This window comes from Streptosporangium minutum, from assembly GCF_002149035.1.
Taxonomy (GTDB): Bacteria; Actinomycetota; Actinomycetes; order Streptosporangiales; family Streptosporangiaceae; genus Streptosporangium; species Streptosporangium minutum.
Genome location: NZ_NGFP01000001.1, coordinates 1 through 57,058, shown reverse-complemented (window position 1 = coordinate 57,058; position 57,058 = coordinate 1). Strand labels below are relative to the sequence as shown.

General features: G+C 70.0%; 52 protein-coding genes, 2 tRNA genes, 1 pseudogene and 2 CRISPR repeat arrays (1 of these 57 cut by a window edge). Of the genes and pseudogenes, 40 read left to right on the top strand and 15 right to left on the bottom strand.

Annotation, left to right across the window (positions count from 1 at the left end; all coding sequences use genetic code 11):
• Positions 1–1,569, top strand: partial view of an ElyC/SanA/YdcF family protein gene (locus CA984_RS48990; RefSeq protein ID WP_341351691.1) — the 3' portion only. 216 nt of this gene lie to the left of the window's left edge; only the last 1,569 of its 1,785 coding nucleotides appear in the window; the start codon falls outside the window, past its left edge; its stop codon occupies positions 1,567–1,569.
• Complete coding sequence (locus tag CA984_RS00260; RefSeq protein WP_086566461.1) at positions 1,511–2,311, top strand: WbqC family protein; 801 nt, start codon at positions 1,511–1,513, stop codon at positions 2,309–2,311. The genes CA984_RS48990 and CA984_RS00260 overlap by 59 nt, the downstream gene beginning before the upstream one ends.
• A 375-nt stretch (positions 2,312–2,686) precedes the next feature.
• A CRISPR array of direct repeats spans positions 2,687–4,545; the repeat unit is 29 nt; unit sequence CGGCTCACCCCCACGGGCGTGGGGAGGAC.
• 13 nt (positions 4,546–4,558) lie between these two features.
• Here the strand turns inward: CA984_RS00260 and cas2e are convergent.
• From cas2e to CA984_RS00220, 8 genes are read right to left on the bottom strand one after another with little or no spacing between them, the layout of a single operon-like run.
• Complete coding sequence (gene cas2e, locus CA984_RS00255) at positions 4,559–4,897, bottom strand: type I-E CRISPR-associated endoribonuclease Cas2e (RefSeq protein WP_086566460.1); 339 nt, start codon at positions 4,895–4,897, stop codon at positions 4,559–4,561.
• 3 nt (positions 4,898–4,900) lie between these two features.
• Positions 4,901–5,836: a type I-E CRISPR-associated endonuclease Cas1e gene (cas1e, locus tag CA984_RS00250; protein WP_207620604.1), complete on the bottom strand. Its 936-nt coding sequence runs from the start codon at positions 5,834–5,836 to the stop codon at positions 4,901–4,903.
• 41 nt (positions 5,837–5,877) lie between these two features.
• Entirely contained in the window at positions 5,878–6,504 is a 627-nt protein-coding gene (cas6e, locus tag CA984_RS00245; RefSeq protein WP_086566454.1) for a type I-E CRISPR-associated protein Cas6/Cse3/CasE, read from the bottom strand.
• A complete protein-coding gene (gene cas5e, locus CA984_RS00240) occupies positions 6,501–7,238 on the bottom strand; it encodes a type I-E CRISPR-associated protein Cas5/CasD (RefSeq protein ID WP_086566451.1) in 738 nt (245 codons plus the stop codon). Before cas5e ends, cas6e begins: the two co-directional genes overlap by 4 nt.
• Positions 7,235–8,359, bottom strand: a complete 1,125-nt coding sequence (gene cas7e / locus CA984_RS00235; RefSeq protein ID WP_086566449.1) for a type I-E CRISPR-associated protein Cas7/Cse4/CasC — start codon at positions 8,357–8,359, stop codon at positions 7,235–7,237. The genes cas5e and cas7e overlap by 4 nt, the downstream gene beginning before the upstream one ends.
• Positions 8,356–8,976: a type I-E CRISPR-associated protein Cse2/CasB gene (gene casB, locus CA984_RS00230; RefSeq protein ID WP_165781044.1), complete on the bottom strand. Its 621-nt coding sequence runs from the start codon at positions 8,974–8,976 to the stop codon at positions 8,356–8,358. The genes cas7e and casB overlap by 4 nt, the downstream gene beginning before the upstream one ends.
• On the bottom strand, positions 8,973–10,526 hold the full coding sequence (gene casA, locus CA984_RS00225) for a type I-E CRISPR-associated protein Cse1/CasA (RefSeq protein ID WP_165781043.1): 1,554 nt from the start codon (positions 10,524–10,526) through the stop codon (positions 8,973–8,975). The genes casB and casA overlap by 4 nt, the downstream gene beginning before the upstream one ends.
• Positions 10,527–10,560: 34 nt before the next feature.
• The gene (locus CA984_RS00220; RefSeq protein WP_086566441.1) at positions 10,561–13,290 is read right to left on the bottom strand and encodes a CRISPR-associated helicase/endonuclease Cas3; all 2,730 of its coding nucleotides are present in this window, start codon (positions 13,288–13,290) and stop codon (positions 10,561–10,563) included.
• 297 nt (positions 13,291–13,587) lie between these two features.
• Positions 13,588–16,788: a CRISPR direct-repeat array (repeat unit 29 nt; unit sequence GTCCTCCCCACGCCCGTGGGGGTGAGCCG).
• A gap of 185 nt (positions 16,789–16,973) precedes the next feature.
• Here CA984_RS00220 and CA984_RS00215 point away from each other — a divergent pair.
• The 18 genes and pseudogenes from CA984_RS00215 to CA984_RS49140 all read left to right on the top strand — a co-directional run.
• Positions 16,974–17,516: a GntR family transcriptional regulator gene (locus CA984_RS00215; protein ID WP_086566539.1), complete on the top strand. Its 543-nt coding sequence runs from the start codon at positions 16,974–16,976 to the stop codon at positions 17,514–17,516.
• Between the two features lie 6 nt (positions 17,517–17,522).
• Positions 17,523–18,284 carry a GntR family transcriptional regulator gene (locus CA984_RS00210; protein WP_086566439.1) on the top strand — a complete coding sequence of 254 codons (762 nt, stop codon included), beginning with the start codon at positions 17,523–17,525 and terminating at the stop codon, positions 18,282–18,284.
• A gap of 183 nt (positions 18,285–18,467) precedes the next feature.
• Positions 18,468–18,791 (top strand): helix-turn-helix domain-containing protein, encoded by a 324-nt coding sequence (locus CA984_RS00205; protein ID WP_207620602.1) that lies wholly within the window; start codon positions 18,468–18,470, stop codon positions 18,789–18,791.
• A 2-nt stretch (positions 18,792–18,793) separates the two neighbouring features.
• Positions 18,794–19,186, top strand: coding sequence for a hypothetical protein (locus tag CA984_RS00200; RefSeq protein ID WP_086566433.1), 393 nt, complete (start codon positions 18,794–18,796; stop codon positions 19,184–19,186).
• Positions 19,183–20,667: a DUF2637 domain-containing protein gene (locus CA984_RS00195; protein ID WP_242675646.1), complete on the top strand. Its 1,485-nt coding sequence runs from the start codon at positions 19,183–19,185 to the stop codon at positions 20,665–20,667. Before CA984_RS00200 ends, CA984_RS00195 begins: the two co-directional genes overlap by 4 nt.
• Positions 20,664–21,080, top strand: a complete 417-nt coding sequence (locus CA984_RS00190; protein ID WP_086566430.1) for an SsgA family sporulation/cell division regulator — start codon at positions 20,664–20,666, stop codon at positions 21,078–21,080. Before CA984_RS00195 ends, CA984_RS00190 begins: the two co-directional genes overlap by 4 nt.
• The gene (locus tag CA984_RS00185; RefSeq protein ID WP_086566428.1) at positions 21,077–21,334 is read left to right on the top strand and encodes a hypothetical protein; all 258 of its coding nucleotides are present in this window, start codon (positions 21,077–21,079) and stop codon (positions 21,332–21,334) included. The genes CA984_RS00190 and CA984_RS00185 overlap by 4 nt, the downstream gene beginning before the upstream one ends.
• Positions 21,334–21,753: an ATP-binding protein gene (locus tag CA984_RS00180; RefSeq protein ID WP_086566425.1), complete on the top strand. Its 420-nt coding sequence runs from the start codon at positions 21,334–21,336 to the stop codon at positions 21,751–21,753. Before CA984_RS00185 ends, CA984_RS00180 begins: the two co-directional genes overlap by 1 nt.
• Positions 21,750–22,112 carry a hypothetical protein gene (locus tag CA984_RS00175; protein ID WP_086566422.1) on the top strand — a complete coding sequence of 121 codons (363 nt, stop codon included), beginning with the start codon at positions 21,750–21,752 and terminating at the stop codon, positions 22,110–22,112. Before CA984_RS00180 ends, CA984_RS00175 begins: the two co-directional genes overlap by 4 nt.
• Positions 22,105–22,479, top strand: coding sequence for a hypothetical protein (locus CA984_RS00170; RefSeq protein WP_086566419.1), 375 nt, complete (start codon positions 22,105–22,107; stop codon positions 22,477–22,479). Before CA984_RS00175 ends, CA984_RS00170 begins: the two co-directional genes overlap by 8 nt.
• A 52-nt stretch (positions 22,480–22,531) precedes the next feature.
• Positions 22,532–24,520, top strand: a complete 1,989-nt coding sequence (locus CA984_RS00165) for a hypothetical protein (protein WP_086566416.1) — start codon at positions 22,532–22,534, stop codon at positions 24,518–24,520.
• Positions 24,521–24,928: 408 nt separating this feature from the next.
• Positions 24,929–25,558 (top strand): Pycsar system effector family protein, encoded by a 630-nt coding sequence (locus CA984_RS00160; RefSeq protein WP_207620600.1) that lies wholly within the window; start codon positions 24,929–24,931, stop codon positions 25,556–25,558.
• Positions 25,559–25,646: 88 nt separating this feature from the next.
• Positions 25,647–26,753, top strand: coding sequence for an NUDIX domain-containing protein (locus CA984_RS00155; RefSeq protein WP_086566414.1), 1,107 nt, complete (start codon positions 25,647–25,649; stop codon positions 26,751–26,753).
• Positions 26,753–27,304: a hypothetical protein gene (locus CA984_RS00150; protein WP_086566411.1), complete on the top strand. Its 552-nt coding sequence runs from the start codon at positions 26,753–26,755 to the stop codon at positions 27,302–27,304. Before CA984_RS00155 ends, CA984_RS00150 begins: the two co-directional genes overlap by 1 nt.
• Positions 27,305–27,307: 3 nt before the next feature.
• Positions 27,308–27,538, top strand: a complete 231-nt coding sequence (locus CA984_RS00145; protein WP_086566409.1) for a hypothetical protein — start codon at positions 27,308–27,310, stop codon at positions 27,536–27,538.
• Positions 27,539–27,652: 114 nt separating this feature from the next.
• The gene (locus tag CA984_RS00140; protein ID WP_086566406.1) at positions 27,653–28,537 is read left to right on the top strand and encodes a helix-turn-helix domain-containing protein; all 885 of its coding nucleotides are present in this window, start codon (positions 27,653–27,655) and stop codon (positions 28,535–28,537) included.
• 77 nt (positions 28,538–28,614) lie between these two features.
• Positions 28,615–28,779, top strand: a complete 165-nt coding sequence (locus tag CA984_RS45755) for a hypothetical protein (protein ID WP_165781042.1) — start codon at positions 28,615–28,617, stop codon at positions 28,777–28,779.
• 27 nt (positions 28,780–28,806) lie between these two features.
• Positions 28,807–29,877 (top strand): annotated as a pseudogene (locus tag CA984_RS49140) (recombinase family protein); the annotation flags it as partial.
• Between the two features lie 577 nt (positions 29,878–30,454).
• On the opposite strand, the gene CA984_RS00130 reads toward CA984_RS49140, so the two are convergent.
• Positions 30,455–30,540: transfer RNA gene (locus CA984_RS00130), tRNA-Leu, on the bottom strand.
• Positions 30,541–30,703: 163 nt separating this feature from the next.
• Between CA984_RS00130 and CA984_RS00125 the strand changes: the two genes are divergently transcribed.
• From CA984_RS00125 to CA984_RS00115, 3 genes are all read left to right on the top strand, one after another.
• Positions 30,704–32,011, top strand: a complete 1,308-nt coding sequence (locus tag CA984_RS00125) for a M20/M25/M40 family metallo-hydrolase (protein ID WP_086566404.1) — start codon at positions 30,704–30,706, stop codon at positions 32,009–32,011.
• A gap of 120 nt (positions 32,012–32,131) precedes the next feature.
• Positions 32,132–32,764 (top strand): hypothetical protein, encoded by a 633-nt coding sequence (locus CA984_RS00120; protein ID WP_242675649.1) that lies wholly within the window; start codon positions 32,132–32,134, stop codon positions 32,762–32,764.
• A gap of 250 nt (positions 32,765–33,014) precedes the next feature.
• Entirely contained in the window at positions 33,015–34,610 is a 1,596-nt protein-coding gene (locus CA984_RS00115; protein WP_086566400.1) for a chaplin family protein, read from the top strand.
• 229 nt (positions 34,611–34,839) lie between these two features.
• Here CA984_RS00115 and CA984_RS00110 read toward each other — a convergent pair whose 3' ends face one another.
• Positions 34,840–35,025: a DUF5703 family protein gene (locus CA984_RS00110; protein WP_012895568.1), complete on the bottom strand. Its 186-nt coding sequence runs from the start codon at positions 35,023–35,025 to the stop codon at positions 34,840–34,842.
• A 158-nt stretch (positions 35,026–35,183) separates the two neighbouring features.
• Here CA984_RS00110 and topA point away from each other — a divergent pair, with 158 nt between their 5' ends.
• From topA to CA984_RS00075, 7 genes are all read left to right on the top strand, one after another.
• Positions 35,184–37,835 carry a type I DNA topoisomerase gene (topA, locus tag CA984_RS00105; protein WP_086566397.1) on the top strand — a complete coding sequence of 884 codons (2,652 nt, stop codon included), beginning with the start codon at positions 35,184–35,186 and terminating at the stop codon, positions 37,833–37,835.
• Positions 37,836–37,949: 114 nt separating this feature from the next.
• Positions 37,950–39,386: a metallophosphoesterase gene (locus CA984_RS00100; RefSeq protein ID WP_242675644.1), complete on the top strand. Its 1,437-nt coding sequence runs from the start codon at positions 37,950–37,952 to the stop codon at positions 39,384–39,386.
• Between the two features lie 171 nt (positions 39,387–39,557).
• Positions 39,558–41,624, top strand: coding sequence for a dTMP kinase (gene tmk / locus CA984_RS00095; protein ID WP_086566394.1), 2,067 nt, complete (start codon positions 39,558–39,560; stop codon positions 41,622–41,624).
• 21 nt (positions 41,625–41,645) lie between these two features.
• Complete coding sequence (locus CA984_RS00090; RefSeq protein WP_086566392.1) at positions 41,646–42,827, top strand: DNA polymerase III subunit delta'; 1,182 nt, start codon at positions 41,646–41,648, stop codon at positions 42,825–42,827.
• Between the two features lie 497 nt (positions 42,828–43,324).
• Positions 43,325–44,050 (top strand): hypothetical protein, encoded by a 726-nt coding sequence (locus CA984_RS00085; protein ID WP_133061484.1) that lies wholly within the window; start codon positions 43,325–43,327, stop codon positions 44,048–44,050.
• Positions 44,047–45,201: a glycosyltransferase family 4 protein gene (locus CA984_RS00080; RefSeq protein ID WP_086566387.1), complete on the top strand. Its 1,155-nt coding sequence runs from the start codon at positions 44,047–44,049 to the stop codon at positions 45,199–45,201. The genes CA984_RS00085 and CA984_RS00080 overlap by 4 nt, the downstream gene beginning before the upstream one ends.
• Positions 45,202–45,360: 159 nt before the next feature.
• Positions 45,361–46,206, top strand: coding sequence for a PSP1 domain-containing protein (locus tag CA984_RS00075; RefSeq protein ID WP_423229272.1), 846 nt, complete (start codon positions 45,361–45,363; stop codon positions 46,204–46,206).
• Between the two features lie 126 nt (positions 46,207–46,332).
• On the opposite strand, the gene CA984_RS00070 is transcribed toward CA984_RS00075, so the two are convergent.
• Complete coding sequence (locus CA984_RS00070) at positions 46,333–47,226, bottom strand: alpha/beta fold hydrolase (RefSeq protein WP_086566383.1); 894 nt, start codon at positions 47,224–47,226, stop codon at positions 46,333–46,335.
• A 148-nt stretch (positions 47,227–47,374) separates the two neighbouring features.
• On the opposite strand from CA984_RS00070, the gene CA984_RS00065 reads away from it, so the two are divergent.
• The 6 genes from CA984_RS00065 to CA984_RS00040 all read left to right on the top strand — a co-directional run bounded on the left by CA984_RS00065 (position 47,375) and on the right by CA984_RS00040 (position 51,914).
• Positions 47,375–48,226: an alpha/beta fold hydrolase gene (locus CA984_RS00065; protein ID WP_086566381.1), complete on the top strand. Its 852-nt coding sequence runs from the start codon at positions 47,375–47,377 to the stop codon at positions 48,224–48,226.
• A 347-nt stretch (positions 48,227–48,573) separates the two neighbouring features.
• Positions 48,574–50,001, top strand: a complete 1,428-nt coding sequence (locus tag CA984_RS00060) for an alpha/beta hydrolase (protein WP_242675643.1) — start codon at positions 48,574–48,576, stop codon at positions 49,999–50,001.
• A gap of 67 nt (positions 50,002–50,068) precedes the next feature.
• Positions 50,069–50,142 (top strand) — tRNA-Thr (locus CA984_RS00055).
• 281 nt (positions 50,143–50,423) lie between these two features.
• A complete protein-coding gene (locus CA984_RS00050) occupies positions 50,424–50,807 on the top strand; it encodes a VOC family protein (RefSeq protein ID WP_423229271.1) in 384 nt (127 codons plus the stop codon).
• Positions 50,808–51,011: 204 nt separating this feature from the next.
• Entirely contained in the window at positions 51,012–51,197 is a 186-nt protein-coding gene (locus CA984_RS00045) for a hypothetical protein (protein ID WP_086566375.1), read from the top strand.
• Positions 51,198–51,362: 165 nt separating this feature from the next.
• On the top strand, positions 51,363–51,914 hold the full coding sequence (locus CA984_RS00040; protein ID WP_086566372.1) for a dihydrofolate reductase family protein: 552 nt from the start codon (positions 51,363–51,365) through the stop codon (positions 51,912–51,914).
• Between the two features lie 183 nt (positions 51,915–52,097).
• On the opposite strand, the gene CA984_RS00035 is transcribed toward CA984_RS00040, so the two are convergent.
• Complete coding sequence (locus tag CA984_RS00035) at positions 52,098–52,844, bottom strand: hypothetical protein (protein WP_242675642.1); 747 nt, start codon at positions 52,842–52,844, stop codon at positions 52,098–52,100.
• Positions 52,845–53,081: 237 nt separating this feature from the next.
• Here CA984_RS00035 and CA984_RS00030 point away from each other — a divergent pair, with 237 nt between their 5' ends.
• Positions 53,082–53,753 carry an MOSC domain-containing protein gene (locus CA984_RS00030; protein ID WP_086566367.1) on the top strand — a complete coding sequence of 224 codons (672 nt, stop codon included), beginning with the start codon at positions 53,082–53,084 and terminating at the stop codon, positions 53,751–53,753.
• A 158-nt stretch (positions 53,754–53,911) separates the two neighbouring features.
• Here the strand turns inward: CA984_RS00030 and CA984_RS00025 are convergent, their stop codons facing one another.
• On the bottom strand, positions 53,912–54,466 hold the full coding sequence (locus tag CA984_RS00025) for a CGNR zinc finger domain-containing protein (RefSeq protein ID WP_207620598.1): 555 nt from the start codon (positions 54,464–54,466) through the stop codon (positions 53,912–53,914).
• Positions 54,467–54,550: 84 nt separating this feature from the next.
• Here CA984_RS00025 and CA984_RS00020 point away from each other — a divergent pair, with 84 nt between their 5' ends.
• Together CA984_RS00020 and CA984_RS00015 are read left to right on the top strand one after the other, a co-directional pair.
• A complete protein-coding gene (locus CA984_RS00020; protein ID WP_242675641.1) occupies positions 54,551–55,411 on the top strand; it encodes an alpha/beta fold hydrolase in 861 nt (286 codons plus the stop codon).
• On the top strand, positions 55,408–56,019 hold the full coding sequence (locus tag CA984_RS00015; RefSeq protein WP_086566362.1) for an NAD(P)-dependent oxidoreductase: 612 nt from the start codon (positions 55,408–55,410) through the stop codon (positions 56,017–56,019). Before CA984_RS00020 ends, CA984_RS00015 begins: the two co-directional genes overlap by 4 nt.
• A 53-nt stretch (positions 56,020–56,072) precedes the next feature.
• On the opposite strand, the gene CA984_RS44325 is transcribed toward CA984_RS00015, so the two are convergent.
• Positions 56,073–56,228, bottom strand: coding sequence for a leucine zipper domain-containing protein (locus CA984_RS44325; protein WP_242675648.1), 156 nt, complete (start codon positions 56,226–56,228; stop codon positions 56,073–56,075).
• A gap of 17 nt (positions 56,229–56,245) precedes the next feature.
• On the bottom strand, positions 56,246–56,419 hold the full coding sequence (locus CA984_RS45750) for a hypothetical protein (protein ID WP_165781041.1): 174 nt from the start codon (positions 56,417–56,419) through the stop codon (positions 56,246–56,248).
• Positions 56,420–56,579: 160 nt separating this feature from the next.
• On the opposite strand from CA984_RS45750, the gene CA984_RS00005 reads away from it, so the two are divergent.
• Positions 56,580–57,058, top strand: a 479-nt coding sequence (locus CA984_RS00005; protein WP_423229270.1) for a Cgl0159 family (beta/alpha)8-fold protein, incomplete at its 3' end; no start/stop codon positions are given.

Here is a 57,058-nt window from a genome sequence, read left to right as displayed (position 1 = left end):
GAGACGCTGCTCTTGGAACTCGGCCAGGACGTGGACCAAGGGCTGAGAGTCACCCGGATGGGACCACGGGCCTGGGACTACGAGACCTGGACAGACGACCTTGACCGGGCTGTGGTCGCTCTCAGCCGCCAGAGCTTCAGCTACGCCACCGACCTGCTGAACCGATGGCTCACCTGCTACGACCCGCACGCCTTGGACGACAAGGGTCTTTACCTGTTCGCACGATCGACGACGCTGTTCGGCGACCTCCAGCGCGACCAAGGAGCAGTCGCCGGCCCATTGTCCGCTCGCCGCTCCTACCTCAACGCCCGATCGATCTACGGACAGCTCGACATCCCCCGTCGTATCGCGCAGCTCGACCTTTCGTTGGCCGTGGTCGCCGAGATGGGGGGCCGGTTGGACGAGGCCGCCAAGGAATATGAGGCGCTGGCGGTGGACGACCGGCTCTCACCACGCGATAGGGCGCGAGCCCGGCTGTGGGTGGGGACCGCCCTGAGCAAGAACGACAAGAACGACTACGCCGCCCGCCTGATGACGACCGCCATCCGCGAGTTCGAGAACCTCGGCGAAACCGAGGACTGGTCCGTCGCGCACCAGAAACTCGCTCTGGCCCACCGTGGCGCAGGGAACCTCTCGGAGGCGCTACGCCTGATCGACCTCGCCCGCGCCACCGCGGTCACCGATGCGCCCATGCAGCGGGTCCGGCTGGAGACGGCTTACGGGCACGTCCTGCTTTCGGATCGGGCCACCGTGGATGATGGGGTGGTGATCCTCGACCGTGCCGCACGCGAGGCCGCGCAGCACGGGCTCGCGCACCAACTGCGCAGCATTGAGGGCATCCAGCGGACCATCCAGGGGGAGATCCGCCTCCCTCTGCCACGGCGATCAGGGAGCAACCGGGTGAGCGTCAAGCAGCAGGTCATCACCGACGAGCAGTGGCAGCATGCCCACACCATCTGGGACTACCACCAGATGCACCACGACCTGAGCCAGTGTGACGTAGCTATCGGCCTGGGCAGCCACGATCTGGGGGTGGCACGCGCGGCGGTCGACTTGCACCGCGCCGGCTGGTTCCCGCTGCTCGTCTTCTCCGGTGCCACCAGCCCCACCACCGCGGCGCGCTTCCCCCGAGGCGAGGCCGTCCACTACCGCGAGCACGCGCTCGACCTCGGCATGTCCGACGAGGCGATTCTGCTGGAGCCGAACGCCACCAACACTGGCCAGAACGTCGCACTGTCCTGCCAGGTGCTGGCCGATGCGGGTGTTCGGCCCGGTTCGGTGCTCCTGATCTCCAAGCCGTACATGGAGCGTCGGGCCTACGCCACGGCACGAAAGGTATGGCCCGAGGTCGAGGTGGTGTGCGCTTCCGAGCCGCTTGAGCTGGATGACTACGTCAGCTCGATCGGTGATCCGAAGTTGGTCATCGACATGCTCGTCGGCGACCTCCAGCGCGTGATCGAGTACCCCAAGCTCGGCTACGCCATCGAGCAGCCCGTCCCAGGAGGGGTCCATGACGCCTACCAGGCTCTTCTCCGCGCCGGATTCGACAGCAGGCTCCTTACGCCCTGACCTGCCGTACGGCGAGGTGTGCGCCATCCACCAGCCCAACCTCTTCCCTCGACTGGTGACGCTGGCCAAACTGTTCGCCGCCGACTACTGGATCGTCCTGGACGACGTGCAGTTCGCACGCAGGGACTACCAGCACCGCGCGCGCCTCGCCTCGCTCGACGGCTCGTGGCAGCCGCAGTGGCTCTCCATTTCCACCCGTCTGCCATACGGCCGCTCCACCTCCATCCGCGGAGCGCGTCTGGCCGATCCCATTCGCTGCCGTCGCCGTGTCGTTCAGCTCCTCGCCGACCACTACCGGCACAGTGCCTATTGGCCGTCGTTCAAGAGGGGGCTCGAACCTGTACTCGCCGCGTTCGAGAGCACGGATCGACTGGCGGACGTGACGGAGCTGTCCACGCGCCTGCTGCTGGAGGAGGTCGGGTGGCGGGGGCAGATCCTGCACAGCAGCGATCTGCTCGCACCCGGTGAACGTTCGCAACGCCTGGCCGACCTGGCCTGGCTGACAGGCGCCACGACCTACCTATGCGGGACCGGGGGCATGCGATACCTGGACCCGGCCGCTTTCCGGGTCCACTCGATCGAGGTCCTCCCGTTCCAGGCCCGCGGATCGAGCATATGGGCATCCGCCCGAGAGGTGAGCGCGGTACACGCCCTGATGCTCGTCGGGTCGGGCGCTCTGGGGCGGGAACTGGAGGCTTTGCGCGGACGAGTTCTTGAGGACGATCCCCGATCTGGTGCCTAGCCCTGCTGGGCTTTGGAGATCGGTTCGCACTCCTCGCCATGCCGGGCTCATGGCACTCCGGTTCCTCGGCAAGGATCCCGACAGCCCCGACGGTGACTCGCCAACCGTCTAGGAGGACGGCGACGACTACATCCTGCAGGGCTTCACCATCACCGATGACCTACCACCCCAGCACACGAAGAGTCTTGGTCAGCTCTACGTCTGACCAGGACCTCATGGGCGAATCGAACGTGTCCGAGGGGGGACTCGAACCCTTCGCCCATCTCTTGGGCTCTCAAGACGCTCCATGGCTGGACATCGAATGAGATGGCCTGGGCTGTAAGTGCCCCCAGCGACGGGGAAGGCGCGGCCACCGCAACGAGAGCGCCTCTGGGACGGTTCACCCCCACGTGCGTGGGGAGGACGAGCCTGTCCGTACGATCCGCCGCGCGTTCACCGGCTCACCCCCACGTGCGCGGGGAGGACGCCCGGACTGTTTCGGTCCAGTCCTCGCGAGCCGGCTCACCCCCACGCGCGTGGGGAGGACGGCATCGACGGCCCCGCCGTCCCCTGCCTCTGCGGCTCACCCCCACGTGCGTGGGGAGGACAAGCAGATGTTCGGCCACCCCGCCAAGGTCCTCGGCTCACCCCCACGTGCGTGGGGAGGACACGAAGTCGATCAACCCCTCGGCCACATCCGGCGGCTCATCCCCACGTGCGTGGGGAGGACTGGTGTCCGGTGGTCAGTCGCCATCTGGTGAACGGCTCACCCCCACGTGCGTGGGGAGGACGCGTATATGTGTTCCCCTGAAGTGTGCAGGTGCGGCTCACCCCCACGTGCGTGGGGAGGACTCGAAAGGCGCCGAGCAACGTGGCTCAGCACGCGGCTCACCCCCACGTGCGTGGGGAGGACAGCGAACACCCCGACATCGACGACAACACGAACGGCTCACCCCCACGTGCGTGGGGAGGACCGGATGCACCCAATGATCCCCCTGGACATCTTCGGCTCACCCCCACGTGCGTGGGGAGGACGTAGATCGCGATACCTGCGTAGGTGCCGTGGACGGCTCACCCCCACGTGCGTAGGGAGGACACCCCGGCCGGGTCGGAGTAGTCGATGAACACCGGCTCACCCCCACGTGCGTGGGGAGGACAGCTACTACGCGAACCAGGGCGAGGACGTGTCCGGCTCACCCCCACGTGCGTGGGGAGGACTTCGGCCACTGGCCGTGCGGCTCGTAGGGCGGCGGCTCACCCCCACGTGCGTGGGGAGGACGGCATGCGCAGAGCCGGATGGTTCCGGTGGATCGGCTCACCCCCACGTGCGTGGGGAGGACTTCTCTACGATGTACCAGCGTTTACATGCGGTCGGCTCACCCCCACGTGCGTGGGGAGGACTCCGTCACCGGGTCGGCGTCCGCAGAGAGTTCCGGCTCACCCCCACGTGCGTGGGGAGGACACGACGGCGGCCAGGGTCAGGATCTTGCGGGACGGCTCACCCCCACGTGCGTGGGGAGGACTTGACGGCGCGGGCGCCGTGCTCCTTCAGTGCCGGCTCACCCCCACGTGCGTGGGGAGGACGCCGATAACGGTTCCGTTGGTGAACGTTCCGCCGGCTCACCCCCACGTGCGTGGGGAGGACACCGGGATGTGGCTGTAGTCCTCGCCGGGGACCGGCTCACCCCCACGGGCGTGGGGAGGACCGACCTGAGCCTCATGAACGGGCTGCTATGCGCGGCTCACCCCCACGGGCGTGGGGAGGACCCGGACCCGAACCGGCGTACTCGACGGCGGACCGGCTCACCCCCACGGGCGTGGGGAGGACAGCTGGGCCACCGCGATGACTGCCTGCGCGCCCGGCTCACCCCCACGGGCGTGGGGAGGACACTGTGACGCTCCGGCTGTTTCGCCTCGTGTCCGGCTCACCCCCACGGGCGTGGGGAGGACAGCTTGAGGAGATGAAGGGTTGGCTCTCTGTCCGGCTCACCCCCACGGGCGTGGGGAGGACCGCGACGTCTCAGAATAGAGGAAGTCGTACAGCGGCTCACCCCCACGGGCGTGGGGAGGACCGCCACTGTCCTAGTCATCGAATGGAGCGGGACGGCTCACCCCCACGGGCGTGGGGAGGACTGCCGAGGAGTACCGCGAGCTGGTCGCCGCCGCGGCTCACCCCCACGGGCGTGGGGAGGACGTTGTCGGGGAACGGGACGATGACCGCGATCTCGGCTCACCCCCACGGGCGTGGGGAGGACACTTCTTGACCTGCTACTTCACAATCGCACTTGAAGTTTTCAACGAGCCGGACGCGTCGTTCAACTCGCCAGCGGCGAACCTGATCAACTGTAGGCCGTCGAAGTCGATCACATGGCGGCGGCGCTGCCCTGCTGTGCGCATCGCGAATCCCTGCTCCGTGTCAGCCGGGTGGATGAGGACCGCCAGGCCGTCTCCCACACTCGCGCTGACCGCTGCCCAGAGCTCGTCGCGGACCCGGGCCGACACGGTGCCGACGAAAAGTCCTGGGCAGGGTTCGATCAACCAACGGGACAACGCTCCTCCGACGTGGTCGGGGATCGCGGTCGTCGAGATGACAAGCATCGAGGCCATCGGCTACTCCAAGGGAAGGTCGAAGGTCTCGGATCCGTAGTTCACACCTGCCGGAAGTGCACCCAGTTGGGGATCCCACAGGTGCACGAGATCGCTGTTCCGGTCGATGGGAGAGTGACTCTCGCCGCTGGGGTCGATCAGCGCCTGGATGTCGGCGACGATCTGCGGCATGAGCTTGAACGCTCTGAAGTCCTCGCGGAGGCGCCTGCGAGCTTCTCGCTCGGGGTCTTCGGAGGCATGCAGCGAGAAGGCCAGCGGAATGGTGATCCGTGCCTTGTAGATGTCGGCGACGTCGTACACGAAGGCCATCTGGGTGCCGCTGTGGACGAAGCCCAGCGCCGGAGAACAGCCGAGGGCCAGGACTGCCGCGTGGACGACGCCGTACATGCATGAGTTGGCGCCCGACAGCGCCTTGTTGACGGGATCCTGATCATCCCAGGCGTCCGGATCGTAGTTCCGTCTGAACCGCTTGATCCCGTGCTTCGTCGCGAGTAGTCGGTACAACGCTTTGACGCGCTGTCCTTCCATTCCGCGGAGCTGGGCGAGAGACACTCCGGCCGGTGCGGAGGCGGAGCCGAAGCGCGCCTCGTACATCCGGACCGCCACCTCCAAACGGCTCTTGTCATCGGCCCAGGCACGCACCTGTTTCTCCAGCCAGGCGGTGGTCAACGAGGCCGGCATGATTCCGGCGTAGCTGCGCACCCCGCCCGCCCCGACGCACACGAGCGAGGTGCCGTGCCGGGCGATCGTTGCCATGGCCGGCTGGGTGATCGATGTGCCAGGGCCGAGGAGTATGCACGCCAGGGCCGCGGTCGGAATGTAGACGCGGTCGGTTCCCTGGGAGGACTCGACCTGGGCGCAGACTCCTGTGTCGTCCTGCACGATCCGGACCGCCTCGGCATAGAGAAAGGACAGCGAGTCCGAGATCCGGGGCAGCATCGCAAGCGTGGGAGCGGCGAGTTTACGCCGGGCAGAGCTCGTCACCGTTGCGCCAGAGCGAGACTGAGGAGCCCGCAACCGTACGCCTTGCCGCGGCCGATGCCCTGGAGGACAGCCATGCGTACGGCCTCCGGGTCGGTCACCACCGCGCTGCCGTCGAAGCGGACGACGGCATGCCGGACGGAGCCCTTCGCCCGGATGTCCTTCTGGGACTGCGAGGACACGGTGGAGACGGCCAATCCGTTGGCGGCGGCGCGGGCCACCCACCACTCCTCAGCCGCGGCGCCTCGCAGTGCCTGGATCTTTCCCGTTTTGGGGCCGGCGTTCTTGCCCAGCCTCTTGGAGGGGTTGGCGTCGATGCGATAGTGCACTGAAACGCCCATCGTGAGCCGTGACAACAGCCCGTCCAGCTCGCGTAGGGCGATCTCCCCATAGCCGTCGGGCAGCCGGGAAAGGTCCGGCTTCATGCTGCTCTGGACCAGCAGTTGCAGGCCGTTCCGGGTGTCCTCCACCCGGAACAGCACACCGGCCTGGGCTCTGGCCTCCTCGCCCATCTCGTCGGGGACCAGCAGCATCATCCGCTTGTGGAGACGGTCGGGGTCGGCGAGGTCGTTGTTGACGTCTTGCCGCCGCAGATCGGGCAGGATCCGGACCAGCCAGGCTGTCACGACTCCTCCTCGATATAGGCGGTGAGGTGGTCCCAGAAGGCGTCCCCGGACTTGCATAGTTCCCTGGGAAGCGTCCGGGTAGTGATGCTGACCGTCCGGATGCGGTAGCGCCGGTCGTGCCGGTTGAAGCTCTCCGGCACGTCTGCTAGCTCGGTAACCGCGTCGGCCGCGTCCATGGTGCCCTCGGTGACGAACTCGGCCGTGGGCTCCTCTTTCTCCCGGAGCCGACGCGTGAGCGGCGTCTTCGTCTCCAGATGAGCCACGGGATCGTCGACCTGGCACAGCAGCAGCGGCTGGTCCGGCGGGCAGGAACGCCGCCCCAGATATGGCTGCCAGTGAGGCCGCCGCAGCGCCTCGGCGAGCTCGCCCAGGCGCTGCTCGGGGCCTTCGACGGCGACGGTGAACGCCGCGTCCGACAGGTACTGACGTCTGGTGACCATCGTCGCCGTGTCGCGCGAGCGCTGCGTGCCGTCCGGCCGCGGCACCCCGCGGGGGAGTCCGCCGCCGATGGTGTGAAAGTCGACCATCTGCACGCCAGGCCGGTCGACGCGGACGGTGAAGCGCAGCGCCTCGTAGGCCTCAAGAGAACGGCCCCGGCTCACCCCCTCGGCGGAGGCCAGCAAGCCGATGAGACCGGAACGGGTGGGGAAGCGGAGACTGTCGCGCTGGGTGAAGACGCTGTGCTCGCCCCATGACTGCAGCGGGCCGGCCAGCCGCAGCACCAGACCGCTCATGCCGAGGTCTCCCGGTGGGCGGCGGTCACCGCGCCGTCGATCAGCTCGGCGAAGGAGTCCACCGGCGCACCCAGACCGTCCAGCGGCTTGTCATCGACGCACGCGTATCCCCGGTGGACGACGCCAGTGGTGCCCCACAACTTCTCCAGGCGCCCGGCGTGGTGGGCCAGCTGCCGGCGGGAGGGGGCGGCGATCCCGTGCTCCGGCCGGACGGGCGCCTCGAAGGCCGCCGCGAAGGAGATCGGCCGGTCACTGCGGACCACGACGTGCACCAGGTCGGGAAGTGTGTTCGCGGCCGAGGAGGTCTGCTTGCCGGTCGGCAGCGAGGAGACGAAGGCCCGCAGGAACTCGCCGGTGAGCTCCCGCGCCATCGCGGCGTCACCGTCGAGATTCTTCGACAGGCCGTTCAGGTCGAGGCTGGCGTATCGGTAGAACACTCCGGCGCTGAACTCGGCGCTGTTCATGTGGCCGCTGCCGACCGCGTCCTCGGGCAGGCAGTCGTCAACCGCTGTGAAGAAGTCGATCTCGGGCGCCACCTCATGCGTGGTGAACGCGTGCGCCACCTGGACGACACCGTCGACCCCGGCGCCGGGCAGCTCGGCCAGCATCCGGCCGAACAGATTGATGACTCCGTTGCGCTCCGACAGCACGGCTGCCACCTCCTCGACCGGCAGGACCGACTTGGGCTTCTTGACGCCCACGGTCTGCTCGATCGCCTCGCGGTGCTGCTCGGCCAGGTCACCCAGGGCGTCGAGCGCCGCCTTGGGCAGGTACAGCAGGACCGACGTGCCGCCCTTGTCCTCCAGCTTGAGCCCCTCCTTCTTGTTGGCGGACAGGGCGATCTGCGCCCCCGCCGCCAGGGCCGCGTCCTCGGTCCAGCCACGGTCCTGGAGCCGGGCGGCGACCTCGGCCGGGACCCGCCGGGTGCGCACCGCCGGGTCGCCGATGGCCCGCTCGACGTCCAGGCGGACGACACGCTTCCAGCACTGGCTGGAGACCCTGGTCCGGGTGGCTCCGCCGTACACCAGGCTCTTGGGCGACCCCAGGTCATCGCGATTGAGGTTGGCGAAGGGCACGGTCTGGAGCACGTGTACGTCAAGGTATCGGGGAGTGGTGGTCACTGGTTCTCGCTCTCTGAGCCGTTGTCTTCGGTCGTGTTGTTCATCGCGCGGTAGAAGTCCTGCAGCCACCCCTTGGCGACCCGGTCCCGTCCCCGCTCCCACCAGCTGAGATCCACCAGGAGGCGGCCCCAGTCCGGTGTGAGCTCCTTGGCGGCCAGCTGGCGGACGAGGCCGGGCAACTGCCGGTGCAGGCCGGTCACGTCCTGGCGGCACACCAGGTGCAGGCGCGCCTCCACCGTGACGGGGTTGAGCTTGTTGTCCCGTACGGCCAAGCCCAGCGTTCCGCCGATGCTGGTCGTGGGCCGTTTGGACTTCTCCTCGCCCTCGGGCGTCGCCGGAGGATCGAGGGCTTCGGTCTCCGGCGTCCCTCCCCGGCGCCCGACGGGCTGGGCGGCGATCAACGCCGCGACCGAGTAATAGGCGCTCTCGACGGCCCGGCCCGGCCGCGTCGGAAGCCACGGGACGACGACAGCGTGGGCCTTGCGGACCATGGGGTCGTCCACCGGCCGCCCCAGCCCTCTGCGCAGAGCGGAACGGCGTCCGGGATCGTTCTGCGCCAGCCGGCTGAGGTGGCTCACATATCTGTCGGCCTTGTCGATCGACGGGATCGAATTCACACGCGCTCCTTTGCCTTGCTCGTCTTGCCTGCCTTGCCGGTGGATGGCCGCGCCCCGAAGATCAGACCCCGTTTGAGCTCGACGGCCCGCTTGACCCGCGGCAACGGACCTCCGCTGTCGGTCACCTCGTCGTAGACGTCCAGAGCCAGGTGCAGGAAGTCGTCCACCGCGCTGTCGAACCTGCGCTCACGCACCCGGCGCCAGAAGACCCGCTCGGCACGGGCCCAGTAGCGGAAGGACCCCTGCGCAGGCCATGGCCCCTTGGAGATGTCCTTCCGCTGCGGCTTGCCGTTCCCGTTGGACGGATCGTTGATCGCGATCCAGGCGTCACGCAGCGCCCACTCCAGATGCCGCTGCACCCGCTCGGCCGCCTGCCGCATGTCGCTGATCGCCCGCGCCACCTGGATCTCGTTCGCCAATGCCAGCAACGCCGGAGTCACCCCGACGGTCCACTCCTTGTCCCTGGTCTGGCCGTCCTGGTCGAAGCCGAAGGCCCGGGCCCGCAGCACCGGCAACAGCGTGCCCCGCAGATCCTCGATCGCAGCCAGTACGGCGGGCCGGCGGCGGTGCTCGTCACCGACGTCTTCGAGCAGCAGCGAGTCGAAGTCCCGCCACAGCGCCCGGCTCGCGTCGGCCTGGCGGGCGTAGAAGGCGCCCTCCTTGTTCTGCTGGTAGACCAGGTACGGATCGTCGGCCGGGAACTCCTTGTCGCGCCACGCCCAAGTGATCCACGCGTCGACGACCGACTCCTCGTCCGCGGAACGCTCCAACAGCACCGCGTGCTGGAACCGCCCGGTCAAAACCCCGCCCAGGCCGCTGGGGCGCGGCGGCACGCCCAGCGGATCGGGAAGCTCGTCGGCCTCCCAGGGGGCGAGGTCGACCCCTCCGGTGTCGTAGAGGTGGGCCGGAGGAATGCCGGCGATCAGCGACTCGAAGACCGTACGGCCCAGCGGATGGAACGAGATCGTCCTGCGCAGTGGACCGGCCTTGCTGTTCCCGCCGGAGATCCCCGCGACCACCCGGGGCGTGCACTGACCCGACGGGCCGTAGTAGAGCTGCGTCAGTAGATGGAACACCGCTTCACCAGCGGGAACCGGCGGAGGATCCAGCGCGGTCGCATGGTTGAACCACACCTGGTTGTTGCCGGCCGGCCGGGACATGACGAGCTTGTTGACGCCCGAACTGCCCTTGCACTCCTCCCGGAGCCGAGGATCCTGCAGCCATGGCCGATGCGCGTCGAAGAGGTCGAAGCGCCCCGGATACCGCGCGAAGTACTCCGCCACACTGTCCTGGTCAAAACGGCGGTCCTCCAGGACTTCTGCCTGGCGCTCGCCCCAGTCGTAGGCGCTCAGCGTCATGTCGTCCAGGCCAGTCATCCGCGCCGCCATCACGGTCAGCACCCGCCACAGGCCGGACGCGCCCGGAGGCGGAGACGCTTCGATATCGGTCAGCTCGTGCGCGCACTCGAACAGCTCCCGCAACCCGATCTCTCGGCGCGCGTCACCCTCTCGGACTGACAGCCACTTCCGAGTCAACAGGTCATACGTCACGGCATTCCTCTCTTCTACGTAGTGAGGACCGGTCTCAACCGGCCGTAGCGGGAAACTCCGACAGGCCCAGCTCCGCCGACAGCCACAGGCTCCGATCGCCGAGCAGACCGGACATCTGGTCGCCGGACATCCGGACCACGACGAGGTCACTGAGGTGCGGGCTGTCAGCCCAGGCCGGCGGCGCCGCGTTGTCGGCCGACAGGCCGCTCAGCCACGTTCCCGGCACCGGGATCGTGTTACTCATCACCAGCCGGACCTGGTCCTTGGTGAACCACTTCTTCGCAGCCCCGCCACCCGCCTCGACGACGGGAAGCGGCTTGTCACCGAGCATGAGTTGCCCGTCGGAGGCGACCGTGCAGCAGACGACCCGTCCGGAGTCGGCACCCAGCCGGGTCGAGAGCTCGCTCACGAAGTCGTCTCCGCTGAGCTGGCTCAGATCACCGACGCGACCAGGCGTGGGAATGGCAGCCATCTGCGCATACAGGTCCTTCGCCTGCTCGTCGGCCAGCCGGGCCACGTCGTCGCTGAGGCAGGGCGAGGTCTCGTCGTCGAAGTTTTCGTCATACACCTGGTCCACCAAGCCCTGAATGGCTCCAGGAATGGCCACCACACCGTCCGGCAGGCCCGCCAGCGCGTCGTGGGTACGGCGCAGCAGCGCCCTGGGATAGACATAGGGCCAGGCGCGGGGAATGGCCAGGGTCCCTTCCTGCCCAGCGGGAGTCAGCACCACCAGCCGCATCAGATCCTTCGCCCAGGCTGGCCGCTTCCCATCGAGCGCCGGGTGCCGCTGACAGCGCCCCGCCCGCTGGAGCAGCAGGGCGATCGGTGCCAGGTCACTGACAACGACGTCGAAATCCAGGTCCAGGGACTGCTCGATCACCTGCGTCGCCACCAGGATCGCGGCCGGCGGCCGACCGTCTCCGGCGTCCTTGCCGAACCAGCCCACCATCTCCTGAGTGATCTGCTCCCGGCGCTGTGCCTCGAACCGCGAGTGCAGCAGCCTGATCTCCGGCGGCTTCCGGCCGGCTGTCTCCGACCTCCGCACCCAGTCCCGCAGCATCAGGTAGGTCTGCTGGGCCTCGGCGACGGTGTTACAGATGACCGCCGCACAACCCCCCTCACGGAGCAGCGGAGCGAGAATCTCGCGGAGGGCGGGGAGCCGGCCAGGGTGCCCGTCCGGAGCGATCGGAACGTCATGGGTCTCGACGCGCAGAGTCCGTTCCCTGCTGTCCACCGGCACGGACACGGCCGCCCGCGGGCTCACATAGATCCACCCCGGGTATGTCACCTCGGGCACCTGTTGGTCACGGCACCCGGCGCCCGCCAGATAAGCCTCCGCCAGCCGTCGGCCCACCGCCACGGGAAGCGTCGCCGACAGGAGCACGACCGGCACCTCCAACGCGCCCAGCCAGCCCAGCAACGTCTTGAGCAGGCCCTGCATGTAGGAGTCGTAGGCGTGCACCTCGTCGACCACGAGAACTTTCCCCACCAGGCCGAGCATTCGCAGCACGTTATGCCGTCCTCGCAGGACCGCCATCAGCGCCTGGTCGATCGTCCCCACGGAGAGGTTGGCGAGCAGACCGCGCTTGCTGCCGCGCAACCAACGAGTCGCCATGGGGTCGTGGGTCAGCACGCCGATTTCCTCACCCTCGGGCGAGTAGGCGGCATTCAGCCAGGCCATACCGTGCAGCAGAGTCAGCGAGTCGGCACCCTCGATCCGGTCGCGGCGAAAGCCGTCCACCCGACGGAGCATCTGGTCGGAGGTGGCCATCGTCGGCAGGCCTATGAAGTAACCCGGCCGCCCCGAGGCTTCACCCATCAGCCGGCCCGCATGCAACGCGGCCTCGGTCTTGCCCTCGCCCATCGGGGCCATGATCAGCAAAAGGCCGGGATCGCCGTCGACGAGGCCAGGGAGACTCTCGCTGATCGACCTCTGCAGGCCGTTCGGCTGGAACGGAAAGTCGTCACTGAACCCACCCGGCTTGAACGTCAACCGCCCCAGGCCCGCCTCCCGCAACAACTGCGGAACTGCAGATCGGCTACGCGTCAGGTGACGTTCAAGGCAGTCCGCGTCACCGCGCTCCGGCAGACCGGCATCGATCCGCTTACGCAGGAAGTCATCCTGGCTCACCAGCCAGTCCGCGAGGATCACCAGGCCGCAAGCAAGGGCCCCGCCCGCATCGGACACCTCCTGTGGCGGCTCAGGGCGGCCTGTCAGCTCATGCACCACGGCGGCGATGATCTGGCGCTGCTCCTCCCACCTGCCTTCCCCCAACGCCGGCAGAGAGCCCAGCGGATCACGGAACTCATGGTGGTTGAACGGAGAGAAAGTGCCGTGATGGCCGCCCAGCAGCTGAGCGACCCGGATGGCGGGAGACGGTGTCCTGCCGACTTTGTAGCCGAGCGCCGACAGGAGCTGCCCCAGCCAGACATGCGCGGCGAACGCGTGGCCCTTGGGAGTGGCGTTTACCTCCGGATAATCAGCAAGCTGGCTGAACCCGATTTTGTCTTGTTCCTGGAAACAGGACATGCACTTACAAATATCGTGTAATCCGGCCCAATACGCGAGCAAAGACCGGGCGTGCAGCTCATCAGTTCCCAGCCCACCCGCCAGGGAGGTGCGCAGGCCGGGAGAGAGGTAGTGATCCCACAGGGCCTCCACCGCTGCGGCGGAGTCGAGAAGGTGGCAGATCAGCGGATACCGCGTCGGAAGCCCTCGCGACTTGCCCCACAGGGCGAGGTCAACGTCCAAGGGGTCGTCCATCTCCACTCTCCATGGCCAGGCTGGGGCCGCCGACAGGTCGGCGTCCGTCAGTCGGATTTACGAGAGATCACTGTAGAGACAGCCACCGACATTTCATCTCAAACGAAGAATGTGAAAATTATTCAATTTCCATTAGCCGCATTTGTGAACTTTTGTGGTGTTGGTGGGAATTTGCGATCATATGAGCACCGGGGATGCGTCTCCTGGGGAGGGGTAGGCTGGTTCGCGATGCTTTCGACCACATGTTCGGCCTGCCGAAAACTTCAAGTGCAAATGTGAAACCGCAGGTCGGGAAGTGTCCTCCCCACGCCCGTGGGGGTGAGCCGCCCAAGGCCCCATGCTCACGAGCAGGATGCGAGTCCTCCCCACGCCCGTGGGGGTGAGCCGCAGCGGGGCACCGCATCACAGCGAGGCTACGGGTCCTCCCCACGCCCGTGGGGGTGAGCCGACATCGGCATCGGCTCCGACCGCGGCCGGTCCGTCCTCCCCACGCCCGTGGGGGTGAGCCGCCACGCGTCTCCCAGGTCTCCAGCAACGGGACGTCCTCCCCACGCCCGTGGGGGTGAGCCGCAGCTGATCGCGCTGGAACAGCAGCTGGCCGCGTCCTCCCCACGCCCGTGGGGGTGAGCCGGGCTGGACGCAGCGCGGGCTCGCGGGCAGCGCGTCCTCCCCACGCCCGTGGGGGTGAGCCGACAGCGACTGCAACGACATGACGCGGTGTCTCGTCCTCCCCACGCCCGTGGGGGTGAGCCGCTGACCGAGCGGGCCGCCTCGGTCGGCATCGAGTCCTCCCCACGCCCGTGGGGGTGAGCCGATCCCCGGTCAGGAACCACCCTCTTGGCCGAAGTCCTCCCCACGCCCGTGGGGGTGAGCCGCCTGAGCGGAGGCAACCGGGAGCTTGTTGGGAGTCCTCCCCACGCCCGTGGGGGTGAGCCGCCTGAGCGGAGGCAACCGGGAGCTTGTTGGGAGTCCTCCCCACGCCCGTGGGGGTGAGCCGGATCATGCTGTGAAGGGAGCTTGATCATGGCGGTCCTCCCCACGCCCGTGGGGGTGAGCCTCCGCCACAGCTTGCTCGCCGCGGCCCAGGCCCGTCCTCCCCACGCCCGTGGGGGTGAGCCTATGTGGCCGAACGATGGGGGATGGCCCGCCAGGTCCTCCCCACGCCCGTGGGGGTGAGCCGGTGGTTCGCCCTCGGTCAAAGGAAGCGGAACCGTCCTCCCCACGCCCGTGGGGGTGAGCCACTGTGTAGGGCTAGTGCACACTCCTGTGTAGAGTCCTCCCCACGCCCGTGGGGGTGAGCCGATCGGAGTGGCCGCGCACTCGAACCCCGGTAAGTCCTCCCCACGCCCGTGGGGGTGAGCCCCTACTGGGACGGGGATGACATGTCACGTGGCGGTCCTCCCCACGCCCGTGGGGGTGAGCCGGAGCAACCTCCTCGTACCGTCATCCCGCCGGCGTCCTCCCCACGCCCGTGGGGGTGAGCCGCCAACTGGGCACACACGGTGGACGCCGACACCGTCCTCCCCACGCCCGTGGGGGTGAGCCGACAGGCCCCGCTTCCGAAGGCCCAGTAAGAGCGTCCTCCCCACGCCCGTGGGGGTGAGCCGGACGCCCTGCGTGATGTCCAGGACGCCCAGGAGTCCTCCCCACGCCCGTGGGGGTGAGCCGCCAACCCTGGCCTCGGGACGTCGCCGACCGTCGTCCTCCCCACGCCCGTGGGGGTGAGCCGGTCTACTCGGATCTTGTCGCCGCGCACCCGCCGTCCTCCCCACGCCCGTGGGGGTGAGCCGACATGACGTGGTGGCGACGTACGCCCGACGCTGTCCTCCCCACGCCCGTGGGGGTGAGCCGACATGGTCGTGCGCGCGGCGATCGCCGCGAAGGTCCTCCCCACGCCCGTGGGGGTGAGCCGACCGCGTGGGACACCGTCATCCAGCCTGCCTTGTCCTCCCCACGCCCGTGGGGGTGAGCCGGCGTCGTCGGATCTGCTCGATCTCATCGCCCAGTCCTCCCCACGCCCGTGGGGGTGAGCCGCGTGCCGCTGTGAAACGCCGGTAGGGGAACGGGTCCTCCCCACGCCCGTGGGGGTGAGCCGTCCCCGCGGCTTGACCTCCTGAATCACGATCCGTCCTCCCCACGCCCGTGGGGGTGAGCCGTCCGCGACTGGAGGTCCGCCTGCTCGGTGTAGGTCCTCCCCACGCCCGTGGGGGTGAGCCGGTGCCCTTCCCGTCAGGGCGTGGCAGACGGCCGTCCTCCCCACGCCCGTGGGGGTGAGCCGTGGGTGAGGGAGTCGATGACGACTGCGCCGAAGTCCTCCCCACGCCCGTGGGGGTGAGCCGGCCCGCGACCCGTTCCGGCGGATGCTGAAGATGTCCTCCCCACGCCCGTGGGGGTGAGCCGTTGCCGCGTGATCGTCCGGTGTGGCGTCGTGAGTCCTCCCCACGCCCGTGGGGGTGAGCCGCCTCCCCGATCGGACATACCAACGCAAGAGGAGTCCTCCCCACGCCCGTGGGGGTGAGCCGTTGCTTTCGGACCCGCCGGACCTGTCGCCCGCGTCCTCCCCACGCCCGTGGGGGTGAGCCGACGGGTCGCGGCGACATCGGTCCACCAGTCCCGTCCTCCCCACGCCCGTGGGGGTGAGCCGTGACGTTGCCGGCCTGACGCCCCTGCCCTTCGGTCCTCCCCACGCCCGTGGGGGTGAGCCGGCCGCGACCGCGAGCCCGGCCGGCGTGAACCTGTCCTCCCCACGCCCGTGGGGGTGAGCCGACGCTGAACGAGATGGACCACCAGCAGCAGAAGTCCTCCCCACGCCCGTGGGGGTGAGCCGGGTCTCGTGTGACGCTGACACGGACTTGGGACGTCCTCCCCACGCCCGTGGGGGTGAGCCGATGTCAGGCGTCGGGATCGACACGGTGCCCGTGTCCTCCCCACGCCCGTGGGGGTGAGCCGGCGACGGCGACGATCTCCGGCGCCAGCCTGGAGTCCTCCCCACGCCCGTGGGGGTGAGCCGGCCGTCAGCGTTCGCTCCGGGCGCCGCCCACGGTCCTCCCCACGCCCGTGGGGGTGAGCCGTCAGGGTCGCCGATCTCCGGGTCGTCATCGGTGTCCTCCCCACGCCCGTGGGGGTGAGCCGCACGTCGGGCGGACGGGAATCCTTTGACGTGCGTCCTCCCCACGCCCGTGGGGGTGAGCCGAGTCGGTCTGCAGTAAGAACTGCAAGTGGCGTGTCCTCCCCACGCCCGTGGGGGTGAGCCGCAGCGTACGGAAGTAAGACACCGCAGCGCCGCGTCCTCCCCACGCCCGTGGGGGTGAGCCGTTCAGCACGCGGGTGGAGGTGACAATCGCACCGTCCTCCCCACGCCCGTGGGGGTGAGCCGATTCCACGGTTGCTGTGCGCCGCTCCGATGACGTCCTCCCCACGCCCGTGGGGGTGAGCCGAGTGACACGCTCACCCTCCGCATGATCAAGAAGTCCTCCCCACGCCCGTGGGGGTGAGCTGGTTTCGGGCACTCAATCGAACTGTGGGAGTGCCTATGTAGTGAGTCGTTTATCAGACTGCTGGTGTAGAGGTGAGAAGGACTCACGTCAACGAAGAAAGGGTGCGGAATCGTTTGAGCCGGTAGTCAGTAGAGTGGCAATCAGGCATCCAAGCTTGCTACCTAAGCCACTCTGGAGTTGATCATCATGAGCAACCGTCAGGATTGGATGGGAAGCTCGGCTTCGTACCTGACCCCACGTTCCGATGGCCAGGTCGACGCCTGGTCGGACGAGCTCGCCGCGACGGGCAAGACCGGCTCGCAACGTCTCGCTGAGGTCGTGGAACTCGTCCCGCCCGCCCATGTGGCTGAGGCCTTGCGGTTGCCCGATGGTGGTACTGCGGTTGTCCGGCGCAGGGTGATGCTGGTGGATGACCGACCGGTTGAACTCACGGACTCCTACTACCCGTCTTCCCTGGCCATCGGCACCGGGCTTGCCCAGATGGCGAAGATCCGTGGTGGAGCGCCGACGCTGCTGGCAGAGCTCGGTTACGCGCCGGCTGAGGCGTATGAAGAGCTCACCGTCCGACCTGCAACCGCGGAAGAGGCTGAGGCCCTCCAGCTAAGGGAAGGCGCCTTGGTGATCCTGCTGGTTCGGACGGCCTTCACAGCCGACAGGGTGCCTTTTGAGACGTCTGTCATGACGATGCGCCCCGAGGGGCGACGCTTCACCTACCGGATCAAGGCGTGATGATCTATGGCTAAGAAGTCTGACGTCCGTCCCCGTCACCAGCAGATCGCGGCGGAGCTGCGCTCTTTGATCATGGCCGGAGACCTGGCCCCAGGGATTCGGTTGCCGACCACGCAGCAGTTGATGGCCCAATACAGCGTGACGAGCCAGACGGTGCAGCGCACGCTCAACGTGTTGAAGGACGAAAACTTCATCGTCGGTCGGGCCGGTATCGGGGTCTACGTTCGTGATGTGCCCTCGCTGGCCATCACCCCCGCCGCCTACATGCCGCCGGCACCACAGGCCCAGGCATATCCCTGGATGACCGAGGCCACGAAGCGCTCTCAGCGAGGAACGATCCGGCTGCTTGAGGTCTCCGAGGTCGCGCCGCCGGCCGCCGTGGCCGAAGCCCTTGGCGTGGCCAGGCCAGAGGCCGTTTCTCTGCGCCACCAGATGCTGCTGCTGGATGACCAGCCCACCGAACTGGCATGGGTGTATCACCCGCTGACCATCGCTCAGGGCACTTCCCTCATGGATAGAAGGCGGATACCTGGAGGCTCGCCCAGGCTGCTTGCCGAGCTCGGCTACCCACCCCGGCAGTGGGTGGACCGGCTCTCGACGCGACTGCCCACAACGGAGGAGCTTGAGGCGCTGGAACTGCCCGATGATGTGCCCGTACTCCGGACTTTCCGCGTCGTCTACACCGATGAGATGCGGCCGATTGAGGTACAGGTGCTGATCAAGGGTGGCCATCTCTACGAGCTGATGTATGAGCAAGACATCGTCTGAGTAGACCCCTTTAAAGGTCACAAGCTTGGGAAAGCCATGTCGAGAGCCTTGCTACCTTAGCCGCTAAGGCATTACGGTCGAGTCGTACAACTGAAGAGGCCCCGGCGGGATGTGCGAATGGTGCGTCAACACCACTCTCCGCCGAGGCCAGCGCATCAGCCCAACCTCGCCAAAGGAGCACTGATGCAGGAGCAGATTATCTCCCCTGCCGTTCTGGAAATGGCCAGAGCCCTTGTCGCGGCCGGGTTCGCCGCGACTTCGGTGGACCCCATCAGCGAACCCACGCAGGATGATCAGGAGCGGTGCAAGCCGTACCGCGTGGCTGAGGTCGCGCGGGCCCTCGATGTCCATCAGTCGACGGTCTACCGCGAGATCGAGTCGGGCCGTCTCAAGGCGCTGCGTGTCGGCAAACGCCGCGGCACCCTGCGGATCCCGGTCGATGCCTTCAACGACTATCGGATCCGCCTCTCCCGGGCCGCGATCGAGTCACCCGATGAGGTGGCCTGACCATGACGTACACCCATGAAGCGCTGGCCGACATGCTGTGGGCGCAGGCCGAGGGCCTCTACACCGACGAGGCCGCCGTCGACCTGGTCATCCGGCACGATGTCTGGCTGCGTCGCACCGACTTCCATCGGTTCATCCAGGTCGAGACCGCCCCGGAGACCGTGGACACGCCGATGGCCATGGTCCAGTGGCAGGATGCCGCTGACGCGCTGAACGTCGGCGACTTGGCCGGCTCCACCAGCGAGACCGCCGTGCTGCGGATCGCTGCGGCTCTGGGTGGCGGTGGCCCTGTCGACCTGCGTGCCTGTCTGGGGAGCCTCGACACCACGAACACCCACCTCGTGACCCGCGCCATCCGGCACGCCAACTCTAGCGGCGGGAGGTGGGAGGCATGAGCACCTACCACGACCACCGTGCCCAGCGCACCGTCGCGCAGGCCGAGGCCGAGCAGGCCCGCGCTGCGGCCGAGGCCACCCGCGCCGAGACCATGCTGCGCCTGGAGGAAGCTCGCACGGCCCGCGCGGCCGAGGCCGCGGCCGCGGAGCGGCACGAGCGCGAGGCCCACGCGGCGAGCAGGGCCGCACGTCGCCGGATGCGCCGTCAGGAGAGCAGGCAGGCCCGTGCTGCCCGGTACGCCGCCGCCCGCCGCGGCACCGGCGTCCTGGCCGCCGCCCTCGTCGAACGTGCTCCGGTCATCGTGGGTGGTGTCGCCATGGGTGCTCCTATCGCGATCGCCTGGCGTGGCCAGCTGGAGTTCGCCGACAAGGTCATGCATCTGGGCCTCATGGCTCCGGCCCTGCCGGTCGCCCTGGAGGGCGGCGTCTGGTATCTGGCCTTCCTGGTCCACCGGGCTATCAAGGCGCGGCTGCCGATTGGCCGCTACCGGGTCGCGACCTGGGGCATGGCGGGCATCGCGGCAGGGATGAACCTCTGGCACGGCATCACCGCCAACAAGGCCGACGGTCTGCAGGTCGGGATGATCCTCGCGCTGGCGTCCCTGTTGGGCATCGCCCTGTGGGAGCTGACCGCGTCGCTGACCCAGCAGACCACCACCAAGCGCACCGCCGCCGAGATCCGCCGGGCCGCCTGGCGCCGGGTCCGCTACCCGCGCTTGTCGTGGGCGGCCGCCTCGATCCGCGCCTCGCGGGGTGAGGGCTGCTCGATCGAGGGCGCGTGGACGGCCGCGTGGATCGACCGCTACGGCGTCGGCCCGGAGGCCTCCCGCCGGGACCGCCGCTTGGCCCGGTCGATCGTCCGCTACGAGAAGAAGGCCGATCGAGCCGCCGCCAAGGACGGCCGCCTGTCGATTGTGGACGGGTCGATCGTGCGCCCCGGCACCCCCACCCCGCAGCAGTCGCAGGAGGGCGAGGAGGCCATGGCGAGGCTGCGCGCGTTCACCGAGCGGCGCGATGACGTGGCTCGATCGATCGCGTTCCCTTCGATCGGCTCCCCCTCGGTCGAGTCGATTGACCGTCCGGCGATCGAGGCCGATCGTCCCGCCACCCTCTTCAGATTGGCCTCCCCCGATCGGCCCGCGTCGATCGAGGGTCGATCGACCGGCGCCCCTGCGTCGATCGAGGACGGTCGATCGACTGTCCCGGACTCGATCGTCAGGCCCCGCCCGTCGATCGAGCCCCGATCGATCGAGAACGACCCGGCAGATCGATCGACCGACTCCGACTCCGACTCCGACTCCGAGGAGCCGACCCCGCGCCGATCGATCGAGGAGCACCGCGCCGCCCTGCACACCGCGATCGAGGTCGGCGACATCGACCCCCAGGAGGCCACGGCCGAGGGGATCCGCAAGTTCCTGCGGTGCGCGCCGAAGACCGCTCAGATCCTGCGCGACGAGATCCGTACGGAGGTGGCGGCATGAGGACCCGTGACGTGACCAAGGGCATCACCCTGTGGCCGACCGACCGGCCCGACTACCCGTTCGCCGCGGTGCTCACCTACAGCCCCGCCGACCCGTACGCGGTCCGGCTGGCCTTCATCCAGGGCTCCCGCGAGAGCGTCGTCCACCGCTTCGCCCGCAACCTGCTGGCCGAGGGGATGGACGATCCGGCCGGGCAGTGCGACGTGACGGTCAGCCCGCACGAGGAGCTGGAGGACTACCTCGTCCTCACGGTGCGCGGCGCGGTGGGTTACCCGTTCGCCGTCTACGCCTTCCGCGAGCCCGTCCAGGACTTCCTGGACCAGGCGTTCGGGCTGGTGCCGATGGGCCGCGAGCGTGAGCACCTCAACCTCGACGCCGCGCTCGACGCGTTCTTCGGCGAGGTGACCTCATGACCGCCCTGACCAGCACATACGCCGTCTCCCGTGAGGACCTGGTGGTCCTGGTGGCCGCCTACGCCGAACTGCTTGCCGCGGCCCGCGCCACCGTGGCCGCCGCCGAGCTCGGCGAGCCCGACCCGCTGATCCACCTGCGTCACGCCCTGGCCGCGCACGGTCAGCTGCCGGCCGCCGGTACCCGTCCGGTGGTGCTGCTGGCGCAGTGCGCGGTCCCGGCTCTGTCCCGGCTGAGCAGGGCGGAGGTCGCGTGATGGCCCTCACCGTCACCCGCGCCCGGCAGCGAGAGTTTCCCGGCCTGCCCGAGCAGGTCTCAGCCGCCCGCGCCTGGGTGGTGAGCTGCCTGCCCGCCGGCTGCCCGCGCGCCGACGACGTCGCCCTGGTCGTCTCCGAGCTCGTCACCAACGCCGTGCTGCACAGCGTCGCCGGCCTGCCCGGCGGCACCGTCGCCATCCGGGTTGAGCTGCAGGGCGACGCGGTCGCGATCAGCGTGGTCGATGCGGGGCCGCGTCCGGTGCCCGCCCGCCGCCCGGCGGGTGAGTCCGGGTGGGGCCTGGCCGACATCGTCGCCCGCCTGGTCGACGCCTACGACGCCACTACCGGCCCGGCCGGGCGGTGCGCCTGGTGCCGCATCGACTGGACCACCACCGCAACGGAGGCGAACCCGCGATGACCGAGCACGCCACCCCCAGCCAGGAGGCCACCGTGGTCTACGTCATCACCGACCTCGACGAGCCCGCGACAGAAGACCAGGGCGACCAGGGCGACCCGCGCGAAGCCCTGCGGGGAGCGCTTCGTCAGATGCTCGGCCTCGCCGTCATCGGGGTGCCGGTGCTGGCCACCACGGCACTGGTGATCGGGCTGTTCCTCGGCTGGCCGCCGCTGATCCTGCTGTTGGCCGCCGCCCTGGCCCTGCCCGTCCTGGTCAACCTCATCGATCTGGCCGGGGCGTTCATCGGCGCTCCGCCGATGTCCTGGACCGTCAAGCAGCTCGCCCGACACGGCCGTAAGGAGAAGCACACCCATGGGTAGCACCAAGTCGGTCACGCTGACCGAGCTGGCAGACATCGAGATCACCTCAACGTCGAGCCTCAAGAAGTACGTGGAGTCCTCTCGGGCGCTGTGCCGCGACTTCGGCAGCGAGCTGGACTGGGCCGCCGAGGAGCTGATCACGGTCCTCACGCAGACCCAGAAGGGCAACCCCGCGCTGCTGGGGTTCGACGTGAAGATCCGCGCCCGCCGGATCGCGAAGCGGGCACGCCGCGCCGCTGAGCTCCAGCGCGGCAGCGCCGTGGAGATGACCCGGCTCTGGCAGGACTACCTGGTCCAGTTCGCCCCGGCGATCACGCCGAAGAAGGGCAAGGGCAAGGCGAAGAAGACCTTCAACTTCACCACCTGAGCCCGCCACCACCCGACCGAACCGCCACACCTCGACCTGAGAGAAGGACCTCATGGGCCGCAAGAAGACCCCCGCGCACTCCGGCGGCACCGCCGAGGGTGGCGTCATCCACGACAAGGTTTTGCAGCGCGCCATCGCCGGTGGGGTCGCCAAGGCGCTGCCGCACACGGTCCCGTGGATCGCGGGCGCGGGCATGCTGCCGGTCTCCGCACTGACCCACGGCCTGTGGGGTGGCGCGCAAGCGCTGCCCTGGGCGACCGCCGGCCTGGCGCTGTCCGGTGCTGCTTTGACCGCCGTCACCTGGGCCATCTCCCGCTACCGGCACCCGCTCGGCCGGATGCAGTCGACCGGCACCACCGTTGTGGCGTCCGGCTGGCTGCTGGCCGCGACCATCACCAGCCCGACCGCGCGGCCGACCCTGGACATCGGCCTGTGGCTCGGCGGCACCCTCGCCGCGGCCTGGAACGTCCGCAACATCGTCCGGCCGAACGAGGCCAACGAGGACCAAGGCTCGGCGCTGACCGGCGCTGGACTGTTCAAGCGGATGTTCACGGCCAACGCGGAGAAGGTCGGCGTGGAGGTCGGGGTGAGAAACGTCAAGGCCGGCGCGCACAGGATCACGGCGACGGCTGAGTTGTCGGACGGAGACACCGCGGAGGACCTGCAGAAGGCCACCGGGGCGATCGAGGCGACGGCGGGGCTGCCCATGGGCAGCATCGTCGTCACTCCGAACCGGCGTAACGCCGGTGAGCCGACCGTGACCCTGTCCAACCCGATGCTGCTGGAGGAGCCGATCTTGTGGTTCGGGCCGTCGCGGCCTGGCGAGTCGGTCGCCGAACCGCTGCGGGTGGCGCTGTTCCAGGACGGCGAGATGGCAGAGGTCATCCTGCCGGGCGCTCACCTCCAGGTCATGGGCATGACCGGCGCGGCCAAGACGACGGCGGGCGCGTGGGGTTTTTGGGGTGAGCTGATCACCCGGGAGGATTCCGCGCTGATCGTGGTCGACATCACCAAGGGCGAGCAGTCCATTGGCCCGGCCCGGCCCGCGCTTCACCGGGTGGTGAACACCAAGGCCGCTACGAAGAAGTTCTTCGCCGAGCTGCAGGCCACCCTCTCCGAGCGCCTGGACCACCTGGCCGCCAAGGACCTGATCGCCTGGCAGGAGGGGTGCGGCCTGTCCTACCTGGTGGTGTGGATCGAGGAGGCCGCCGACGTCTTCGACTTCATCGACATGGACGAGTTCACCAACCTGGCCCGCATGCTGCGCTCGGCGGGCGGCTCGCTCGTGTGGTCGCTGCAGCGTGCGGACTCCACGCAGATGCCCACCATCGTCAAGGGGCAGGGCGGATCGAAGCTCTGCTTCGGTGTGGCCAACGCTCACGACGCCCACTGGGGCCTGTCGGAGGAGCAGGAGGACGCGGGCGCCCGCCCCGAGCAGTGGAAGGCCACGCAGCCCGGCATGGCCTACGGCGAGATGCCCGGCATCGCTGCCGAGCGGATCGCTATGCCGATGCGGTTTTTGGACTGGGGCACCTCGAACGAGGCCCGCGTGCGCAACTTCCGCGCCCACTGCGCCGCCTGGCCGGCCACCGCGAGACCGGTCGACCCGATCACCGCGAAGATCTGCCCCACCCCCGGCGCGGCCTACGTCGCCGCCGACCAGGCCGCCGCCGTCAACGAGACGGACGACAACGACCCGGAGGTAACGAACGTGACCGCCGAATACCTGACGCCTGACCCGGAGCTGGACGACAGCCAGCCGGTCGACCTGGACGCCCCGCTGGATGAGGTCGAAGACGCCCCGCTGGGGTCGGGCGAGAAGATGAACAGCGCCACAGCGAACGCCGTCCTGGACAAGGCCCTGAGCGAGTTCGCTGATGGCCGCGAGTTCCAGCCGCGCGACCTGCGCCATGTGCTGGACACGACCGGCCTGGGGCGCGGCTGGATTCAGAAGCAGCTCAAGGTTCGGATCGCGGCCGGGAGCCTGGAGCACGACCCGGAGACGAACACCTATCGCGTGCGGGCGCTCGCCCACGCATGAGCAAGATCATCCGAGATGGGTGCGCGCGGCCCCAACCCGCAGCAGCGCCCCGTGACAGGGGCTGGGGTGTCACGGCGGGGTGTGACAGGTGGAGAACTACAGGTCAGGCCCCCGTGACACCTGCGTGACACCCCCTCGTGACACCCCCCGTGACACCTGACATACCGGCACAAACCACCCGGCGTGACACCCCGCGTGACACCCCCCGCAGATCCCCGTGACACCCCGATCCGAAGGAGCCCACAGTGATCAACTCCGCGGTGGCGGCTATTCCCGGCCAGGTCTCCGAGACCCGGCCCCTTTAGACCCTGCACAGCAGGACGGGCGCATTCCAGCGTGGTCGCTCCGACCAAGAAGTCCACGCGGAACGCGCCCGCAACCCCATCCCGTCAAGAACGGAGCAATCCCATGATGCACCGCACCACCGTGAACGGCACCACCCCGCACACCGTCCCCGCGCCCGCAGCCGCTGAGGTGACCTCCTCCTGGCAGGAGGCCTACCCCGATGCCGACTGGCACCGCGACGTCGCCCCCGACAGCGTCATCCCGCTGCCGATCGAGCGGCTGCAGCGCCTCGACGAGTCCGCCGCCGCCGACCTGATTGCCGAGGCTGAGGCGGCCCGCACCGAGCTGGCCCGCACCGACACCAAGGCCGCCACGGTGCTGGCCTTCGCCGGCACCGCGTTCTCCGTGCTGGCCGCCCTGGCGGTGCTGGCCTCCGGCCTGGCCACCCCGGCCCGGATCGGCCTGGGGATCGCGGTGGCGCTGCTGGCGGCCGCCTCCGCCGTCGCGCTCACCGTCATCCGGCCGTCCCTGCCCCGCCACGGCGGAACTGGGTTCGTGGCGCACGCCGCTGCCGGCGACGTCGACGAGCTCCTGGAGCAGCTCGCCGCCGACCCCGAGACCCGCCGGGCCCGCGACGTGATCCGCCTGTCGAGCATCGCCAAGGCGAAGTACGTCCGACTGCGCCGGGCCGTCGACCTGATGCTCGTCGCCCTGGTCGTCGTGGTCGCCTCCCTGCCGCTGGGCGCGCTGTAGCGGCTGCTGCGGGTGCTCGCCCGGCGATGGGTTGGGCGAGCACCCGCAGCAACAGGCTCCAGTCACCACAACCCCGAAAGGGAACGCCATGAGTAAGAACACGACGAATCTGATGCGGATGTACACCCACCCCGAGGTGCTCGGCAAAGGCGTCGAGCAGGGGTGGGCCGACCCGATCACCGACCCCGCCGAGATCGACTGGGCGCCCGTGCAGGCCGCCGCCGCGATCTGGTTCGAGGTGGTCGACGGCCGCCCGGTCAACCCGTGCGCGCCTACCGGCATCGAGCGCGGCCGGGGCGAGCTGGGCCACTGGGGAGAGCGGCAGGCCGCCGACGCCATCGTCACCGCCACCACCAAGGCCGGCCGGTGGGTGCTGATGGTCGAGCGGGACGACGACCACGGCTGGGCGATCCCCGGCGGCTGCCTGGATCCCGGAGAGGACGCGCTGACGGCGGCGATCCGCGAGCTGGCCGAGGAGACCGGCCTGATCCTGGACGGCGTCTCCTGGCAGGTGCTGCCCGTCCGGTACGTGCCGGACCCCAGGGCGACCGACGAGGCGTGGATGGTCACCTGGCCCGCCGTAGCCGACCTGGGCGACGTTGCCGAGCTTCCCGCCGTGGCGGGGGCCGACGACGCCCGACGCGCCGAGTGGGTGCGGGCCGACACCTACGCCGCCCTGGTGACCCACCTGGCGGACACCTACGAAGGGCGGGTGTTCGCCGCGCACCAGGCGATGCTCGCCGAGCTGCTCGCGGTCCCAGCCCGCACCGAACGGCGCACGGCGGCCGGCCGTCTCCGTTGCGAGCACGCATTTCCCGTCCAGCCGCCGTATGCGCTGTGGGCTCCCGGACCCTGCACAGGCTGCGGGACGCGGTGGGAAGAACGGCAGCCGGTGCCCGAACAACTCGTCGAGCCGCTCGCCGCGCTGCTGGACGCCGCCGCCCGCCTCGATGCTCTCCTGGCCCTCGTGCCCGCCGGGCAGTGGAGCCTGCACGAGGACCTCATCGTGACCGGCGGCACCGCCCAGAGCGCGATCCTCACCGACGCCCGCGATGACATGGACGCCCTGGTGCTGTCCGGCGACTGGCACGGGGAGGCCCTGGCCGCTATCCGGCTGCTGACCGCACTGCATAACGAGATCAGACCGCTCACCGCGGTGCTCAAGCACGCGGCCCACGAGATGAGGACGAGCTGATGCCTGCCCCGAGCGAGACCACCGCGATCGCCGCGCTACGCCAGCACATCACCACCGCGGCCGCCGCCGACCTGCTGGAGCTGGCCCGCACCTGCCCCGACCGCAAGGTCCGCGCGGCCGCCGACCGGGTCGCCGGCGCACTGGAGCGGCTGCGGACCCGGCTGGCCGAGACGACCGGTGAGGCCTACCGGCACGCCGAGCACGACCAGGCCGCCGCGGACATCCCCGCGACCGAGGCCGAGGCCGCGCAGAGCACCCCCGTGGCCGCCGAGCCGCTCGCCGGCACTCCGGCCGGGCGGTGCCGTACGGCTCGCCCGGCCCCGGCCGCTCCGCGCACCCCGCGCCGTACGGCGCGCAAGCCCAAGCCGCGCCGCTCTGAGACCGGCAACGACTCCGGGCTCGGCAACCAGCTCGGCGACCGCGGCATGTTCACCGGGCCGATCCCAGAGCTGAACGAGGAGGAGCTCGCCGCCACGCGGCGGCTGTGCGCGCGCTACGGCCGCACCGCCGCCGAGGTCGCCGAGCTGATCGACATGCTTGGTGTGGCCTGACCGATGACCATCACCGTCGTGATCTCGCCCGCGCTACCCACCATGAACACGGACCCCGCTACGTTCCCGGTTGAGCAGGCAGCAGTCCGTCGCTCTGCGTCCGCTCGTGCGTGGATGGCCCTGGGCCGGGAGCGAGAGGGCTACCACCAGGTGGTGTGCACGGTGAGCGCGCTGCGTCGGGTGCTCATCCCCCTGACCGGCCTTCTCGATAAGCGCGGCCAGGCCGATGCCTGACCGCACACACGTCCCAGACGCCACCCTCGCCCGCCAATTCGGGCGAGGGGCCCGACATGCGTCCGTTCCGTGGGCTGCGCCGGCCAATCTCGTTGAACCGACCTGGGAGACCTCATGAGCATCGCGGTCATGAACTGGGTGTGGCAGCACTCGCCGACCTCGGGCAACCAGCGTCTGGTGCTCCTCGCCCTCGCTGACGCCTGTTCCCGGGACGACGGCGGCGGGTGCTGGCCGGCGGTGGCCACCGTCGCGCGCAAGGCCAACATCACTCCTCGCTCGGTCCGGCGGGTCATCGCCGAGCTGGTCGCCGCCGGGCACCTGATCGTGAACCGCGGAGCCGGGCCGAGGGGCACCAACGGGTACTCCTTGGTGCTCCAGAAGCCTGTGCGTAATGAGCTCGAACCTGTGTACGAGTCTGTGGAAACTGTGGATAACTCGTTCGACCCCGGACAGGATGTCACCCCTGACGATCTGTCCGGGCTGACGCCTGCGACCGCGAGGGGTGACACAGGCGTCAGGGGAGGGGTGACACAGGTGTCATCCGATCCACCAAAGAACCACCAGGAACCACCACCACCCCCGCGGCCGCTCGCGGCGGCCGCCCCAGTGTCGGGCCGGGGTCCGGGCGGCGGCGGTGATCCCGGGCAGGAAAACCCGGAACCGGTCCGGCGGTTCGTCGCCGCGCTCGGACCGGCCTGGCCGCTGTCGCCGGCTCAGGTCCGGCGCCTGGCCCCGGCCGTCCTGGCCGCGCTGGCCGACGGCTGGACGCCCGCCGGGCTGGCCGAGCACGTCGGGGCCAACGCCACCGGCGTCCGCAACGCCTACGCCGTCCTGACCAGCCGCCTGGCCGAGCTCCCTGAGCCGCTGGTCTCCGGACCTCGGGCCGGGCCGGCCGACCGGACCCTGGCCGAGGCCCTCGCCGCCGGGTGCCCGCACGGCGCCGCCCATCCCAGCCTGTGCGCCCTGTGCAGGCGCGGCCGTACCCCGGCCACCTCGTGACGACCCAGCTTGAAGCGGCCCCGGCGCCCACCGCCAAGCAAGCCACCGGAGCCGCACTCCCATCCACGAACAGGAGCGTGACCATCATGGCCGCCACCAAGAAATCCGACCAGCACGGCGTCAACGTGGTGCTCCCGCAGGGCTCGCCGGCCCTGAACCCCAGCGCGGCGCGGGAGCTTCTGGAGATCCTGCTGGAAGCCCACGCGGAGCTGCGCCGCAGCGCCGTACCCGACGTCGCCTGAGACAGAGACAGGAGCTGGAGAGCACCGATGCGGTTCGCCTTCTACGGTCGGGTCTCGACCGAGGACAACCAGGATCCCGCGTCATCGCGGGCCTGGCAGATCACCCGGTCGCGGGCGCTGATCGAGTCGCGCGGCGGGGAGATCGTCACCGAGTTCTTCGACGTGGACAAGTCCCGCTCGATCCCGTGGCAGCGCCGTCCGCAGGCTTCGGCGCTGCTGGCCGAGCTGCGCGACCCGGAGCGCGGCTTCGAGGCCGTGGTGATCGGCGAGCCGCATCGGGCCTTCTACGGCAACCAGTACGGCCTGACCTTCCCGGTCTTCGAGCACTTCGGAGTGCCGCTGTGGGTGCCCGAGGTCGGCGGGCCCATCGACCCGGCCAACGAGGCGCACGACCTGGTGATGAGCGTCTTCGGCGGGATGAGCAAGGGCGAGCGCAACCGGATCAAGATCCGGGTCCGGACCGCGATGTCGGCCCAGGCCCAGATGGAGGGCCGCTTCCTCGGCGGGCGGCCGCCGTACGGCTATCGCCTCGGTGACGCCGGCCCGCACCCCAACCCGGCCAAGGCCGCCGACGGCCGCCGGCTGCACCGGCTGGAGCTCGACCCGGTCGCCGCGCCCGTCGTGGCCCGCATCTTCGCCGAGTTCCTGAACGGCCACGGCCTGTTCGCCATCGCCGAGGGGCTCACCCGGGACGGCATCCCCAGCCCGTCCGCGCACGACCCCGAGCGCAACCGGCACCGCGTCGGCATCGCCTGGTCCAAGAGCGCGGTGCGGGCCATCCTCACCAATCCCCGCTACACCGGCCACCAGGTCTGGAACCGGCAGCGCAAGGACGAGGTCCTCCTCGATGTCGACGACGTCGGCCTGGGCCACACCACCAAACTCCGGTGGAACACCGAGGAGCAGTGGGTCTGGTCCGATGCCGTGGCCCACCCGCCGATCGTCAGCCCGGAGGACTTCCAGGCGACTCAGGAGACGCTGTCGGCCCGGGGCGGACGCCAGACCGACAAGACGGTCCGCCGGACCCGCCAGCCGTACCAGCTGCGCGGCCTGCTGTTCTGCGGCCTGTGTGAGCGCCGGATGCAGGGACACTGGAGCAACGAAGCTCCGTATTACCGGTGCCGCTTTCCGCAGGAGTACGCGCTGGCCAACCACGTGATGCATCCGAGGAACGTCTACCTGCGCGAGGCCGACATCGCGCCGCGGCTCGATCGCTGGCTCGGCAGGCTATTCAGGCCGTCCAACGTGGAGCGGACCGTGGAGGCGCTCGCAGCCGCTCACGATCTCGATCGACCGGGAGCGGCCGAGATCGTCGCCCTCCGCCGCCAGATCGCCGACTCCGAGCGCAGGCTGGGCCTGCACCGCGCCGCGCTGGAGGCCGGCGCCGACCCTGCGGTGGTCGCGGGGTGGATCCGGCAGGAGCAGACCCGCAGGAGCGCGGCCGAGCAGCGGCTCGCCCGGATCCCGGTCGCCCGGCCGCGACGTCTCGACCGGGAGTCATTGGCGGCGATACTGGCCGAGCTGGGTGATTTGGTAGAGCTGCTGGGCCGGGCGGACCCGGCGCGGAAGGCGAAGATCTACACAGGTCTGGGCCTGCGGCTCGTCTATCACCCGGGCAAAAGAAAAGTCCTGGTCACTTCGTTAAGTGACCAGGACCCTATGGGGTACCAGTTTGTGTCCGAGGGGGGACTTGAACCCCCATGCCCCGCAAAGGGCACTAGCACCTCAAGCTAGCGCGTCTGCCTATTCCGCCACCCGGACTTGGTGCCTGCACGCGGGACCGTCATCCCGCGTCGGCGGACTCAGGTTAGCAAACTCTTGGGCTCGCGTCATATCGGTAAGCGACCCGCCTCCGGGGGATGCCCGCGGGAGCCCGGCGGCGGCAGGATGGAGGCGCAAGCCGTACCAAACCGAAGGAGTCGACATGACCGCGCTCAATGGCGAGGACGAGGTCGCCGGGCTGTGCCGTGACCTGATCCGGATCGACTCGACCAACGCGGGCGACAACTCCGGCCCCGGCGAGCGGGCCGCCGCCGAGTACGTGGCAGGCAAGCTGGCGGAGGTCGGGCTGGAGCCGCAGATCCTGGAATCGGACAGCCGCCGGGCGAACGTGATCGCCCGCATCGAGGGGGAGGACTCCTCCCGCGACGCGCTGCTGCTCCACGGCCACCTCGACGTCGTCCCGTTCGACGCCGGCGACTGGACCCACCACCCGCTCGGCGGGGAGATCGCCGACGGGTGCGTCTGGGGGCGCGGCGCGGTCGACATGAAGAACATGGACGCGATGATCCTCGCGGTCGTCCGGCAGCGGCTCAGCGAGGGACGCCGCCCGCCGCGGGACGTGGTGCTGGCGTTCACCGCCGACGAGGAGGCCGGCGGCACCTACGGCGCGCAGTGGCTGGCCGACAAGCACAAGGACCTGTTCGACGGGTGCACCGAGGCGATCGGGGAGGTCGGCGGGTTCAGCGTCTCCATCGACGAGGCCCGCAGGCTCTATCTCATCGAGGCGGCGGAGAAGGGCATCGCCTGGATGCGGCTGACCGCCGGCGGGCGGGCCGGGCACGGCTCCATGCTCAACGACGAGAACGCGATCACCGAGCTGGCCGAGGCGGTCGGCCGCATCGGGCGTTACGACTGGCCGGTACGGCTCACGCAGACGGTCAGGACCTTCCTCGCCGAGACCTCCAAGGCGCTGGAGCTCGAACTCGACCTGGACGACGCCGAGGCGACCGTGGCCAAGCTCGGGCCGCTGGCCCGGATGATCGGCGCCACGCTGCGCAACACCGCCAACCCCACCATGCTGCAGGGCGGCTACAAGGCCAACGTGATCCCGCAGACCGCGACCGCGCACGTGGACGGCCGCTTCCTGCCCGGATACGAGGACGAGTTCTTCCAGACGATCGACGAGCTGCTCGGTCCCAACGTGACCAGGGAGTTCGTCTACCACGACATCGCCGTCGAGACCGGTTTCGACGGGCCGCTGGTGCGGGCGATGGCCGACGCGCTGCTCGCCGAGGACCCCGGTGCGCTCGCCGTGCCGTACACCCTGTCGGGCGGCACGGACCTGAAGGCGTTCAGCCGGCTGGGCATGCGCGGTTTCGGGTTCGCGCCGTTGAAGCTCCCGGCGGACTTGGACTTCTCTGGAATGTTCCATGGGGTGGACGAGCGGGTGCCGGTGGATTCGCTCCGGTTCGGGGTCCGGGTGCTTGACCGCTTCCTGGACGGTTGCTGAGACATTCCCTGGAAACTCATTGCACTGACTCGTCGTAGTGCTAACGTAACTCTCCGTTGAGGGGTTGGGTCATGCGACAAGCGGCCCACCCGGGAGCTTTGGGGAGGTCACGTGGCACGGATGCCGCAGGGGCAGTGGAGGGCGTCCTCGCCCGCTGCCCAGCGCGTGCCCGTGGCCGTTCCCGCCGACGGCGCGATCTTCGCCTGGGCTGACCGGATGGCGCGGTTCGCGGCCGGCGCCCGGCGGATCGTCAGGCGGGTCTTCGCGATCGGCGGCCTGCTGGCCGTCGGTTGGTTGCTCGCAGTCGTCTTCGGGCTCCTTGGCGCCGCTCCGGCGGCCGCGGACACCACCGCGGCGACAGGAGTGGCGAGTTCCGACGCAGGAGTGGCGCATTCCGACGCCCCCGACTCAGCCGCTTCCGGATCGGCTCCTCAGGCCGATGTCTTCCCCACGGACAGCGGCGGGCTGTCGGCGACAGGAAACGCCGAAGCCATGGCCGGGCGAGGTGTGGACGGGCTCACCAGTCAGTCGAAGCCGGCATCCCCGGCACCCGCCACCGTCGACCACAGCTCTGGCGCCGACGGGTTCGTGCCTCAGAGCAGCGGTGGACCCGGCATCTCCGGGCCGGGTGTGGGGGACGTCTCGCGGTTCGTCTACGACCCGCGGTTGATGGCGCAGCGCGCCCCGCTGGCGTGCGTGCTCCCCCCCGTCGTCCGCACAGCGGCGGACGACCCTTCCTTCTCCCCTGACTGACTCCGCCCCCTAGACCGGCCTCGTTCCCCAGTCGGACCCGCCGGTCGCGGAGCGTCTCCCAGTCCCGTCTTCAGGGCCTTGGTCCCCATCTCCAGGGGAGCCGCCCGTCCATGACGGTGAGCAATCTCCCATCCCTCGTGACGGCCGTCGGGGCTTCCGCTGTGCGGGCTCTCGTCAGGACCTCGCATGGCCTCGCACGCCGGCCACGAGATGTCAGGTATCCCCCCAAGAACCGCAAGGAGCATCAATCATGCGTACGTGGGTTAAGAGCACGACCCCCGCGGCACTGCTCGCGCTGGGTGTCATGACCCTCGGCAGCGGTACGGCGTTCGCGGACACCTCCGGTGACAACTCCATCGGCGGCGGCAACCAGGTCAACATCCCGATCTCCCTGCCGATCGACATCAGCGGCAACGCCGCCGGCGTCGTCGGCGACGCGTCCGCGGCCTCCAAGGGCGGTGCCTCCGTCGAGAACACCGGCGGCAACGGCATCCCCGGCCAGACCTCCGGCCGGGGCAGCGTCCTGGGCGGCAACCAGGTCAACGCCCCGATCACCGCGCCGATCAACGCCTGCGGCAACGCGCTGTCCCTGTTCGGCGGCTCCGAGGCGGGCTGCGCGGGCGGCGCGTCGGTCAGGAACGGCGGCGGCCGGGGCGGGGCGGGCGGCAACCGCACCAGCGGTGACCACAGCGTCCTGGGCGGCAACCAGGTCAACGCCCCGATCACCGCGCCGATCAACGCCTGCGGCAACTCGGTCGCGGTCTTCGGCGCCGCCGTCGCGGGCTGCAAGGGCGGCGCGTCGGTCAGGAACGGCGGCGGCCGGGGCGGGGCGGGCGGCAACCGCACCAGCGGTGACCACAGCGTCCTGGGCGGCAACCAGGTCAACGCCCCGATCACCGCGCCGATCAACATCTGCGGCAACTCGGTCGCGGTCCTCGGCAAGGCGTTCTCCGGCTGCAGGGGTGGCGCCGAGGYGACCGACGGCGGCCGGCCCRGTAAGCCGGGCAAGCCCGGCCGTCCGGGCAAGCCGGGCAAGCCGGGCTACCTGGGCGGGCACGGCGGGCACGGCGGCTGGCGTCCCGGCTCGACCGGCAACGACACCGACGGCCGCTTCGGCGCCGGCAGCGGCAACCAGGTGATCGCCCCGATCACCGCGCCGATCAACGTCTGCGGCAACGCGGTAGGCAACGGCGCGGCGGGCTGCGAGGGCGGCGCGTCGGTCAAGAACGGGGGCGGTGGCGGGGCGGGTGGCAACCGTACGTCGGGCAGGTCCGGTGTGCTGGCCGGCAACCAGGTCGTCGCCCCGATCACCGCGCCGATCAACGTCTGCGGCAACGCCGTCGCCGTCCTGGGCGACGCCGCGGCGGGCTGCCTGGGCGGCTCCCACGTCGGCAAGCAGACCGGCGGGCGCCACGACCACGACTACGGCCACTGGGGCCGGCGGGTCGGCGCCCACAAGAACAGCGGCCTGGTGCCCGCGCTCCCCGTCGTCCCCGCCCTCGGCGCCGGCGACCTCGCGAAGCCGGGGCAGCGCGCACAGGGCTCCGACCTCCCGCAGTTCCCCCTCGCCGGTGCGGCGCGGGACGTGGCCGGCACTCCGGCGACCGCCCGGAGCACGGGGCGGAAGGCCGACTCGCCGCTGGCCCCCGCGACGGACCTGGTCTCCTCGACCCCGCTCGGCGGCGCCCTCCCCGTGGGCGACCTCGGACTGATGAGCGCCGCCCAGCCCGCCGGGGTGACCGGGATGAACCCCGGCTCGCTGGTGGCCCTGCTGGCCGGTGTCATGGCCGCCGCCTCCGCGACGCTTTTCGCGACCACCCGCCGCATCCGCTTCGGCAGGAAGTAAGCGAGAAGTAAGACAGCAGTAACTCTTCAGCCATGTCCCCTCAGATCCACTGAGGGAGGCGCATAGACGCTTCGCCTGTGGCGAGGGATGGTGTCGCGGCCCCGGGCCGTGTTCTCCCTCGTCCTGCGAGGCAGAGAAGCTTTGCCCGTTCCGGGGGCGCGGCCCGGGACGGGCAAAGCCATGTCCGGGCAGAGCGGCTGTGACCGGTGTCACGGGGTCCTGCCCAGAGTCACATCGTCCTGGTCACACGTATGATCTTGCGACGCAGTCGGACGTCCCGGCGGCCGTCGGGATACAGTCGCAGGCGGTCGAGTTCCCAGTCACCGTATTCTGCGTGTTCGGTCAGGATCTGCCGGGCGGCGTCCCTGGAGGTGCCACGCGGAAGATGGAGAACCAAGTAGGAGTAGTCGAGCACAGCGATTAGTCTCCGAGGGTGGGCTGGGGGACGTCGGCACTCATAGGGCTTTATTGTGCGTCCTTGCGGCTTTCCTTGGGAGTGTGCCCGATGCAGATCGGGTAACCCGAGGGGAAGAAAACGGGGAAACCAATGCGAACAGCGAGGTAGGAAGCAGCGTGCCAGCCAAGAACGGCAACGCCGGCGGAACCCGCCTGGTGATCGTCGAGTCGCCTTCCAAGGCGAAGACCATCGCTGGGTACCTCGGCCGCGGCTACGTCGTGGAGTCCAGCATCGGGCATATTCGCGATCTCCCCGAGAAGGCCGACGACATCCCCGAGAAGTACAAGGGTGAGTCGTGGGCCCGCCTGGGCGTCAACGTGGATAGCGAGTTCGAGCCGCTCTATGTCGTCAACCACGACAAGAAGGCGCAGGTGAGCAAGCTCAAGCAGCTGCTCAAGGACGCCGACGAGCTCTACCTCGCCACTGACGAGGACCGGGAGGGCGAGGCGATCGCCTGGCACCTGCGCGAGGTGCTCAACCCCAAGGTGCCGGTTCACCGCATGGTGTTCCACGAGATCACCCCGCGGGCGATCCAGGAGGCGGTGGCCAACCCGCGTGCCCTGAACCTGCGGCTGGTCGACGCCCAGGAGACCCGGCGCATCCTCGACCGCCTCTACGGCTACGAGGTCAGCCCGGTCCTGTGGAAGAAGGTCAAGCCCCGCCTGTCCGCCGGCCGCGTGCAGTCCGTGGCGACCCGGCTGGTCGTGGAGCGCGAGCGCGAGCGCCTGGCGTTCACCAGCGCGAGCTACTGGGACCTGCAGGCGCTGTTCGACACCGGTCGCGACGAGGCGCCGCGCGAGTTCACCGCCACGCTGACCGGCGTGGGCGGCAAGCGCGTCGCCCAGGGGCGTGACTTCGCGAGCAACGGCAGGCTCAAGAGCGCCGATGTGGTCCACCTCGACGAGCAGGCCGCGCGGGCCCTGGCCGGGCGGCTGAGCGGCACGGCCTACAAGGTCAACTCGGTCGAGCGCAAGCCGTACACCCGCAAGCCGTACGCGCCGTTCCGGACGACCACGCTGCAGCAGGAGGCCAGCCGGAAGCTGGGCTTCTCCGCGAAGTCGACCATGCAGGTCGCCCAGCGCCTGTACGAGAACGGCTTCATCACCTACATGCGTACCGACAGCATCACGCTGTCGGAGACCGCCGTCGCCGCCGCGCGCAGCCAGGCCATCAAGCTGTACGGCGCGGCGTACGTGCCCGACAAGCCGCGCGCCTACGCCAGCAAGGTGAAGAACGCGCAGGAGGCGCACGAGGCGATCCGCCCCTCGGGTGAGGAGTTCCGCACGCCGGGCGAGACCGGGCTGAGCGGCGACATGTTCCGGCTGTACGAGCTGATCTGGCAGCGGACCGTCGCCTCGCAGATGAAGGACGCGGTCGGGGAGTCGGTCACCGTCAAGGTGGGCGGCGTCTCCAGTTCCGGTGAGCAGGTCGAGTTCGGCGCCACCGGCCGGACCATCACCTTCCACGGCTTCCTCAAGGCCTACGTCGAGGGCGCGGACGACCCGTCCACCGACCGTGACGACTCCGAGAAGCGCCTGCCGAACCTGGACGAGGGCGACCGTCTCACCGCGGCCGCGCTCAACGTGCTGGCGCACGCCACCAAGCCGCCCGCGCGCTATACCGAGGCCTCGCTCATCAAGGAGCTGGAGGACCGGGAGATCGGCCGTCCCTCGACCTACGCGTCGATCATCGGAACGATCCTGGACCGCGGTTACGTGTTCAAGAAGGGCACGGCCCTGGTGCCGTCCTTCCTGGCGTTCGCGGTGGTCAACCTGCTGGAGCAGCACTTCGGCCATCTCGTCGACTACGACTTCACGGCCGACATGGAGAAGGTCCTCGACGACATCGCCAACGACCGGGCGGAGCGGGTGCCCGAGCTGCGCCGCTTCTACTTCGGCGAGGAGGGCGACGAGGGCCTGAAGGAGATGGTGACCGATCTCGGTGAGATCGACGCCAAGGAGATCAGCTCCTTCTCGATCCGGGGCACCGACATCATGATCCGGGTGGGCCGCTACGGCCCCTACCTGGACCGCGAGGGCGCCCGGGTGAACGTGCCCGAGGACCTGGCGCCCGACGAGCTCACGGCCGAGCGGGCCGAGGAGCTGTTCTCGCGCCCCACGGGCGACCGGGAGCTGGGCAGGGACCCGGTCACCGGTCACATGATCGTGGCCAAGGACGGCCGTTACGGCCCCTACGTGACCGAGATCCTCCCCGAGGAGCCGCCGCCGGCCGAGGGGAAGAAGAAGACGAAGAAGGCCGACGCGCCCAAGCCGCGCACGGGGTCGCTGCTGAAGTCGATGTCCCTGGATACCGTCACCGTCGAGGACGCGCTGAAGCTGCTGTCGCTGCCCAGGAAGCTCGGCGAGATCGACGGCCAGGAGGTCACGGCGCAGAACGGCAAGTTCGGTCCCTACATCAAGAAGGGCACCGACTCGCGCTCGCTGGCGTCCGAGGAGGAGATGTTCACCGTCACGCTGGAGCAGGCCAAGGAGCTGTTCGCTCAGCCCAAGGCCCGCGGCAGGCGTGCCGCCGCCGCGCCTCCGCTGCGCGAGCTCGGTGAGGATCCCGTCTCCAAGAAGCCGATCGTGGTCAAGGAGGGCCGCTTCGGCCCGTACGTGACCGACGGCGAGACGAACGCCTCCCTGCGCAAGGGCGACGAGGTCGAGCAGATCACCACCGAGCGCGCCGCCGAGCTCCTCGCCGACCGCCGTGCCCGCGGCCCGGCGCCCAAGCGGCCCACCCGCCCCAAGGCCAAGGCGAAGGCCTGAGGGCTCTGAGGGCCTCCTGAGTCGCTGAGAGCCTCCTCAGGGACCGGGAGGTCCGGGGGAACGCATCCGCCGTCCCGGGCGTTCTTCGGAACGCGCCGGGTACGGCGGGCGGGCGTGGGAGAGGTGGCGGTGGCGGTCGTGGGCTTCGTGTCGCTGGTCGTGGGGGTCGTGGCGCTGGTCCACTACTACCTCTGGCGCCGCCTGATCCGCGCCACCACGGCCGAGGGGCGGACCCGCCGGGTGCTGACCTGGATCCTGGCCGGTCTCGGCGTGCTCGTCCCGGTGACGCTCGTCGGCTCCCGGAGCGAGTGGGGGCACTTCCTGGCCTGGCCGGGGTTCTTCTGGATCGCGGTGATGTTCTACCTGACGGTCTTCCTGGTGCTGCTGGAGATCCCCCGCGCGCTCGCCCTGCTGGTGCTGAGCCGTTCCGACCGTCGTCGCGCCGACACCCGCCTGTCCCGGCGGGTGACCGGCCGCAGCCAGGCGCACGCCGCCCCGGGCGCCGGGCCGATGCCTCCGCTCTCCGACCCCGGGGCCGCCCCGCTGCCCGAGCCCGTGCCCGGTGACGCCGCTTCCGGTGACGTCCCCTCCCGGGGCGCCACCCGGCTGTCCGTCGAGGATCCGCCCGCCGCCCTCGCCCCTCCGGCGCCGGGGGCGGCCGGTCCCGGGGGTGGGGCCGGCAGCCCGGCCGGAGCCGGAGYGGCGGCGATCGGCCGCAGGCTCTTCATCGCCCGCACGGCCGCCGCCGTCGCCGGGGTGGGGGCGCTGGCCACGGTCGGCAACGGCGTCCGGACCGCCCTCGGCGACCCGGTGATCGAGTCGGTCCGGGTCGCGCTGCCCAAGCTGGATCCGCGTCTCAGCGGCCTGCGGTTCGCCGTCGTCAGCGACATCCACCTCGGCCCGCTCACCGGTACGGCGCACGCCGAGCGCATCGTCCGCATGGTCAACTCGCTGGAGGCCGACGTGGTCGCCGTCGTCGGCGACCTGGTCGACGGCACGGTGGCCCAGCTCGGCACGGTGGCCAGGCCGTTGAGGGGTCTCGAATCCCGCTACGGCACCTACTTCGTCACCGGCAACCACGAGTACTACACCGCCAACGGCCCCGGGGAGTGGATCGAGGAGCTCCGCCACCTCGGTGTCCGCCCGCTCCAGAACGAGCGCGTCGAGATCGCCCACGGGGGCGCCGTGCTGGACCTCGCGGGGGTCAACGACGTCGCGGGCGGCCCCGCCGGCGACGGCCCGGACTTCGAGCGGGCGCTCGGCGGCCGGGACCGCTCCCGGTCCACGGTCCTCCTCGCCCACCAGCCGGTCCAGGCGTACCAGGCCGCCGCGTACGGCGTCGACCTGCAGCTCTCCGGCCACACCCACGGCGGCCAGATGGTCCCCTTCGACCTGGTCGTCCCGCTGCAGCAGCCGGTCGTCTCCGGTCTCGGCGAGGTGGACGGGACCCGGGTCTACGTCACCCGGGGCGCCGGTTTCTGGGGGCCGCCCGTCCGGGTCGGGGCTCCCCCCGAGATCACCCTGCTGGAGCTCCGCGGCGAGGAGTCGTAGAGAAGCGGGTGACGAGGACTTCTTCTCGCAGGTGCCGCCCGCCGGGGATTTTCGCGAGTGCCGCCTGCGCGGGACAGGCCGCACGTATTACCCTCATGCGATGAGCAGCCGGGCATATCCGTCGGGCTCATGTTTTTCCCAGCCCAGCGAGCACCTGGATACGCTGACACCATGACCACCCCTGGCCGGAACACCGCGCGCCGCAAGCCTCCCAACGTGCTGGCCAACGCTCCGTTCCGCAAGCTGTGGACGGCCATGGCGGTGTGCAGCCTCGGCGACTGGCTGAACATCATCGCGTTGACCGCGCTTGCCGGAAACCTCACCAGCGGAGCCGGATACAAGGCTCAGAGCCTGGCCATCGGCGGCGTCTTCGTCGCGAAGATGCTCCCGGCCATCCTGCTGGGCCCTCTCGCGGGCGCGTTCGCCGACCGGTTCGACCGCCGGTTGACCATGTTCTTCTCCGACCTGCTGCGCTTCGCGCTGGTCCTGTCGATCCCGCTGATCGGCAGCTACCAGTGGGTGATCATCGCCACGTTCCTGGTCGAGTGCGTCAACCTCTTCTGGGTCCCCGCCAAGGACGCCACGGTGCCGAACCTGGTGCCCAAGGAGCGGCTGGAGGAGGCCAACCAGCTCAACCTCCTGGTCACGTACGGCACCGCCCCGGTCGCCGCTCTCCTGTTCGCCGTGCTGTCGGTGGCCGACGACGCCCTGGGCAGGTTCGTCCCGTACTTCGCCGACCGTGACACCTACCTGGCGCTGTTCATCAACGCCATCGCGTACCTGGTGTCGGCCGTCATCATCTTCACGCTCAAGGACATCTCGAAGCCCGGCGCGACGGCCACCGCGATCTCCACGCCGTCGGTGCTGCGGCAGATCGTCGACGGCTGGCGCTTCGTCGGCGGCAACCGGCTGATCCGGGGCCTGGTCATCGGCATGCTCGGCGCGTTCGCCGCAGGCGGCACGGTGGTCGGTGTGGCCAAGATCTACGTGGTGGCGTTGCGGGGCGGCGACGCGGCCTACGGCGTGGTGTTCGGCGCGGTCTTCGTCGGCATGGCCGCCGGCATGTTCTTCGGGCCCAGGCTGCTGCGGGAGCTGTCCCGGCGGCGGTTGTTCGGGCTGTCGATCGTCGTGGCCGGGGTGGTGCTCGCCGCGATCGCGCTCATCCACAACCTGGTGATCGTCGCCCTGCTCACCGTGGTGCTGGGGGCGTGCGCCGGGATCGCCTGGATCATCGGCTACACCATGATCGGGCTGGAGGTGGAGGACAACCTGCGCGGCCGTACGTTCTCCTTCCTGCAGTCGCTCGCCCGGGTCACCCTGCTGCTGGTGGTCGCGGTCGCGCCGACGCTGGCGGGCCTGTTCGGCATGCACGAGGTCAGGCTCGGCGGGGAGACGGTCTACCGGTTCGACGGCTCCAACCTGGTGCTGCTGATCGGCGCACTGCTCGCGGTGATCGTCGGTCTCCTCGCGCTGCGGCACATGGACGACCGCAAGGGCGTGTCGATCGTCTCCGACCTGGTCGCGGCGGTGCGCGGCGAGCGGTTCGCGCCCGAGGAGACCGAGCAGCCGCGCGGGATGTTCATCGCGTTCGAGGGCGGTGAGGGCTCGGGCAAGACCACACAGTCCAGGTTGCTCGCGATCTGGCTCCGGGACCAGGGCTTCGACGTCGTGCAGACCCGGGAGCCGGGCTCGACCAAGGTGGGCATGCGGCTGCGCGCCATCCTGCTGGACGCCGTCCACCAGGGGCTGTCGGCGCGGTCGGAGGCGTTGCTGTACGCGGCCGACCGGGCCGAGCACGTGGAGAAGGTCATCCGCCCGGCGCTCTACCGGGGGTCGATGGTGATCTCCGACCGTTACGTGGACTCCTCGCTCGCCTACCAGGGGGCCGGCCGGGCCCTGGAGCCCGGCGACGTGGCCAGGATCAACGCCTGGGCCACCGGAGGGCTCGTCCCCGACCTGACCGTGCTCATCGACACCCCGCCGTCGGTCGGCCTGACCCGGCTGGGCGGGGCCGCCGACCGGATCGAGTCCGAGCCGCTGGAGTTCCACGAGCGGGTGCGCCGCGAGTTCCGCTCGCTGGCCGCCGCCGCCCCGGACCGCTACCTGGTCGTCGACGGGACCCTCGCCCAGGACCAGATCTCCCTGCTCATCCATGACCGGGTCCGCGAGGTGCTGCCCGACCCGGTGCCGGAGGAGTCGGAGGACGCCACCGGGACCATCCCCGTCATCCGCGACTGACACCGGCGGTAGGTTGAGGGCGTGGGAGTCTTCGATGACCTTGTGGGGCAGGAGCGGGCCGCGGTGGCGCTCCGCCGGGCCGCCGAAGGGGCCGCCGAGATGCTGGCCGGAGGCTCCGGCGCGGGGATGACCCACGCGTGGCTGTTCACCGGGCCGCCCGGGTCCGGCAGGGAAGCGGCGGCACGGGCGTTCGCCGCCGCGCTGTTCTGCCCCGACCAGGGGTGTGGCCACTGCGACATGTGCCACCAGGTGGCGATCGGCTCCCACCCGGACCTGGAGATCGTCCGCACCGAGGGTCTCTCCTACGGCATCAAGGAGACCCGTCAGCTCATTCTCCGGGCGGCCGGGGCGCCGACGCTGGGGCGCTGGAGGGTCGTTCTGTTCGAGGGCGCCGACCGGATGCCGGAGCGCGCCTCCAACGCGCTGCTGAAGGCGATCGAGGAGCCGCCGCCCAAGACGGTCTGGCTGCTCTGCACGCCGTCGCCCGCGGACCTGGTCATCACCATCCGGTCGCGCTGCCGGGTGGTCACCCTGGTCACTCCGCCCACGGCGGCGGTCGCCCACGCGCTGGTGACCCGCGACAACATCCCGCCGGACATGGCGGAGTTCGTCGCGCGGGCCACCCAGGGCCATCTGGAGCGGGCCCGGCGGCTGGCACTGGACCCGGAGATGCGCGCACGCCGCGAGGCGGTGCTCTCCATCCCCCGGTCGCTCACCGGGGTCGGGGAGTGCGTCATCGCCGCGGAGCGGTTGGTGGACACCGCCAAGAAGGAGGCCGACGCGGTCTCCTCGGCGCTGGACGAGGGGGAGACCGCCGAGCTCCGCAAGATCTACGGTGAGGGCTCCTCGGGGAAGGGGCTGAACAAGGGCCTGATCCGGGGTGGGGCAGGGGCGATCAAGGATCTGGAGAAACTCCAGAAGTCCCGGGCCACCCGGACCCAGCGTGACGTCATCGACGCGGCGCTGCTCGACCTGGTGGCGTTCTACCGCGACGTGCTGGCCATGCAGTTCGGCGCGCCCGTGGAGCTGGCCAACGAGGACCGGCGGGCCGACCTGGAGAGCCTGACCCGCTCCTCCACCCCCGAGGACACGCTGCGCAGGATCGACGCGATCATGCGCTGCCGCGAGCGGCTGGCCGCCAACGTCAACCCGCAGATGGCCGTCGAGGCGATGACCATCTCGCTGCACCGGCCCCAGCTCTGACCTGACCGGTGGTCCGGCCGGTGTCCCCGGGCGACCTGGAGGCGGTTTCCGCGTCTCCCGGTCATGCGGCCGGAACGTCTGGTCATGCGGGCCGGAACATCCCAGCCCGGAAGACCGGAGCCCGCTGAGACGACCGACTCGTCGACGGGACCGCTCCGGGTGAGCAGCTCATCGTCCGATGGAGGCGGAGTCCGGGGTGACCGGCTCGGGCCGCCACCGGGCGCTCATCCGTTCCCGGAGGTCGGTGAAGCGCGGGATTCGAGAATCGGCTGGTGAGGTGATGAGGGCTGTCATGCCCCAGCGGCACTCATCCGCCTTTTTCCCCATGAATGGAACCAATCGCGGCTAATGCCACTCAAAGGATGAGTGTGGATCGTTAGAATTCCCAGCGAATTTCCATGCATTCGTTATAAATCTATCGGACAGTGTCCTGCTCTACGGGGATGAGCAGGAAGACCGGGGGACTTTTGAGGAGCATCGAAGCACGTCAAGAGGTGATGGCGCCGGGGGTCAGGCGAGCTGTCACCAGCCGGGTGGACAACCACGACGTGCTGAGGATCGAGTGGCCGGAGCCGGTGGACGGGGAGATCGTCCTACGGCACGTGGAGACGGGGGAGGAACGCGGGGGCACCGATCTCGCAGGGCTGTGGCCGGGCGTCTGGACGGTGTCGCACCGGGACGAACCCCTCGCCACCGACGATCCGGGATTCTCGCTGGACGGGCTGCTCGCCTACGCCGAGACGCCCCGCGACCGGGAGATCCGGGCGTTCCGGACCTCCCTCGGCACTCTCGCCCTGACCGTCCGCGACGTCGAACCGTACGTCGAGGTGACCGCCGTCGTCTCCGACGACGGTGTGATCGAGATCGACGGCGTGATCGCGTACGGCGAGCCGATCGAGGGCTCGGCCAGTCTCGTGGCCGTGGCCAGGAAGGGCCCGGAGCCGGTGAGCGGTCCGGCGCTCTTCCGGGGGCGCCGCTTCGAAGGGGTCCTTCAGATCGAGCCGATGGCCCGGGCACAGGTGAGGCGGCGGGCCTTCTGGGACCTCCACGCCGAGGTCGCCGGGGTACGGCTGCCGCTGGCGGCCCGTCTCGACGACATCACCGACAAGAAGACCAAAGTACGTTTCCCCGCCCAGCGCGTGGGACAGGTGAGGGTCCGGCCGTACTACACCGACACCGACAGCCTCGCCGTCGCGCTCACCGTCGAGGAGGAGACCTCATGAAGATCTCCTTTCTGATCCTCAACGCCTACGGCATGGGGGGGACGATCCGGGCCACCTTCGACCTCGCCACCGAGATGTCCGAGCGGCACGACGTCGAGGTGATCAGCGTCTTCCAGCACACCGACCTGCCCTTCCTGCCGCTGGGATCCAAGGTCAGGCTGCGTTCGCTGGTGGACCTGCGGGAGGGGGCCAGGGTCCGCTGGCCGTACACGAAGAAGGCGGAGCGGCTGGGCGAGCAGCCGAGCGCGCTGATCCACCCCGAGGAGCGCGCCTACGCCTCCTTCAGCGCCTGGAGCGACGACGTGCTCAGGCGCGAGCTGCGGCGGCTCCGCACCGACGTGCTGATCACCACTCGCGCCGGGCTGAACATCATGGCCGCCCGGTTCGCCCGCAGGCGGGTCGTCACGATCGCCCAGGAACACCTGCACTTCGAGGCTCACCAGCCCGGCATCTTCGAGGAGATCCGGCAGTGGTACCCGAAGCTGGACGCGATCGTCACCCTCACCGAGGCCGACGAGCAGGACTACCGGACCATGCTCGACGGGGCGCGGACGCGGGTCTACACCATCGGCAACGGGCTGGCCGGAGGGCCGCGCCCCCGCTCCAGGCAGGACAACCGGATCGTGCTGGCCGCCGGGCGGCTGGTGCCCGTCAAGGGGTACGACCGGTTGCTGAAGGCGTTCGCCCAGGTGGTCCGGGAACGCCCGGACTGGAAGCTGCGGATCTACGGCGAGGGCCGGATCAGCGACAAGCTGGTCAAACTGGCCGTGAAGCTGCGCCTGCACAACAACGTCACGTTCATGGGCCCGACCGGCGACATCGAGGGCGAGCTGGCCAAGGCCTCCATCCACGCGGTCAGCTCCCGGTTCGAGGGCTTCGGCATGACCATCATCGAGGCGTTCGCGTGCGGGGTGCCGGTGGTCAGCTTCGACTGTCCCCGAGGACCTCGGGAGATCATCACTTCCGGTCATGACGGGATGCTGGTCCCGCCCGACGACGTGGACGCCCTGGCCGGGGGGCTGCTCAAGATGATCGACGACGAGGAGGGCCGTCACCGGATGGCGGCCAACGCGCTGGAGACGGCCGGGCGCTACGACATCTCCATGATCGTGGAACGGTGGGAGAAGTCCTTCGCCGAGCTCGTGCGCTGACAGCAGGACGAGGACAATCCCGTTCTGATCAACTTCCGCACCGGGGAACAGGGCCGGTGCTCCGATGCGGAAGCCCACGGGGCCGCCTGTGACGCGTAGTGTGGCTCCGTGGGCGCTTAGCCGTACCCCCAGCAGCTTTGGAGCCACATGAGCATGATCATGGCCGTGAGCTTCACCCGTTACGGCCGGCTGTACTACCTCGATCCGGGCGAGCACAGTCCCAAGGTCGGCGACAGGGTGCTGGTGCCCACCGACGCGGGGCCGGAGGTGGCCGAGTGCGTGTGGGCGCCGCAGTGGAGCAGCGAGGAGATCGGCGGACTCCCGGTGTGCGCGGGCATCGCGGGTGAGGAGCACCTGGCCCGCGACGAGGGCAACAAGCGGAGGCGCGCGGAGGCGCGCAGCGTCTCCAAACGCCTGATCAAGCGGCACGAGCTGCCCATGAAGGTCGTCGGCGTCGACTACCTCGACTCCGACAACGTCTACACCGTCTACTTCTCGGCGCCCCACCGCGTCGACTTCCGCGCCCTCGTCCGCGACCTGGCCCGCAACCTGCGCGCCCGGGTGGAGCTGCGCCAGATCGGCCCCCGCGACGAGGCCCGCCTGCAGGGCGGCATCGGCCCCTGCGGCCGCGACCTGTGCTGTGCCACCTTTCTCAAGGACTTCGAGCCGGTCTCCGTGCGCATGGCCAAGGACCAGGACCTGCCGGTCAACCCGCTGCGCATCGCGGGGGCGTGCGGACGGCTGATGTGCTGCCTCAAATACGAGCACCCGCTCTACGTCAACGCGAACAACAAGATGCCCCGCGTCGGCCTCAAGGTCGACACCCCCGAGGGCCCGGGGACCGTCGTGGGACGCAACGTCCCCTCGGACTCGGTGACGGTCCGGCTGGACGAGGGCGGGCGGCGCTGCGCCTGCCCCTCCGCCTCGGTCTGCTCCCCGCGCAAGCAGCACGACACGATGTACGGCGAGGCGGCGACGGCCGCCGACGGCCCCCCGGAGGGGTAGCCGGCTCAGCCGGCGGTCCCGGTCCCGGTCTGTGCCGCGGCGTGGCTCAGCCGATGGGTGCCGGCTGAGCCGTGTGCCGCAGGCTGCTCGGCCTGTGGTCGCGGTTCCGGTCGTGCCGCACGCGGCTCAGCCGGCGGATGCCGTTCCGGTCGTGTGCCGTAGCAGCGTACGCAGGATCTCCTCCGCATGGGTCCACAGCAGCGCGCCGCCGGCGTCGGGCACGAGATGGCGGCGCGCGGACGGGATGCGGCCGGCCAGGGTGGCGCCGTGGTCGGGGGAGTGGACCGTGCTGGTGTCCTGCCGGCCGTACCAGAGGTCGACCGGCACGGTGATGCCCGTGGGGTCGAACGGCCAGCGTCCCATGGCCAGAACGGTGTCCCGGGCGTATCCGGCCGGACCCTGGGAGAACGCCTCGTCCATGGCACGGCGGAAGGCCCGCTCGAACGAGGGCTGCAGGTAGACCTCGCGGTCGAGGCCGGGACTCCCGGCGATGATCATTTCCCACAGCGCATCGGGACTGCCGAATCCGGCGAAGGACGCCTCGGCGCGGGCCGGGTCGGCCGCCACGGAGTCGACCAGGAAGCGGACCTCCGGCTCCAGGGCGTCGGCGAACTCCGGCGCGGCCAGCTCGTCCCCGCCGGAGACGATCGCCGCCCCCACCGCGACGCCCGCCGCCGCGCAGGCGAGGGCGTAGGGCGCTCCCTGGGAGAACCCGACGACCATCAGGCCCTCCAGGCCGCGCGCCGCCGCGAGGTCGCGGATGTCATCCGCCCAGCCGTCCAGGGTCCGGCCGGGCGCGGGGTCGGAGGCTCCCAGCCCCGGGCGGTCCACCGAGACGAGACGGACCCCGAGAGCGTCGACGACGTCCGTGCCGAACCCCAGCCACCGGCTCGTGGCCGCACCGGGGCACAGCAGCACCGGGCTGCCGTCCTGCGGCCCCCACTCCGCCCAGCCCAGCAGCCGGCCGTCGGGAAGCCCGCTCTCTCCGATTCGGACCGGGTCTTCAACGTTCACATGCATGACCGGAATTGTCGCTGGCGGGCGCTGAGGACGCACGTCGTTTTCCGCCGATGGCGGACGGTCCTGGCGGTTCGCGAGGTTGATCGTGAAGTATCTCTGCGTCAGGAACGGAATGCGGGAACGGGCAGGCGAACATGGGAGTGCGGGCATGGCGATGATCCGGCTCGGTGACACGGAGTTCGGCTGTGACGAGGCCGGCAGCGGGCCGGTGGTCGTCCTGGTACACGCGGGCTGTGCGGACAGGCGGATGTGGGATCACCAGTTCCGGACGCTGTCCGAGAGGTATCGGGTGATCCGCTATGACTGGCGTGGGTACGGCGAATCCGGTGACGCGACCGGCGAGTTCGCCCACCACGAGGACCTGCTGGCACTGCTGGACGCCTTCGAGGTGGACCGGGCCGTGCTGGTGGGCAGCTCGGACGGCGGCAAGATCTCGCTGGACGCCGCGCTCACCGCACCCGAGCGGGTCACCGCGCTCACCCTGGTCGCTCCCGGGCTGTCCGGGTACGAATGGCCGCCGTCGATGCCGGCCCGGTACCGGGAGCGGGTGCACAGCGTGATCGGGGTCGACCGGCTCCGGAGCTATCGCACCGGTGAGGTGGAGACCGTCGACGTGGCGGAGCTGGAGGCGTACTCCGAGGCCGAGACGGAGTTCCTGGTGGCCGGGCCCGGCCGTACCCGCGACGACCTCGCTCCCCAGGTGTGGGAGCTGGCGCTGAAGATGGACCGCCTGCTGAACGAGCGCTCGTGGACCGGGCCGCACGGCAGCGACCGTGGCCTGCGGCCGCCGGCGAGGGGGCGGCTCGCCGAGGTCGAGGTGCCGACCCTGGTGGTCACCGGGACGGCCGACGTGCCGGAGATCCTGGAGGTGTCCGACCTGCTGGTGCGGGAGATCGGGAAAGCCCGCCGGGTCGAGTTCCCGGACACCGGCCACCTGCCGCCGCTGGAGCGCCCGGAGGAGTTCACCGCCGTCCTGACCGGCTTCCTGGCGTCTCTTTAGAGATTCCCCGAGCTGTTCCCGGGTTGGAGGTCTTCCCGGTCGGGAGGTGTCCCGGGGCTGTCCGGAGATGTCCCGGGGTTGGGAAGTCGCGTGCTCTCGGAGGGTCGCCGGCACTTCTCGGAGAGCTCCCGGCACATCCCCGGCTCCACTCCTCTGCTCCTCTGCGACTTCCCCGCCCAGGGCGGCCGGGTGGGTGGGATGACGGGGCGATCGATCAGTCCGCCGTGGGGCAGTGGATCCGTCCTCGGTGAGGAATTCGGGGAGGTGGGCGTAGGATTCCCCCGGAATGCGATCTGCCGCCCCCCGAAAGGCACAGCGTGAGATTCCGCCGTACGGTTGCCGCCCTCGTGGCGCTGGTTCTCTCCGCGACAGCCTGCACCGGTGCCGACCGAGCGCGGACCGCGCTCGACTGGACGGGCTGCGGTGACGGGTTCGAATGCGCCAAGCTGGGCGTGCCGCTCGACCACGACAGGCCCGACGGCGAGCGGATCCAGATCAGCGTGATCCGGCTCCCCGCCTCGGGAGACCGGCTCGGCTCGATCCTCGTGAACCCGGGTGGCCCCGGCGGTTCCGGGATCGAATACGCGCGCAGCGCGCGCTCGGTGCTGAGCGAGGCCGTACGGGCCCGTTTCGACGTGGTGGGATTCGACCCGCGCGGGGTCGGTGAGTCCTCGCCCGTCCGCTGCCTGTCGCCGAGCGAGCTGGACGCCTATCTCAGCCTCGACGGCTCCCCCGACTCGCCCGCCGAGGTCGCCGCACTGGAGGAGGGCTCGCGGCGGTTCGCCGCCGGATGCCGGTCCCGCTCGGGCAAGCTGCTGCCGCACGTCGGCACGGCCGACGCGGCACGGGACATGGACCTGCTCCGCGCGGCCCTCGGGGACAAGGGGCTCACCTACCTCGGCAAGTCGTACGGCACGCAGCTCGGCGCGGTCTACGCCGACCTCTTCCCCGGCCGCGTCCGCGCCCTCGTCCTGGACGGCGCGGTGGACCTCTCGCTCTCCCCGCTGGAGCTGAACGCCACTCAGGCCCACGGCTTCGAGGTCGCTCTCGACGCGTTCCTCGAAGACTGCTTCACCGCCGCGGACTGTCCCTTCGAAGGCCCGGTGAAGCCGGCCCGTGAGGAGCTCGCCGCCCTGCTCGGCAGGACGGACCAGGAGCCCCTGGCCAACAAGAGCGGCGACGGCCGCCGGATCAGCGAGGCGTGGACCACCCTTGGCCTGATCACCCCCCTCTACGACCGGCAGGCGTGGCCGGTCCTCCGCCAGGCGCTCAACGAGGCGTTGAAGGGTGACGGGACCACACTCCTGCGCATGGCCGACCTGCTGATCGACCGCCGCGAGGGCGGCGCGTACTCCAACCAGACGGAAGCCAACATGGCCGTCAACTGCGTCGACGGTCGCTTCCCCGCCACCTCCGCCGCCTTGGCCGAGGCCGCCCGCGATTCCGTCGGCGACGCGCCGCTGTTCGGCCCCTCTGTCATGTGGTCGTCGCTGCCCTGCGTTTACTGGCCGGCCAAGGCGACGTCCCAGGAGAAGGTCGACGCCCCCGGCGCCGCCCCCATCATGGTCGTCGGCACCGAACGCGACCCGGCCACGCCGTACGAGTGGTCCGAGGCCCTTGCCGACCAGCTCTCCTCCGGGGTGCTGGTCGGTTTCGACGGCGACGGGCACACCGCGTACCTGACCGGCTCGGCATGCGTGGACCGTCTGGTCGACGACTATCTGATCAACCTGGCCGTGCCCAAGGACGGAGTCCGCTGCCCCAAGATCGGTTGATTCGGGGGCGCAGAAAGCCTCCGGGAGCCTGTAGACTGCCGTAGGCCGCGCGAAACATGCGCGGCACGCCGCCTTAGCTCAGTCGGCCAGAGCACTTCACTCGTAATGAAGGGGTCTGGGGTTCGATTCCCCAAGGCGGCTCCCAGGTCAGAGGCCCCCACCGGGTTCCGGTGGGGGCCTTTTGCTAACACCCTTGCTGACAACGCTGTGGATCCGGTTGGGCCTCCCCTCGTAACGTGGAGAGGCTCAGATGCTTGAGGGTTCGGCATCGGCTGATGCTTTACACCGTGCCTGGATCTCGTAGTCGATGTGACCGTCGGCTCGCAGCGCGGCCAGTGAAGCGGCTGGTCGGGCTGGGACATGTCCAGCGCCTGATGGGGGCGCCTTCGAAGAGCGTCTGGCCACTCGTCACAATGTCGGCCATGGCTTCTCTTGTGCACCACGTGAGCATCGACTGTGCGGACACCTACCGGCTCGGAACCTTTTGGGCCGAGGTGCTGGACACCAGGATCAGCGACGACGACCAACCTGGTGATCCCGAGGCCTTGGTCGAGGCAGAGGGTATCTCGATTCTGTTCATCGCTGTCCCCGAGGGCAAGACGGTCAAGAACCGGGTTCACTTTGACATCCAGCCCACAGACCGCACTCGCGACGAGGAGGTCGAGCGTCTGCTGTCCCTCGGCGCCACTCTGGTCGGCGACCGTCGCCGCCCCGACGGCTCCGGCTGGGTCACCCTTGCCGACATCGAGGGAAACGAGTTCTGCGTCGAGCGCAATGCCGCCGAGCGGGCCGCCACCACCTCCTGACCTTCCGCCGAGCGTCGGTGCCCCGACCCGGCCTCCCGGGTGACCGCAACCGATCACCCGGGAACGCAGGTCAGCCGAAGGGGTGTAAAGCATCAACCGAAGCCACACTGTCAAGCATCAGTGGCACCGGCGACCTGCGCGAACTGCCCGTGGGGCAGTGCCGAGGCCGCGATCCTCCCCCGATGCCGGCGGGAAGTGCATGTCGTGCTCGAACGCGAGAACCAGTACGGGTGCGCCGATGTCGCCGAGGGCCGCCCTACGCTGCCCGTCACGAAGCCATCGGTCGGACGCCGCAGACTGGCCGTTCTCACCCTCCGCCGAGGTCCACACCGACTCCTGCGCGCCGAGCAGCTCAAGCCATACGCGGACCTGGTCTTCGTCTTCCCGTAGAACCGCCGGCGGCCCGGCGTCTCTCCGGTCGTACCGGCGGGGCAGGCGGCGCCGGAGTCCCAGCGTCTAAAGGAAGCCGTAAGTAATCCGTAAACGGGTTCCGCGAAGCTGAAGGCACATCGCAACGGCGGGCCGGACAGACCCGCCGCCCCTGAGGAGCAGAACATGAGCAAGGTTGTCGCAGTCATCTACATCTCGATGGACGGCGTCGTGGAGGAGCCCGCCTGGACCGCGCCGTTCTGGAACGACGACCACGGCAAGTTCCAGGCCGGCCAGCTCTCCCAGAGCCGTGCCCTGCTCCTCGGCCGCGTCACCTACGACGGCATGTCCGAGGCCTGGCAGGCGATGGAGGCGGCCGGCGAGGACGTGGGCGAGATGAACAGCATCCCGAAGCACGTGGCCTCCACCACGCTCAAGGAACCGACGTGGAACGCAGCCGTCATCGAAGGCGACGTCGCCGAGGGAGTCGCCAAGCTGAAGGCCGAGGACGGTAAGGACCTCCTCGTCTACGGCAGCGGCGATCTGGTCAACTACCTGATCAAGCACGACCTCATCGACGAGCTCAAGCTCTTCCTCCACCCGGTCGTCGTCGGCAAGGGCAAGCGCCTGTTCCCCGACGGCGTCGACACCAAGACCTGGCAGCTCGCCGGCACCTACACCTTCAGTTCCGGCGCCATCGTCCTGGACTACCGCCCGGCAGCCCGGCAGGAGGCGTAGACACGAGGTTTCGGCATGCGACACGCCCTGCCGCCGGTGTGTTCCCGTCCTCGTTCCGAGCCGCTCTGCAGCCATCGCCTGGAGCGACGGTCCTGGATCGTGCCGTACGTACCAGGGGCCGATGCCTTCTCCGGACTTCACCCGTCTCATCCGGCCCCCGGTCTCGGAGAGCCGCCGGGGTAGTCAGCCGGAGACGCCGAGGAAGAAGGCGGCCGGGATCAGGGCGACGGTCAGGGCGACGGCCCACCACCTGGGGCGGGGGGTCTCCTTCAGGACGGTGACGCCGAGGGGCACGAGCGCGAGGGCCAGGCCGAGGAGGGCCGCCAGTGAGATCGGGTCGCTGCTGCCCTTGAGCACGCCCAGCGGCAGTCCCGCCGCGAGGGCGAGGGCCGCGCAGCGCGTGATGCCGACCGCGCCGGCGCCGAGGGCCTTGGCGCGGAAGGCGCCGGCGGCGAGCACGATCCAGCCGGTCATGATGAAGACGTTGACCGCCTTGAAGACATGGAAAGCGCCGTAGGTGTCGCCGACGGCCTTCCGCGCCGCCTCCAGGCCGAGGGTGTCCACCATCTGGAAGGCCAGATGGCTGACTCCCGCGTGGAAGACGCGGCCGAACAGGCCGAGCACCACCAGCGTGACCCCCCACCTGGCCCAGCCGGGATGGGAGGCGCCGATCCTGCGGGACAGGGAGGTCGCCGCAGGCCACAGGAGTACGGTTCCCGCGGCGAAGAGGCCGTAGGAAAGGGCCATCTGCCCCGGCTGAGCGGCGTAGGCGGCCAGCTGGCCGGGGAAGAAGTCGTTCTCTTCGACCCGTGCCAGCACGCCTGCCAGGAGCAGCAGCGGCCCGAGGACCAGACTGACGCCCTCGGCCCATGGCCCGGGGAGTGCCGCGCGGTCGGGCGAGGAGGTCTGCGGGGGTTCGGCGATCGTCATGTGGATCATTGAATCGGCGGCGGCTCGCGGGCACATGGGCGCTGAGGCGAGAGTCGGGGGTATACCTGGCACTACCTCCAGCCTCGGCGCGGGACGGCCAGGACCGTGCGGACGCGCCAGTGGTTGTTGTCCGCGTCGGACCTGGCGACCACGGCCGCCGTGGGCGGTCCGGCGAGGAACAGCGGCTCGGCCTCGCAGGTGGGATGAATTTTTCACACTCCTTATAAAGTGCGAATTATGCCTCTGCTTCTCTCTGTGAACCTCGCTCACCTGCACTCCGCCGACTACACCGACGCCGACTTCACCGGGATCGACAAGCGTCCCGTGGACGGACCGGTCGCCGTGGCCGCGCCGGGCCCGATGGGGACGGCGGGCAGCGGTGTCGCGGGAGACGTGGTGTACGACCTTCGCGACCACGGTGGCGACCACCAGGCGGTGTACGCCTTCGCCCGCGAGGACCTCGACATCTGGCAGAAGGAGCTGGGGCGCGAGCTGCCCAACGGGGTCTTCGGCGAGAACCTCACCACCTCGGGCCTCGACGTCAACGGCGCCCTGATCGGTGAGCGGTGGCGGATCGGGGCGGACCTGGTCCTGGAGGTCACCTCGGCCCGCATCCCGTGCCGCACGTTCGCGGGCTGGCTGGACGAGAAGGGATGGGTGAAGAGGTTCACGCAGGCCGCGATGCCCGGCGCCTACCTCCGGGTGGTCGAGCCGGGTGAGATCCAGGCGGGCGACGGCATCGAGGTCGTCTTCCGGCCCGGCCACGAGGTGACGGTCGCGTTCCTCTTCCGTGCTCTGACGACCGAGCCCGGCCTGCTGCCGCGGGTGCCCGACGCCGGCGACGCGCTCAACCCCACCTACGCGGCGAAGGTGCGCAGGCGGCTGTCGGGGCGGCCCCAGGAGGCCTGATCCGCTTCACCCAGGGGTATCGCCTCTGGTCCGGGTCACCCCGCCGGAGACCCGGCACACGGGATCCGACCGCCTCCGCCTGCCCGCCCCCCGCCCCGGTGCGGGCCGGCCGAGGTCACGGCGCCGGGTGTTTCACGACACGTGCCGCCGATGGCGGTTCATGACTTGTGGCGCTGGTAGTAGCGCGCCACCCGGACCCGGTTGCCGCACAGTTCGGGAGAGCACCAGCGCCGCCGGGGGTGGGCGGGCAGGAAGAGCATGCGGCAGCCGGGCCCCTCACATCCGCGTACCGACGCGATCGGTCCGGACAGCAGGTCGATCGCCGCGCCCGCGAGTGTCGCGACCAGCGTGGACCGGTAGTCGCCCGCGCGTCCGACGCTGACGGCGATCTGGCCGTCCTCCCAGCTCAGAGTCCGGTACGGCGGGGCCAGCCGGTCGGCCCCGCTCAGCGCGCGCAGTGCCGGGGCCGGAGGCTCGGCCCCTCGTCGCGCGTGGTCGACCACCGTGCCGACGATCTCGCGCAGGTCCAGGACAGCCGCCAGGTCGGCATCGTTCAGGGCCGCTCCGGGCTGGGGAAGACGGTGTGCCTGCGCTCGCAACCATGCCCGCAGCGCGTCCACCGTCGTCAGGTGGTCCACGGGTCCGTCGGGGGAGGCGCCGAGGGTGTTGATCAGATCGAGCGCGACCGGTTCGCCGGTCAGCGGGAGGTGCATATTTCTAATGGTACGTGACCGGTTGACGCGTTAGAAGTCGGCGGGCTATAACTAATGCATCTTCGACGGAAAGAAGCATGTGAGATGGATGTGCCAAACGTTGCCCACCGGTCCGTGGACGTGGACGGGGTCCGGGTCTTCTACCGGGAGGCGGGTCCCCGCGACGCGCCCACGCTGCTCCTGCTGCACGGTTTCCCGTCCGCGTCCCACCAGTTCACCCGGCTGATCGACGCTCTCGGCACCCGCTACCACCTGGTCGCGCCGGACTATCCCGGCTTCGGGCACAGCGAGGCGCCGGCCGGGTTCGGTTACTCCTTCGACCGGCTCGCCGACGTGGTCGAGGGGTTCGTGGACGCGCTCGGCCTGGACCGGTTCGTGCTCTACGCGTTCGACTTCGGGGCGCCTGTGGGGTTCCGCCTGGCCGTACGGCGTCCGGAGTGGATCGCGGGCCTGGTCGTGCAGAACGGCAACGTCTACGAGGAGGGGCTGAGTGAGGCGGCGCGGGGGTTCGTCGCCCTGGGGCCCGGTGAGGAGGATCAGGTGCTCCCGCTGCTGACCCTGGAGGCCACCAGGGGGCAGTACGAGGGCGGCGCGTCCGACCCCGCCGCGGTCGCTCCCGACGGATGGACCCTCGACCAGCACTTCCTCGACCTGCCGGGCCGCAAGGAGATCCAGATCGCCCTGGCGTTCAACTACAAGAGCAATGTCGCGCTCTACCCCGAGTGGCAGGCGTGGCTGCGTGAGCACCGGCCGCCGACCTTGATCGTGTGGGGGCGGAACGACCCCTTCTTCGTGGAGGAAGGCGCGCGGGCTTTCCTCAAGGATGTGCCGGACGCGGAGTTGCACCTGTTCGACACCGGGCATTTCGCACTTGAAGAGAAGCTGCCGCAGATCGCCCCCCTCGTCGCGGACTTCCTGGAGCGTGCAGGAAAGGACAGCAAATGAAGATCGCAGTCATCGGGGCCAGCGGCCACATCGGCTCCGCAGTCGTCCGTGAGGCCCGCGAGCGTGGCCACGAGATCACGGCCGTCGCCAGGGACGCCTCCTCGCTGGGCGGCGGGGTCGACGCCGACGTGCTCGACCGCGAGTCGATCGCGGAGGTCCTGGCCGGGCACGACGCGGTGGTGCTGGCGGTGAAGGGGCCCGAGACCGTGCCGGAGGCGGTCCGGACCCTGATCGACGTGCTGCCCGGGATCGGGGTGCGGCGGCTGCTGGTCGTGGGCGGCGGCGGAAGCCTGGAGCACGCCCCGGGGCAGCGGTTCGTCGACAGCCCGAACTTCCCGAAGGAGTATCTGGCCGAGGCCCGCGCCCAGGGCGAGGCCCTCGAACTGCTCCGCGCCGAGGGCGGCGCGCTGGACTGGTCCTACGCCAGCCCGCCCCCGGTCCACCTCGTCGACGGTGAGCGCACCGGCGCCTACCGGGTCAAGGCGGGTGACACCCCGATCGGCGGCCCCGACACCCGGATCACGGTCCCGGACTTCGCCGCCGCCCTCGTCGACACGCTGGAGGAACGCGCCTTCGTCCGGGAACGCTTCACCGCCGGCTACCAGTAGTACAGCGCTTCACCGCCGGCTACCAGTAGTACTTCGCCAGGTTGATTTGATCTTCAGTGGTGGGTTCGGCGCGCTGCCGCGTGAATCCGCCGTTCACGGCCGGCGCCGGGCCGGTCTCCCAACCCGTACAGACCTTCGGCGTTGAAGCGTGCCAGCCGGTAGCGCGCCGTCTTGTCCGCACAACCGAGCTCGCGGACGATCCGCGGCACCCGCAGCCGCTCCCGGCTCAACGCGATGACAGCAGCTTCGGCTCCGGGGAGCCTTCGCCGCGGCGTGGCTCGGTCACCTGATACCGCACGTCCCGGGTGATCTCCTGATGCCGGTCATGCACCATCACCCGGTCCGCGCCGCTCATGGCGTCGTCACCGGCGGAACTCTCAAACAGCGCGACGGCGCGCACCCAGCGGCGTGCAAGCTGGGCGTTCCCGTGTCGCCTTCGGCCAGGTGGGGGATGTGTTCCGCTGCGATCCCCAGGGTAGTCGTTGACTCCTACATCCCTGGTTGGTAATTTTGTCAGGACAAACATATGTCTTTACAAACTCTACCTGCGGAGGATTGCCATGGCTGCCACGGTGGGCGAGATCGTGCGCACGCGGGTGCACAACCCCGAGGCGATTGCCGAGGCGGCGAAGCAGCGTGTGCCGGCGCCGTCCGTGGTGGGGGAGCACGGCCGGGTGATGATCATCGCTGCGGACCATCCGGCGCGCGGCTCGCTCGGCGCCGGCGGTGATCCGATGGCCATGGCCGATCGGGGTGATCTCCTGGACCGGCTCTGCCGGGCGCTTGAACGCCCCGGGGTGACCGGGGTGATGGGCACCGCCGACATCCTGGAGGACCTGCTGCTGCTCGGGGTGCTGGACGGCAAGTCGGTGTTCGGATCGATGAACCGGACCGGCCTGGCCGGATCGACGTTCGAGATCGACGACCGCTTCACCGGCTACGACGCGGAGACCATCGCCGCGATGGGCTTCGACGGGGGCAAGACGCTGACCCGGATCGCGTTGGAGGACGCCGCGACGCCTTCGGTGCTGGAGAACCC

Bases quoted from the DNA above. Each gene is read 5' to 3' on its own strand.
- CA984_RS00260 (WP_086566461.1), top strand. From the start codon at position 1,511: ATGACGCCTACCAGGCTCTTCTCCGCGCCGGATTCGACAGCAGGCTCC.
- cas2e (WP_086566460.1), bottom strand. From the start codon at position 4,897: ATGGCCTCGATGCTTGTCATCTCGACGACCGCGATCCCCGACCACGTC.
- cas1e (WP_207620604.1), bottom strand. From the start codon at position 5,836: ATGCTGCCCCGGATCTCGGACTCGCTGTCCTTTCTCTATGCCGAGGCG.
- cas5e (WP_086566451.1), bottom strand. From the start codon at position 7,238: ATGAGCGGTCTGGTGCTGCGGCTGGCCGGCCCGCTGCAGTCATGGGGC.
- CA984_RS00220 (WP_086566441.1), bottom strand. From the start codon at position 13,290: ATGGACGACCCCTTGGACGTTGACCTCGCCCTGTGGGGCAAGTCGCGA.
- CA984_RS00215 (WP_086566539.1), top strand. From the start codon at position 16,974: ATGAGCAACCGTCAGGATTGGATGGGAAGCTCGGCTTCGTACCTGACC.
- CA984_RS00210 (WP_086566439.1), top strand. From the start codon at position 17,523: ATGGCTAAGAAGTCTGACGTCCGTCCCCGTCACCAGCAGATCGCGGCG.
- CA984_RS00205 (WP_207620602.1), top strand. From the start codon at position 18,468: ATGCAGGAGCAGATTATCTCCCCTGCCGTTCTGGAAATGGCCAGAGCC.
- CA984_RS00200 (WP_086566433.1), top strand. From the start codon at position 18,794: ATGACGTACACCCATGAAGCGCTGGCCGACATGCTGTGGGCGCAGGCC.
- CA984_RS00195 (WP_242675646.1), top strand. From the start codon at position 19,183: ATGAGCACCTACCACGACCACCGTGCCCAGCGCACCGTCGCGCAGGCC.
- CA984_RS00190 (WP_086566430.1), top strand. From the start codon at position 20,664: ATGAGGACCCGTGACGTGACCAAGGGCATCACCCTGTGGCCGACCGAC.
- CA984_RS00185 (WP_086566428.1), top strand. From the start codon at position 21,077: ATGACCGCCCTGACCAGCACATACGCCGTCTCCCGTGAGGACCTGGTG.
- CA984_RS00180 (WP_086566425.1), top strand. From the start codon at position 21,334: ATGGCCCTCACCGTCACCCGCGCCCGGCAGCGAGAGTTTCCCGGCCTG.
- CA984_RS00175 (WP_086566422.1), top strand. From the start codon at position 21,750: ATGACCGAGCACGCCACCCCCAGCCAGGAGGCCACCGTGGTCTACGTC.
- CA984_RS00170 (WP_086566419.1), top strand. From the start codon at position 22,105: ATGGGTAGCACCAAGTCGGTCACGCTGACCGAGCTGGCAGACATCGAG.
- CA984_RS00165 (WP_086566416.1), top strand. From the start codon at position 22,532: ATGGGCCGCAAGAAGACCCCCGCGCACTCCGGCGGCACCGCCGAGGGT.
- CA984_RS00160 (WP_207620600.1), top strand. From the start codon at position 24,929: ATGATGCACCGCACCACCGTGAACGGCACCACCCCGCACACCGTCCCC.
- CA984_RS00155 (WP_086566414.1), top strand. From the start codon at position 25,647: ATGAGTAAGAACACGACGAATCTGATGCGGATGTACACCCACCCCGAG.
- CA984_RS00150 (WP_086566411.1), top strand. From the start codon at position 26,753: ATGCCTGCCCCGAGCGAGACCACCGCGATCGCCGCGCTACGCCAGCAC.
- CA984_RS00145 (WP_086566409.1), top strand. From the start codon at position 27,308: ATGACCATCACCGTCGTGATCTCGCCCGCGCTACCCACCATGAACACG.
- CA984_RS00140 (WP_086566406.1), top strand. From the start codon at position 27,653: ATGAGCATCGCGGTCATGAACTGGGTGTGGCAGCACTCGCCGACCTCG.
- CA984_RS00125 (WP_086566404.1), top strand. From the start codon at position 30,704: ATGACCGCGCTCAATGGCGAGGACGAGGTCGCCGGGCTGTGCCGTGAC.
- CA984_RS00120 (WP_242675649.1), top strand. From the start codon at position 32,132: ATGCCGCAGGGGCAGTGGAGGGCGTCCTCGCCCGCTGCCCAGCGCGTG.
- tmk (WP_086566394.1), top strand. From the start codon at position 39,558: ATGACCACCCCTGGCCGGAACACCGCGCGCCGCAAGCCTCCCAACGTG.
- CA984_RS00085 (WP_133061484.1), top strand. From the start codon at position 43,325: ATGGCGCCGGGGGTCAGGCGAGCTGTCACCAGCCGGGTGGACAACCAC.
- CA984_RS00080 (WP_086566387.1), top strand. From the start codon at position 44,047: ATGAAGATCTCCTTTCTGATCCTCAACGCCTACGGCATGGGGGGGACG.
- CA984_RS00075 (WP_423229272.1), top strand. From the start codon at position 45,361: ATGGCCGTGAGCTTCACCCGTTACGGCCGGCTGTACTACCTCGATCCG.
- CA984_RS00070 (WP_086566383.1), bottom strand. From the start codon at position 47,226: ATGCATGTGAACGTTGAAGACCCGGTCCGAATCGGAGAGAGCGGGCTT.
- CA984_RS00065 (WP_086566381.1), top strand. From the start codon at position 47,375: ATGGCGATGATCCGGCTCGGTGACACGGAGTTCGGCTGTGACGAGGCC.
- CA984_RS00050 (WP_423229271.1), top strand. From the start codon at position 50,424: ATGGCTTCTCTTGTGCACCACGTGAGCATCGACTGTGCGGACACCTAC.
- CA984_RS00040 (WP_086566372.1), top strand. From the start codon at position 51,363: ATGAGCAAGGTTGTCGCAGTCATCTACATCTCGATGGACGGCGTCGTG.
- CA984_RS00035 (WP_242675642.1), bottom strand. From the start codon at position 52,844: ATGACGATCGCCGAACCCCCGCAGACCTCCTCGCCCGACCGCGCGGCA.
- CA984_RS00030 (WP_086566367.1), top strand. From the start codon at position 53,082: ATGCCTCTGCTTCTCTCTGTGAACCTCGCTCACCTGCACTCCGCCGAC.
- CA984_RS00025 (WP_207620598.1), bottom strand. From the start codon at position 54,466: ATGCACCTCCCGCTGACCGGCGAACCGGTCGCGCTCGATCTGATCAAC.
- CA984_RS00020 (WP_242675641.1), top strand. From the start codon at position 54,551: ATGGATGTGCCAAACGTTGCCCACCGGTCCGTGGACGTGGACGGGGTC.
- CA984_RS00015 (WP_086566362.1), top strand. From the start codon at position 55,408: ATGAAGATCGCAGTCATCGGGGCCAGCGGCCACATCGGCTCCGCAGTC.